Source organism: Arthrobacter sp. JUb119 (assembly GCF_024807995.1).
GTDB lineage: Bacteria > Actinomycetota > Actinomycetes > Actinomycetales > Micrococcaceae > Glutamicibacter.
The window spans coordinates 632,065-689,735 of sequence record NZ_JANUFE010000001.1 but is presented as its reverse complement, the minus strand read 5'-3'; the positions used below and the strand labels follow the sequence as shown (position 1 = coordinate 689,735).

The 57,671-nt window shown below is 60.0% G+C and carries 48 protein-coding genes and 4 tRNA genes (2 of these 52 only partly in view); 13 read left to right on the top strand and 39 right to left on the bottom strand.

What is annotated here, in order from left to right:
• The 9 genes from M2368_RS03295 to M2368_RS03255 form a co-directional block, all read right to left on the bottom strand.
• Positions 1-104, bottom strand: partial view of a hypothetical protein gene (locus M2368_RS03295; protein WP_146112903.1) — the start only. Its footprint begins 1,279 nt before the window's first position; only the first 104 of its 1,383 coding nucleotides appear in the window; its start codon is at positions 102-104; the stop codon falls past the left edge of the window.
• An 82-nt stretch (positions 105-186) separates the two neighbouring features.
• On the bottom strand, positions 187-792 hold the full coding sequence (gene nadD, locus M2368_RS03290; RefSeq protein WP_105658499.1) for a nicotinate-nucleotide adenylyltransferase: 606 nt from the start codon (positions 790-792) through the stop codon (positions 187-189).
• Positions 793-794: 2 nt separating this feature from the next.
• A complete protein-coding gene (locus M2368_RS03285; RefSeq protein ID WP_105658498.1) occupies positions 795-1,007 on the bottom strand; it encodes a hypothetical protein in 213 nt (70 codons plus the stop codon).
• 118 nt (positions 1,008-1,125) lie between these two features.
• Complete coding sequence (locus tag M2368_RS03280; protein WP_105658497.1) at positions 1,126-2,412, bottom strand: glutamate-5-semialdehyde dehydrogenase; 1,287 nt, start codon at positions 2,410-2,412, stop codon at positions 1,126-1,128.
• Positions 2,413-2,428: 16 nt separating this feature from the next.
• A complete protein-coding gene (gene proB / locus M2368_RS03275; protein ID WP_105658496.1) occupies positions 2,429-3,586 on the bottom strand; it encodes a glutamate 5-kinase in 1,158 nt (385 codons plus the stop codon).
• A 3-nt stretch (positions 3,587-3,589) separates the two neighbouring features.
• Positions 3,590-5,179: a GTPase ObgE gene (obgE, locus tag M2368_RS03270; RefSeq protein ID WP_332595296.1), complete on the bottom strand. Its 1,590-nt coding sequence runs from the start codon at positions 5,177-5,179 to the stop codon at positions 3,590-3,592.
• 124 nt (positions 5,180-5,303) lie between these two features.
• Positions 5,304-5,558, bottom strand: coding sequence for a 50S ribosomal protein L27 (rpmA, locus tag M2368_RS03265; protein ID WP_013349162.1), 255 nt, complete (start codon positions 5,556-5,558; stop codon positions 5,304-5,306).
• A 48-nt stretch (positions 5,559-5,606) separates the two neighbouring features.
• Complete coding sequence (rplU, locus tag M2368_RS03260; protein ID WP_013349163.1) at positions 5,607-5,915, bottom strand: 50S ribosomal protein L21; 309 nt, start codon at positions 5,913-5,915, stop codon at positions 5,607-5,609.
• Between the two features lie 228 nt (positions 5,916-6,143).
• Positions 6,144-8,987: an Rne/Rng family ribonuclease gene (locus tag M2368_RS03255; RefSeq protein ID WP_332595297.1), complete on the bottom strand. Its 2,844-nt coding sequence runs from the start codon at positions 8,985-8,987 to the stop codon at positions 6,144-6,146.
• Between the two features lie 606 nt (positions 8,988-9,593).
• Here M2368_RS03255 and M2368_RS03250 point away from each other — a divergent pair.
• Together M2368_RS03250 and M2368_RS03245 are read left to right on the top strand one after the other, a co-directional pair.
• Positions 9,594-10,217 (top strand): vitamin K epoxide reductase family protein, encoded by a 624-nt coding sequence (locus M2368_RS03250; protein WP_332503109.1) that lies wholly within the window; start codon positions 9,594-9,596, stop codon positions 10,215-10,217.
• Positions 10,218-10,477: 260 nt separating this feature from the next.
• Complete coding sequence (locus M2368_RS03245) at positions 10,478-11,065, top strand: GNAT family N-acetyltransferase (RefSeq protein ID WP_133833267.1); 588 nt, start codon at positions 10,478-10,480, stop codon at positions 11,063-11,065.
• A 75-nt stretch (positions 11,066-11,140) separates the two neighbouring features.
• Here the strand turns inward: M2368_RS03245 and M2368_RS03240 are convergent, their stop codons facing one another.
• A complete protein-coding gene (locus M2368_RS03240) occupies positions 11,141-12,289 on the bottom strand; it encodes a M14 family zinc carboxypeptidase (RefSeq protein WP_498724001.1) in 1,149 nt (382 codons plus the stop codon).
• Between the two features lie 407 nt (positions 12,290-12,696).
• On the opposite strand from M2368_RS03240, the gene M2368_RS03235 reads away from it, so the two are divergent.
• Both M2368_RS03235 and M2368_RS03230 read left to right on the top strand, forming a co-directional pair.
• Positions 12,697-13,986: an AI-2E family transporter gene (locus M2368_RS03235; RefSeq protein WP_332503112.1), complete on the top strand. Its 1,290-nt coding sequence runs from the start codon at positions 12,697-12,699 to the stop codon at positions 13,984-13,986.
• A 352-nt stretch (positions 13,987-14,338) separates the two neighbouring features.
• The gene (locus M2368_RS03230) at positions 14,339-14,545 is read left to right on the top strand and encodes a hypothetical protein (protein WP_105661425.1); all 207 of its coding nucleotides are present in this window, start codon (positions 14,339-14,341) and stop codon (positions 14,543-14,545) included.
• A 63-nt stretch (positions 14,546-14,608) separates the two neighbouring features.
• Here M2368_RS03230 and ndk read toward each other — a convergent pair whose 3' ends face one another.
• The 4 genes from ndk to ileS are packed head-to-tail and all read right to left on the bottom strand — an operon-like array spanning position 14,609 to position 20,112.
• Complete coding sequence (ndk, locus tag M2368_RS03225) at positions 14,609-15,025, bottom strand: nucleoside-diphosphate kinase (RefSeq protein ID WP_105658488.1); 417 nt, start codon at positions 15,023-15,025, stop codon at positions 14,609-14,611.
• Between the two features lie 40 nt (positions 15,026-15,065).
• Complete coding sequence (locus M2368_RS03220; RefSeq protein ID WP_105658487.1) at positions 15,066-15,500, bottom strand: DUF4233 domain-containing protein; 435 nt, start codon at positions 15,498-15,500, stop codon at positions 15,066-15,068.
• Positions 15,500-16,795 carry a bifunctional folylpolyglutamate synthase/dihydrofolate synthase gene (locus M2368_RS03215; protein WP_388022955.1) on the bottom strand — a complete coding sequence of 432 codons (1,296 nt, stop codon included), beginning with the start codon at positions 16,793-16,795 and terminating at the stop codon, positions 15,500-15,502. The genes M2368_RS03220 and M2368_RS03215 overlap by 1 nt, the downstream gene beginning before the upstream one ends.
• Before the next feature lie 56 nt (positions 16,796-16,851).
• Positions 16,852-20,112 carry an isoleucine--tRNA ligase gene (gene ileS, locus M2368_RS03210; RefSeq protein ID WP_332595391.1) on the bottom strand — a complete coding sequence of 1,087 codons (3,261 nt, stop codon included), beginning with the start codon at positions 20,110-20,112 and terminating at the stop codon, positions 16,852-16,854.
• A 428-nt stretch (positions 20,113-20,540) separates the two neighbouring features.
• On the opposite strand from ileS, the gene helR reads away from it, so the two are divergent.
• The 5 genes from helR (at position 20,541) to M2368_RS03185 (ending at position 27,243) form a co-directional block, all read left to right on the top strand.
• Positions 20,541-22,700: an RNA polymerase recycling motor ATPase HelR gene (helR, locus tag M2368_RS03205; RefSeq protein ID WP_498724000.1), complete on the top strand. Its 2,160-nt coding sequence runs from the start codon at positions 20,541-20,543 to the stop codon at positions 22,698-22,700.
• A 30-nt stretch (positions 22,701-22,730) separates the two neighbouring features.
• Positions 22,731-23,978, top strand: coding sequence for a sensor histidine kinase (locus M2368_RS03200; RefSeq protein ID WP_105658483.1), 1,248 nt, complete (start codon positions 22,731-22,733; stop codon positions 23,976-23,978).
• Positions 23,975-24,592: a response regulator gene (locus M2368_RS03195; protein WP_426734140.1), complete on the top strand. Its 618-nt coding sequence runs from the start codon at positions 23,975-23,977 to the stop codon at positions 24,590-24,592. The genes M2368_RS03200 and M2368_RS03195 overlap by 4 nt, the downstream gene beginning before the upstream one ends.
• Positions 24,593-24,704: 112 nt before the next feature.
• The gene (locus M2368_RS03190; RefSeq protein WP_498723999.1) at positions 24,705-26,807 is read left to right on the top strand and encodes an MMPL family transporter; all 2,103 of its coding nucleotides are present in this window, start codon (positions 24,705-24,707) and stop codon (positions 26,805-26,807) included.
• Positions 26,800-27,243, top strand: a complete 444-nt coding sequence (locus M2368_RS03185; protein ID WP_388022208.1) for a DUF2871 domain-containing protein — start codon at positions 26,800-26,802, stop codon at positions 27,241-27,243. Before M2368_RS03190 ends, M2368_RS03185 begins: the two co-directional genes overlap by 8 nt.
• Positions 27,244-27,376: 133 nt before the next feature.
• On the opposite strand, the gene M2368_RS03180 is transcribed toward M2368_RS03185, so the two are convergent.
• From M2368_RS03180 to M2368_RS03125, 12 genes are all read right to left on the bottom strand, one after another.
• On the bottom strand, positions 27,377-28,354 hold the full coding sequence (locus M2368_RS03180) for an exonuclease domain-containing protein (protein ID WP_426734134.1): 978 nt from the start codon (positions 28,352-28,354) through the stop codon (positions 27,377-27,379).
• 257 nt (positions 28,355-28,611) lie between these two features.
• Positions 28,612-30,066 (bottom strand): FAD-dependent oxidoreductase, encoded by a 1,455-nt coding sequence (locus M2368_RS03175; protein WP_105658478.1) that lies wholly within the window; start codon positions 30,064-30,066, stop codon positions 28,612-28,614.
• Between the two features lie 17 nt (positions 30,067-30,083).
• Complete coding sequence (gene cobA, locus M2368_RS03170) at positions 30,084-30,863, bottom strand: uroporphyrinogen-III C-methyltransferase (protein WP_498723998.1); 780 nt, start codon at positions 30,861-30,863, stop codon at positions 30,084-30,086.
• Positions 30,856-31,713, bottom strand: a complete 858-nt coding sequence (locus tag M2368_RS03165) for an ABC transporter permease (RefSeq protein ID WP_105658476.1) — start codon at positions 31,711-31,713, stop codon at positions 30,856-30,858. The genes cobA and M2368_RS03165 overlap by 8 nt, the downstream gene beginning before the upstream one ends.
• Positions 31,685-32,428, bottom strand: a complete 744-nt coding sequence (locus tag M2368_RS03160) for an ABC transporter ATP-binding protein (protein WP_105658475.1) — start codon at positions 32,426-32,428, stop codon at positions 31,685-31,687. The genes M2368_RS03165 and M2368_RS03160 overlap by 29 nt, the downstream gene beginning before the upstream one ends.
• Positions 32,428-33,525: an ABC transporter substrate-binding protein gene (locus M2368_RS03155; RefSeq protein ID WP_105658474.1), complete on the bottom strand. Its 1,098-nt coding sequence runs from the start codon at positions 33,523-33,525 to the stop codon at positions 32,428-32,430. The genes M2368_RS03160 and M2368_RS03155 overlap by 1 nt, the downstream gene beginning before the upstream one ends.
• Positions 33,512-34,807: a sulfate adenylyltransferase subunit 1 gene (locus tag M2368_RS03150; protein ID WP_105658473.1), complete on the bottom strand. Its 1,296-nt coding sequence runs from the start codon at positions 34,805-34,807 to the stop codon at positions 33,512-33,514. The genes M2368_RS03155 and M2368_RS03150 overlap by 14 nt, the downstream gene beginning before the upstream one ends.
• 1 nt (position 34,808) lies before the next feature.
• Positions 34,809-35,732, bottom strand: a complete 924-nt coding sequence (cysD, locus tag M2368_RS03145) for a sulfate adenylyltransferase subunit CysD (protein WP_332503276.1) — start codon at positions 35,730-35,732, stop codon at positions 34,809-34,811.
• 10 nt (positions 35,733-35,742) lie between these two features.
• Positions 35,743-36,465: a phosphoadenylyl-sulfate reductase gene (locus M2368_RS03140; RefSeq protein WP_105658471.1), complete on the bottom strand. Its 723-nt coding sequence runs from the start codon at positions 36,463-36,465 to the stop codon at positions 35,743-35,745.
• Entirely contained in the window at positions 36,462-38,162 is a 1,701-nt protein-coding gene (locus M2368_RS03135) for a nitrite/sulfite reductase (protein ID WP_105661442.1), read from the bottom strand. Before M2368_RS03135 ends, M2368_RS03140 begins: the two co-directional genes overlap by 4 nt.
• Before the next feature lie 67 nt (positions 38,163-38,229).
• Positions 38,230-38,970, bottom strand: coding sequence for a sirohydrochlorin chelatase (locus M2368_RS03130; RefSeq protein ID WP_105658469.1), 741 nt, complete (start codon positions 38,968-38,970; stop codon positions 38,230-38,232).
• A 30-nt stretch (positions 38,971-39,000) separates the two neighbouring features.
• Positions 39,001-39,765: an SDR family oxidoreductase gene (locus tag M2368_RS03125; RefSeq protein ID WP_105658468.1), complete on the bottom strand. Its 765-nt coding sequence runs from the start codon at positions 39,763-39,765 to the stop codon at positions 39,001-39,003.
• 459 nt (positions 39,766-40,224) lie between these two features.
• On the opposite strand from M2368_RS03125, the gene valS reads away from it, so the two are divergent.
• Positions 40,225-42,846, top strand: a complete 2,622-nt coding sequence (gene valS, locus M2368_RS03120) for a valine--tRNA ligase (RefSeq protein WP_402734795.1) — start codon at positions 40,225-40,227, stop codon at positions 42,844-42,846.
• A gap of 321 nt (positions 42,847-43,167) precedes the next feature.
• On the opposite strand, the gene M2368_RS03115 is transcribed toward valS, so the two are convergent.
• From M2368_RS03115 to M2368_RS03060, 12 genes are all read right to left on the bottom strand, one after another.
• Positions 43,168-44,175: a trypsin-like serine peptidase gene (locus tag M2368_RS03115; protein ID WP_105658466.1), complete on the bottom strand. Its 1,008-nt coding sequence runs from the start codon at positions 44,173-44,175 to the stop codon at positions 43,168-43,170.
• 898 nt (positions 44,176-45,073) lie between these two features.
• Positions 45,074-45,682: a mycothiol-dependent nitroreductase Rv2466c family protein gene (locus M2368_RS03110; RefSeq protein WP_105658465.1), complete on the bottom strand. Its 609-nt coding sequence runs from the start codon at positions 45,680-45,682 to the stop codon at positions 45,074-45,076.
• Between the two features lie 40 nt (positions 45,683-45,722).
• Positions 45,723-47,015, bottom strand: a complete 1,293-nt coding sequence (gene clpX, locus M2368_RS03105) for an ATP-dependent Clp protease ATP-binding subunit ClpX (protein ID WP_105658464.1) — start codon at positions 47,013-47,015, stop codon at positions 45,723-45,725.
• A 167-nt stretch (positions 47,016-47,182) separates the two neighbouring features.
• Positions 47,183-47,842 (bottom strand): ATP-dependent Clp protease proteolytic subunit, encoded by a 660-nt coding sequence (locus M2368_RS03100; protein WP_105658463.1) that lies wholly within the window; start codon positions 47,840-47,842, stop codon positions 47,183-47,185.
• Between the two features lie 47 nt (positions 47,843-47,889).
• Positions 47,890-48,513 (bottom strand): ATP-dependent Clp protease proteolytic subunit, encoded by a 624-nt coding sequence (locus M2368_RS03095; RefSeq protein ID WP_286134321.1) that lies wholly within the window; start codon positions 48,511-48,513, stop codon positions 47,890-47,892.
• Positions 48,514-48,736: 223 nt separating this feature from the next.
• Positions 48,737-50,068, bottom strand: coding sequence for a trigger factor (tig, locus tag M2368_RS03090; RefSeq protein ID WP_105658461.1), 1,332 nt, complete (start codon positions 50,066-50,068; stop codon positions 48,737-48,739).
• Positions 50,069-50,155: 87 nt separating this feature from the next.
• Positions 50,156-50,230, bottom strand: a tRNA-Pro gene (locus tag M2368_RS03085).
• Between the two features lie 157 nt (positions 50,231-50,387).
• Positions 50,388-50,462, bottom strand: a tRNA-Pro gene (locus M2368_RS03080).
• A gap of 142 nt (positions 50,463-50,604) precedes the next feature.
• Positions 50,605-50,679 (bottom strand) — tRNA-Pro (locus M2368_RS03075).
• An 810-nt stretch (positions 50,680-51,489) separates the two neighbouring features.
• Positions 51,490-51,563: transfer RNA gene (locus tag M2368_RS03070), tRNA-Gly, on the bottom strand.
• Positions 51,564-51,749: 186 nt separating this feature from the next.
• A complete protein-coding gene (locus M2368_RS03065) occupies positions 51,750-52,718 on the bottom strand; it encodes an Fpg/Nei family DNA glycosylase (RefSeq protein ID WP_105659203.1) in 969 nt (322 codons plus the stop codon).
• Between the two features lie 2 nt (positions 52,719-52,720).
• A complete protein-coding gene (locus tag M2368_RS03060; RefSeq protein ID WP_105659202.1) occupies positions 52,721-53,194 on the bottom strand; it encodes a ribose-5-phosphate isomerase in 474 nt (157 codons plus the stop codon).
• A 289-nt stretch (positions 53,195-53,483) separates the two neighbouring features.
• On the opposite strand from M2368_RS03060, the gene pepN reads away from it, so the two are divergent.
• The 3 genes from pepN to M2368_RS03045 all read left to right on the top strand — a co-directional run bounded on the left by pepN (position 53,484) and on the right by M2368_RS03045 (position 57,128).
• On the top strand, positions 53,484-56,039 hold the full coding sequence (gene pepN, locus M2368_RS03055; RefSeq protein WP_498723997.1) for an aminopeptidase N: 2,556 nt from the start codon (positions 53,484-53,486) through the stop codon (positions 56,037-56,039).
• 81 nt (positions 56,040-56,120) lie between these two features.
• Positions 56,121-56,597 carry an OsmC family protein gene (locus M2368_RS03050; protein ID WP_332486839.1) on the top strand — a complete coding sequence of 159 codons (477 nt, stop codon included), beginning with the start codon at positions 56,121-56,123 and terminating at the stop codon, positions 56,595-56,597.
• Between the two features lie 12 nt (positions 56,598-56,609).
• Positions 56,610-57,128: a globin gene (locus M2368_RS03045; protein WP_105659199.1), complete on the top strand. Its 519-nt coding sequence runs from the start codon at positions 56,610-56,612 to the stop codon at positions 57,126-57,128.
• Positions 57,129-57,184: 56 nt separating this feature from the next.
• Here M2368_RS03045 and M2368_RS03040 read toward each other — a convergent pair whose 3' ends face one another.
• Positions 57,185-57,671, bottom strand: the 3' portion of a protein-coding gene (locus M2368_RS03040; RefSeq protein ID WP_332486837.1) for a DUF8185 domain-containing protein. It continues 173 nt past the right edge of the window; only the last 487 of its 660 coding nucleotides appear in the window; its start codon lies beyond the right edge, outside the window — the gene reads right to left on this strand; its stop codon occupies positions 57,185-57,187.

The window sequence follows — 57,671 nt, the reverse complement described above, 5'->3', positions numbered from 1 at the left end:
GCTGCCTGCTCGGCCTTGCTGTTGGCCAGCAAAGCTTCCATCTCAGCACGTCGTTTTTCGCGCAGAGCTCGCCTGCTTGAAACCGGCTGCGAGTTATCGCTCATCCTGATACTTCTCCCGACCGCATAGACAAATACCGTCACCCTTACCTAGAGATTATGCCGTGCTACCCCACCTTATGTGAGGTTACGACTCGGTATACAGCCCATATTTTGCAATGTACTGCACCACACCGTCCGGCACAAGATACCAAACCGGCTTGTCGGCGGCGACACGCTCCCGGCAATCGGTAGAGGAAATTGCCAGTGCCGGAATTTCCAATTGCGAGACATTGTCGCGACCCACATCCGCGATGACATAGCCAGGGCGGCTCACGCCAACGAAGTGGGCGAGGTCGAAGACCTGGTCGATGTCGCGCCAGCTCATGATCTGGCTCATCGCGTCGGCACCGGTAATGAAGAAGAGCTCCGCATCCGGGCGCAAGGCGCGCAGATCGAGCAAGGTGTCACGCGTGTAGGTGGCGCCTTCGCGGTCGACGTCGACCCGGCTTACGGTGAAGCGCGGGTTCGACGCGGTGGCGATCACGGTCATCAGGTAGCGGTGCTCAGCGCTGGTGACCTGGCGATCGGCCTTCTGCCAAGGCTGGCCGGTGGGCACGAAAACGACCTCATCCAGGCCGTACTCGGCGGCTACCTCGCTGGCAGCGACCAAGTGGCCATTGTGGATGGGGTCAAAAGTACCGCCCATCACGCCGAGGCGCAATGGGCGGTCTTGAGGCTTTTGCTCTGCCAAGACTAGTGGCTATGTGGTACGTGAGTCTTGAACTGGCGGTGGGTGTCCTCTGGTTCAGGCTTTGCCTCGTGGCGGTTGCCTACGTTGGTGTAGGAAACGGTAATCAGCAGCAGGACCATCAGTGCTGCGAAGATGCCCCCACCGACGATCACAGCGAAAGTGTGAGGATCCATGCCGGTGGAAGCGGCTTCCGAAGCCAAAATCAGCGCGTTCAAGATAATTCTCCAGTCGTTTTCACGAGTTCGCTAAGCCAGCAACCTGGGCGGCTGGATCAGTAGCTCGAAAAGTAACGGTACGTTTCTTCTACATCGTACCGAAAAGGGCGGTCAGAAACTATTTGCGAATGTGCCCGTCGCCCTGGACGATCCACTTGGTCGTGGTCAGTTCGGCCAGGCCCATCGGGCCGCGAGCGTGCATCTTCTGGGTCGAGATGCCTACTTCTGCGCCCAGGCCCAGCTGCCCGCCGTCGGTGAACCGGGTCGAGGCGTTGACAATCACCGCAGCCGAGTCGATCTCCGCCACGAACTGCTCGGAAGCAGCCAGCGTGGAGGTGATGATCGCCTCGGTATGGCCGGTGGAGTAGGCGCGGATGTGCTCCAGGGCCTGGTCCATGCCATCGACGACCTTCACCGCGATATCCAAGTCCAGGTACTCGTTGCGCCAGTCATCCTCCCCCGCCGGGATGGTCGGCAGCTGCGGAACCAGCGCGGCGGCTCGGTCGTCCGTGTGCAATCTCACGCCGGCTGCGGCCAGGGCCTGCAGCACTGCCGGGGCCACAGCGGCATCCTTGTGGACCAGCAGGGTCTCCACGGTGTTGCAGACGCTGGGGCGGTGGGTTTTCGCGTTGAGCAGGATATCGACGGCCATTTCCTCGTCGGCGCTCGCGTCGAGGAAGATGTGCACATTGCCTTCGCCGGTTTCGATTACCGGGACCTTGGCGGTGGTGACCACGCGCTGGATCAGCTCGCGGCCGCCACGCGGGATGAGCACGTCGATCTTTCCGCGCGCGCCCATCATGGCGTCGGCACCGGCGCGGCCGAATTCGTCGACCGAGATCACGATGTCGCGGGGCAGGGAGACGGACTCCAGCGCGTCGCGGATCACCGCGACCAGCGCCTGGTTGGAGTTCAGCGCCGCCGAACCGCCACGCAGCAGCACCGAGTTGCCGCTCTTGAGCGCCAGGCCAGCGATGTCCACGGTGACGTTCGGACGCGCTTCGTAGATGGTGCCGATGACGCCCAGCGGGACGTTGACCTGGCGCATGCGCAGGCCGTTGGGCAGGGTTTCCCCGCGCACCACGCGACCGACCGGGTCGGGCAGGCCAGCGAGTTCATGCAGCGCGGAAATCAAGCCGTCGATGCGCTTGCCATCGAGCTTCAACCGGTCCAGCAGGGCCTCGGAGGTGCCATTGGCGCGGCCGGCAGCCAGGTCCTTCTCGTTGGCGCGCAGGATCATCGCACGATTCTGGTCGATGCGCGAAGCCATGGCCGCGAGGGCGCGGTCCTTCCAGTCGCGGTTGGCGCGCTTGAGGATCCGTGCGGCGCGGCGTGCACGGTCGGCCAGCTGGTGGACCGAGGTGGTGACGTCGGTGGTCGTTTCTTCGGTGTTTACGGCATCCATACTCATGCTCCTCATTCTAGAAAATGGGTTCGATCAAAGCTAGGTCGTCAACATGCACTACTGATCTGTCGTAACCTTCGCCCAGCTCCTCAACCAGATCCGTGGTGTTGTGTCCGAGCATCTCGGGCAGTTCATGGGAGCTGAAGTTCACCAGCCCGCGAGCGAAGGGGGTTCCTTCCGCGTCGCAGATCTCTACGGCGTCACCAGCCTCGAATTCCCCGCGGACGGCGGTAATGCCGGCTGCCAGCAGCGAGTTGGTTCCCTTTTCGATGGCCTTGACTGCGCCGGCATCCAGGATCAGCTTGCCTTCGATGGAAGCCAGATAGGCCAGCCAGACGTCGCGGGCCGAACGGCGGGAGTTGCGGGCGGCGAACCAGGTGCCTACATCCTGTCCGCGCAGCGCCTTGGCGGCATTGTCGGTGCTGGTCACCAGGGTGGGAATGCCCGCCGAGGAGCTCAGGGTCGCGGCATCGACCTTGGTGATCATGCCGCCGGTGCCGACTCCGGCTGCCCCCGGGGTGCCCAGGTCCACCGCTTCGAGTTCGTCGGGGTGCTCGATGGTGGTGATGCGGCTGCCACCGTCATCAGGGTGCGCGTCGTAGACCGAGTCCACGTCGGAGAAGAGCAGCAGCGCGTCGGCCTTGACCAGGTGGGCCACCAGCGAGGCGAGGCGGTCGTTGTCGCCGAAGCGGATTTCGCGGGTGGCGACCGCGTCATTTTCGTTCACGATGGGCAGCACGCCCAGGTTCAGCAAGCGAACCAGGGAGCGCAGCGCGTTGGTGTAGGAAGAGCGGCGCATCAGGTCGTCGGCGGTGAGCAGCACCTGGCCTACGCGCTGGTCGTACTCATCGAAAAGCTGGGTGTACTGCGCCAGCAGCAGACCCTGGCCAACGGCCGCCGCGGCCTGCTGGGTGGCAAGGTCCTTGGGACGCTTGGCCAACCCGAGCGGGGCCAGACCGGCGGCAATGGCACCTGAGGATACAAGAATGACCTCGGTACCGTTGTTGACAGTTTCAGCGAGAGTGTCCACCAGGAACTTCAACCGCTCGTGGGATATCCCGCCGCTGACCGTGGTCAGCGAGCTGGATCCAACTTTGACCACTAAGCGCTTGGCTTGAGGCAGTTGGTGGGGCGAGGTAATGGCTGAAATTGTTTTGGTGGCACTTTCACTCATACTTTAATTTTCCTCCTGGGTTGCCTTTGGTTCCGCAGTCTTTCGTCCGTACTTGGAGTCAACCGATTCGGTCCAGACGCCGGCCTTGCGTTCGGCTTCCAGCTCGGCGCGAGCCGATGCCTTGGCCGCCCGGCGCTCTTCGTGCTCGGCACGCTTTTCCTCGCGGGTCTTGCGATCGCCGCGATCCTCGAGGCGGATGTCCTCGCCGCGTCGGCTGCCGCCGAGCAGTTCGGCGCCGGCTGCCATAGTTGGCTCCCAATCGAAGACCACTGCGTTGTCCTCGGCGCCGATGATTACCGCGTCCCCTGGCTTGGCGCCGGCCTTGAACAGCTGGTTTTCGACACCCAGCTTGGCCAGGCGGTCAGCCAGGTAGCCGACAGCTTCATCGTTGCGGAAATCGGTCTGCATAATCCAGCGTTCCGGCTTTTCACCGATAACTCGCCACATGGGCTCAAAGTTCTGCTCCTCGCGGCGGATGGTGAACTCGGCACGCTTGGTGGTACGTGGACGAATCACAGGCACCTCGACTACTGGGGCTTCAACAACCTGTTCAGCGCGTGCCTGCTCTACCAATTCAGCCATAGCGAAGGACAGATCACGCAATCCGTTACGCGAGAGCGCGGAGATCTCGAAGACGCGGTAACCGCGTTTTTCCAACTCAGGGCGCACGAATTCAGCCATGTCGGCACCGTCTGGCATGTCAACCTTATTAAGTGCGATCAGCTTCGGGCGCTCGATCAGCGGCACGATGGTGCCGTCGGTACCGGCGAAGGTGGAGTCGGCTTCGTAGTTAGCCAGCTCTGCTTCGATGATGTCCAGGTCGCTGATTGGGTCGCGGTCCGCTTCCAGCGAGGCGCAGTCCAGCACGTGCACGATGGCGGCACAGCGCTCAACGTGGCGCAGGAACTCGTGGCCCAGCCCTTTGCCTTCGGAGGCTCCAGGGATCAGGCCAGGCACGTCGGCGACGGTGAAGCGGGTTTCGCCTGCTTCGACGACACCCAGGTTGGGCACCAGGGTGGTGAACGGGTAGTCGGCGATCTTCGGGCGTGCCGCGGACACGGCGGCGATCAGCGAGGATTTGCCGGCCGATGGGTAGCCCACCAGCGCGATATCCGCCATGGACTTCAGTTCCAGGACAATATCCTGGCCGGTTCCGGGAATGCCCAGCAACGCGAAGCCCGGGGCCTTGCGCTTGTCCGAGGCGATGGACGCATTGCCCAGGCCGCCCATGCCGCCTATTGCGGCGATGTATTCATCGCCCGGCTTGACCAGGTCGCCGAGGATGTCGCCGTCCTTGGTCTTGATGACGGTGCCGGCAGGTACGCCCAGGACCAGGTCATCGCCGCTCTTGCCCGGGTGCAGACCGCCCTTGCCCGGCTCGCCGTTGCCGGCCTTGCGGTGCGGCAGGTGGTGGAAGTCCAGCAGCGTGGTGACCTGGGGGTCGACGCGCAGGATGATGTCTCCGCCCTTGCCGCCGTTGCCGCCGTCGGGACCGCCAAGCGGCTTGAACTTCTCACGCTTGATGGACACACAACCGTGGCCACCATTACCTGCGGTGACATGAAGGGTTACGCGATCAACGAATGCAGCCACGGGGCCATCTTCTCCTAGTACGGGGTTGCGAGGGTTACTCGCTTAAAAGTCTAACTATGCACGCAAGGGGCGGACCGAAATCGGCCCACCCCTTGTGTACTAAAAAATTTGCCTGTTGCCTGAATTAGGCAGCAGCCACAATGTTCACCACGCGGCGACCACGACGGGTGCCGAACTCGACTGCGCCAGCAGCCAATGCGAACAGGGTGTCATCCTTGCCACGGCCTACGCCGGCGCCTGGGTGGAAGTGGGTGCCACGCTGGCGAACGATGATTTCGCCTGCCTTGACTTCCTGTCCACCATAGCGCTTTACGCCTAGGTACTGTGCGTTGGAATCGCGACCGTTGCGAGTGGAACTCGCACCTTTCTTATGTGCCATGCCTTTTAGCCTCTTTCGCTACAAAAATGGATTCTACGATTGCCTGAATTAGGCGATCGAGGTGACCTTGACCTTGGTCAGAGCGGCACGGAAGCCCTGGCGCTTCTTGTAACCGGTCTTGTTCTTGTACTTCTGGATTACGATCTTCTCGCCGCGAAGGTTTTCTACAACCTCAGCGGTGACCGTGACCTTAGCCAGATCGGCAGCTGCGGAAGTTACCTTCTCGCCATCTACCAACAGCAAAGCTGGAAGCTCGATGGAGCTGCCTGGGGCAGCCTGAAGACGGTCAACGGTGATGAGGTCTCCAACGGAAACCTTCTCCTGGTGGCCGCCTGCGCGGACAATTGCGTACACCACGTGGGTACTCACTTCTACTCGACGTTTATTGTCTTACCGGCGCAGATATCGACCCGAACACCCACAAAGTGGATGCGATCCCGGGGATCTCATGCGCTTGTGCCTTGACGCCGAGCGGACCAAAAGTCCGTGATCTTGGCGTTTAGCACCGATCAACTAGATTACGCTAGTCCACACCGCTGGAGCAAATACAAACTGCCCCAGCGAGGGAAGCGTGATCAAGTTCATCTATTTCAGTTCGCGTACTGGAACACCCACACCGAGCATTACCGGTTGCCCGGCAGGCTCAGCTGGCTTATCTTTCTGCGAACCGGAGGCATCCATCTGAACTACCGAACCGGTAGCGGCGGATACCTCTGCCACGAGAACCTCTGCAGTCGCATCGCCCTGGACCGAGGTGGCCCGACGACTGCGACGCTTTGGCTTCGTGGAATTCTGTGGGGCTGCCGCGGTGGCGGCAACTGGGACGGAAGCCGCGGGGCTGCTGGACTCAGCAGGCGCGCTGGCAGCAGGCATGGCCAGGCCGGTGAGCACCGGCTGGTCCTGCTGTGCCGCTTCCTGCGGACGCGAAGCACGGCGTGAGCGCTTGCGCGGCTGCTCCTGGGACGTCGAGGCGGCAACAGGTTCAGGAGCAGCCTGCTGTTCCTGGTTGGCCTGAGCTTCCTCGTTGCCCGAAGCGTTTTCCTCGGACTGGTTGCGTCCGCGTCCACGGGAGCGTGAACGGCGGCGCGGCTTGCGGCTGCCGTCCTGCTCGTCGCTGGACTCATCCTGGCCCGGCAACGCTGCTTCCAGCGCTTCCAGGGTAACCGAGGCCTCGGTGCCCTGCGCAGACGCCGCGGACTTGGCCACAGGAATCTGTTCGCCCTCGATGCTCACTGCGTTTTCAGCAGCGGCATCCAGGTGCGAAGCGGCGGCAATGCTGGCCAGGGCGTTGCGCGTGGCTTCGTCCTTCTCCCCTGCTGCCGGCTCCTGCTTCTCAACTGGCTTCTGCTCGTCCTTCTCGCCGCCACGACGGCGGCGGGAGTTGCGGCTTGGCTTGTCGTTGAACTTCTTGCTGTGCGCTTCGCCCTGCGAGTTGAAGGTCTTGCGCGATTCAACTGGCTCTTCGTGGGTGATGAAGCCAGCACCTGCACAGTGCTCGCACTCTTCACCGAAGACTTCGAGCAGGCCGGTGCCCATGCGCTTGCGCGTCATCTGGACCAGACCCAGCGAGGTCACTTCAGCAACCTGGTGCTTGGTCCGGTCGCGGCCCAGGCACTCCACCAGGCGGCGCAGCACCAGATCGCGGTTGGATTCCAGGACCATGTCGATGAAGTCGATGACGATGATGCCGCCGATGTCACGCAGGCGCAGCTGGCGGACCACTTCTTCGGCCGCTTCCAGGTTGTTCTTGGTCACGGTCTCTTCGAGGTTGCCGCCCGAACCGGTGAATTTGCCGGTGTTCACGTCGATGACGGTCATCGCTTCGGTGCGGTCGATGACCAGCGAACCACCCGAAGGCAGGAAGACCTTGCGGTCCAGCGCCTTGGCGATCTGCTCGTCCACACGGAAGTTGGCGAAGATGTCCTCTTCGGCTTCCCACTTCTCCAGGCGGCCCATCAGATCCGGCGCCACGTACATGACGTAGGCCTCGATGGTGTCCCAGGCGTGGTCACCGGAGACGATCAGCTTGGTGAAGTCCTCGTTGAAGACGTCGCGGACCACCTTGATGGTCAGATCGGGTTCCGAGTACAGCAGTTCCGGAGCCAGGGTCTTGGTGGAGTTGGCCTGCTCTTCGATGCCTTCCCACTGCGCACGCAGCCGGTTGATATCGTTGGTCAGTTCTTCCTCGGAAGCGCCTTCGGCGGCGGTGCGCACGATGACGCCCGCGTTTTCCGGCAGGTGGTCCTTCAGGATCTTCTTCAGGCGCTGGCGTTCGACATCAGGGAGCTTGCGCGAGATGCCGGTCATCGAACCACCTGGCACGTAGACCAGGTAGCGGCCAGGCAGGGAGATCTGGCTGGTCAGCCGGGCGCCCTTGTGGCCTACCGGGTCCTTGGTGACCTGCACCAGGACCGAGTCGCCAGCCTTCAAGGCGTTCTCAATGCGGCGCGGCGCGCCTTCGAGAGCGGCTACGTCCCAGTTCACTTCGCCTGCGTACAGCACGGCGTTGCGGCCGCGGCCGATATCCACGAAAGCAGCTTCCATGGATGGCAGCACATTCTGCACCTTGCCGACGTACACGTTGCCGATCAGCGAATCCTGCTGGGTCTTGGAGACGAAGTGCTCTGCAAGCACTCCATCTTCCAGTACGCCGATCTGGATGCGGTCCTCGCGCTGGCGCACGATCATCTTGCGCTCGACGGATTCGCGGCGGGCCAGGAACTCGGCCTCGGTGATCACCTGGCGGCGGCGACCGGTTTCGCGTGATTCGCGGCGGCGCTGGCGCTTGGCTTCCAATCGGGTGGAACCGCGCACCGAAGCGACCTTGTCGTTGACCGAGCTGTGGCTTTCGATACTGCCACGCGGGGCGCGCACACGGGTAACGGTGTTCGGCGGATCATCCTGCGAGCCGCCCTCAAGTTCCAGATCCACTTCCCCGCGGCGACGGCGGCGGCGGCGGCGCGAAGTCACGTCGTCGGCATCGGCGTCTGCCTCGGGATCTGCGGCAGCTGCGCGGCGAGCAGGTTCCTGCTTCTTCGCAACAGCCTGGGCCAGAACAGCCTGAGCTGTTTCCGGCACGGCGAAAGGATTCAAGATCATGGTGCTGCCGTGTTCGGCCAGCAGCATGCCGGTCTGGTCAACGTCGTTCGCTTCCTCAACCGGTGCAACTTCCTGCTCGGCCGGGGCAGCGATTTCAGCGCTCTGCTCCTGGACGTCTTCCTGCTTGTCCTGGACGTCTTCCTGCTTGGCCGCGGCGAGCTCTACGGCCTCGTCATTCGCGGTATTGCGCACTGCCTGCGCCCGGCGTTCGGCCTGGCGGCTGGCCCGCTTGGTGGAATCAGGGGTGGAAATCTGGGTGCGGCGGGTGGCCCGCCAGCGGTATGGGCTTTCCTCGACGCCGGCAGCGGCATTGAGTTCGGCCAAGGTCATGGCGCGACGCAGTGGTCGCGCGGGTGTGGTTGAAACACTGGTACGGCGGGCTCGTGTTGAACGGTTGCCCCGCTTATTACCTTGCGTTCCGCCCTTTCGTTGATTTGCTGCGCTCATTTAAATTCGCGTACTCCTACTATGTCCCGCTCGGGCATCCTCCACAGACGGCGCCGTTGCTGAAACTACAATCATCACGTGTCGCTTGGCCTACTTATCTTCCAGTAGTCCGGACACAAAAGCTCGCTATTTTCCGCGGGTTCGACGCTGGTCCAAATTTCTGAACCAGGCGCAAATCCTGCGGATCAACGTGGCCTAAGAAAACCGGCTGCTTTCCTTTGCAGCCCTACGATCCGCGGTATTCCCCCGGGAGGCGCACATATTGGGCACTCAACCGAAGCGATGCATCGCCTGTCGATCTGTTGTTTCAAAAGTCTGTCGTCGGGTTGAAAGCAGACTGTGGATCCGCGAACAACCATTCCCATTCTCTCATATTTCGTTCACGCCTTGTTCATTGCTTCTCACCAGATGCACAGAAATGCTTCCTAGTATGAAAAAGGCCTTGGCGGAATAACCCGCTTTCCTATGAACTTATGGAATAGTCAAAACATGGTTTCATCACAAGAAAATAGCCACGGCTCGGGCGTGTTGCCCTGGTGGGCTAAGGAACGCGGCTTCGGGCTGTTCATCATCGTTACGGGATTGATCTCTTGGCTCGCCGCCGGAATCCTGGTCCTGGAACGCTTGGAGTTGTACAAGAACCCCGACTACATCACCAGTTGCGACGTCAATCCCTGGATCTCCTGTGGCACCGTGATGAAATCCGAGCAGGCAGGAATCTTCGGATTCCCCAATCCCTTCTTCGGGATCGTTTGCTTCGCTGTTGTTATCGCCATCGGCTTCGCCCTGCTGGCCGGCGCAACAAACCTGAAGCGCTGGTTCTGGCTGTGCTTCCAGCTGGGCATCACCGCCGCTATGGGCTTGGTGATCTGGTTCTGGACCCAGGCCCTGTATGAAATCAACGCCCTGTGCCCTTACTGCATGGTCGTGTGGGCCATGACGATTCCCTTGTTCGTGTTCACGACCGCACGCAATGTGCTTACCGGCGTGATTCCTGCTGGAGCCGGCGTGAAGAAGTTCTTCGCCGAGTGGAGCTGGATCATTACAGCCGTCATCTGGGCGCTCGTTGCCGCATCGGTCGTCCTGCGTTTCCCGCTCGCCTTCTTCGGCTAGAGCCCGGCTTCCATGCCCACCTGCGGGGCCGCTACTTCGGTAGCGGCCCCGCAGTGCTGTTCCTGGCGCTCCCCCACCCCGCCGCCAACCAGGTCGGCCGGCCTGGTGCCACTGCTTGTTGCACCCCGGCGCGCCACCGGCGCCAAGACATCCCGCTTCGGCCTTCGATCAGCGTCAAAACGGCCATCGGCAAGGCCGGGAAGGGTTCGCCGTCAACGATCTTCCGGATACTGCCCAGTTAGACCCGGTAGATTAGAAGCATGGCAAGTGACATATGGAACACAGAAAATGCCCAGGACTACGGAATCAACCTGCTGATTTCCGAACACCTTCGGCTCCGTGAACTACAAGAGGAAGATCTTGCGTTCCTCACCCAATGGTGGAATAGCCCAGAATTCATGGCCCTGCAGGGCAACCTGGTACTTCCCCACCCGATCACCGAAGCCGCAGAACTCTTCAAATCGCGCAGCGTCAACCGTGGCACTACCGACGGCGTGGGACTTTCCATCACGCTTCCCGATGACACGCTGATCGGGCACACCGCATTGTACGACTACAACGCGCCGGCCCGTTCGGCCGAATTGATGATCATGATCGGTGGTTCAAATGTGGGCCAAGGCTATGGCACCATGGCCACCAAGATGATCATCGACTACGGCTTCCGCGAGATGGGCTTGAACCGCATCGGCTTGAATGCCTGGGCGTACAACGAGCGCGCACTGCGCACCTTCAACCGCGCAGGATTCCGCGAAGAGGGCCGAGTGCGCCAGGCTGGATTCCACGATGGGTCGTTCCACGACAAGATCATCATGGGCCTGCTGGCCAAGGAGTACTTCAACGCCAGGTAGTCCGCACAAGCAGAGAAGGAGACCTCAACAGAGCTGGGGCCGCGCACTGCGCGGCCCCAGCTCTGCTGCGTCAGTTCACTTCTGGACCAGACCCGCATAATCGGTCTGATAGCCCGTTACAGGCTGGTGAGGGATTTCTTCCCAGCGTTCTGGATCTTCTTGCTGGACTTCGCCCGATGCCATTCCGAGCAGCAATTCCTTGAGCGCAAGAACATTTTGGCGAATCAACTTGCCGCGGGACTTCTGCCCGAGGCTTCCGTCACTGCTATTTCCACTGGTTTCAAAGAAGACCACCGGGTTTCGATGCCCGTCGGCATTGAGCCCCCGGTAGTTCAAGCCCAGCATCATTGCAGAGACGACGCCGCCCTTGATGTCGATTTCCATTCCGTCGCCCACCTGGTAGCGGTCGATGTTGAACGCGCCGTACTTCGACAGCTCGTCATACACATGCACTTGCATCTGGCGAGTAAGCACGTCATAAGCGCCATTCTCGATTCCAGGCAAGGTCGGGCCACCTGGCGCGAGGGAGATACCGAGCGACAAAGTCACGTCATCGCCTGTACCCCACTCCTTCTTCAGGCCCTGGTGATGCACATCGACGCCGAACGCGGGATCCACCATTGTCCAGTACTCGTAATACGCCAGCGATTCGTTGGCAACGAAGCCCTCCAGCGTCCAATCGCGGTTCAGGTCGACTCTTTGCTGGTTGCCCTTGGCATCAAGCTGCGGAGCATTCGTTTCCTGATCCCACAAAATTGTCTGCCGAACATTCTCCTCCGAACCGTCGGGGTTGTACATCGGGATGAAGTGGAAGGTGTACTTCTCACGGAGCAGGTCGTAGTCTGCCGATCCGTTGGCGCCAAGCTCCTTGAGCAGCGTCAGGAGCGAGTCGGTTCCATAGGGCTCATTGCCGTGGATGCGCCCCTGCAGCCAAACGTCCTCAGGGCCGTGCCCCGCAGTTGCCACATACAGATCCCTGCCCTGTTCTGACTCGCTGACCTGCGTTCCTGCCTCTTGGAGCGTGAACGCATCAACGTCGAACCGGGAATTGGATTCGATCTTCTGCAATTCCTTGACTGTGTCTTGGTAGCTGAGAATGCTCGAAATATTTGTTTCTCCGTTAGGCGACGGGAAATTGGCATCGGCGTTGGCCGGCGCCGCTAACCCCAACGGCGCAACGACGGCGAAGACCGCCGCACCCAGCGCGATGGATCGCTTGGACAATGATGATTTCCTGGGATCTGGCAAAGCTTTGCTCCTTGTACCGTGCGAGTGCTCGAATGGCCCGTGGTGCATTCCGATTGACTAATCCAAATGGCACCAGCCACACCTCACCTTATGTGACCTGCCGCACGATGACAATGGACCGGCGCATACCGCGACATTGCACCTCAAGAACGGATTTGCGAAAAGCCGGGCATCATTGCAGCCACCGTCGCCGCAGAGCCATTCCCGCCGCAGGAATGCCGGGGAAATCAGCCCGTGGGTGCACGAATCAAAGCCTTCGGGCACGAAAACGGGTTAGTGGCCAGTGCGAACGCCAAAAAATCAGCATTTCGGTGTTGCCTTGGGACCTTGTCAAGTCGTTAGCCTATTGTTAGAGCTATCAGAACCAGCTACAAGGAGCGACTATGGCTTTTTTCCGTAAGGTCAGGCCCGCCGCGTTGTTGAAAAAGCAACCTCAGGACGACAAGCCGACACCTGCCGAGCACCACCGTGTTCCGGTCAGGGACGCCAAACCAGATTTCACGGTCACCAGCCTGTGGACCGACTTGCTAGGACGCCTAGGCATTCGAAGCGCCCAGTTGCTGGTAGTTGGCGCGCTGGCAACATTCCTCATCATCGGCATGCTCCGCTTGACCATGATCGTGATCCCGACGTTGCTGGCAGTCATCATTTCCTGTGCGTTGTGGCCCCTGGTGGTCAAGCTGCGCAAGTTTGTTTCCCCGATGCTGGCAGCATGGATCGTTTTCCTCGGATCCCTATTGGTCCTCGGAGGCATCGGCACCGGCCTGGTCTTCTCGGTCATCAAGGAATGGCCAAAGCTCGTTGACCAAGCTGTTGAAGGTTTCAACCAGCTCAATGACATGGTTCAGGGCTTCATCGGCACGATGCCTTTCAGCGTCGACCAGAGCCAGATCGATAATGTTGTCGAAACGGTAACCGGCTTCTTGACCAGTTCCCAGTTCGGCACCGGCGCTTTGAACACGCTGAGCGCAGCAGGCAGCTTCGTGACCGGCTTGGTCCTGTTGCTGGTAATCCTGTTCTTCTTCCTGAAGGACGGCGACAAGATCTGGGCCTTTGCCGTGTCATGGACTCCACGCCACTACCGCAACAAGTGGATTCTTTCCGGCGACCGCGCGCTGCGCACCTTCGGCGGCTACATCCGCGGTACTGCCACCGTGGCCGCAGTGGATGCTTTGGGCATCACCGCGACGCTGCTGATCGTGCAGGTTCCATTGGCCATCCCGCTAGGCGTCATTGTCTTCCTCGGCTCCTTCGTGCCGATGGTAGGTGCCACCGTTGCCGGCATCCTGGCCACGCTGATTGCATTGGTTACCAACGGACCTGTGGTGGCGCTGATCGTGCTGGCTGCGGTGATCCTGGTGAACCAGCTGGAGGGCAACTTCCTGCAGCCGGTAGTCATGGCCAACGCCCTGAGCCTGCATGCACTGGTCGTGCTGATGGCACTGACCGCAGGCACCGTCCTGGCGGGCATCGTTGGCGCCGTCCTGGCGGTGCCACTGGTGGCCGCTTCATGGGCGGTGATCAAGGTATGGACCGGGCGCGACAAATCCGATGCGGTGGCTGAAGCCAGCGAGGACATCAAGTCTGAAGTCGAGATCAGCGAAGAGCAAGCAGCTTTAGACAAACTCGAAGCGAAGGAACAGCACCAGGAATCCCTCAAGGATTCCGAGTAGCTGTTGCGGCTGGGGCGCTCCTGCACGTCAGGGGCGCCCTTCCTTTTGCCACTTAAATGCTCTTGATCGAATTATTTCCAATTAATTCTCAAAGAGTTCATGCCCTCATCCAGCCCCGGCTTCCCGGGGTTTTCGCGCTGGGGACAAGACCGGTGGACCCGATCCCGCGTTGCCGTGGATGTGGTTTGTGTGTTTAATGTGACTGAAGTGATGGAAGTGGAGCGACGCGGGATGCGCAATCGCCTTGAGAAGTTTTGCTGCATGTCTTCGTTTTCCCCAACAGGGAAAACCCGCGCCACGCTTCGCCCGCAATCAATGTGCTAACGCGCACTGAAGACTGGGAGGTATCCACGTGCTGGAATTCAGCAATGACGGAGCAGATAAGTATCTTTCGCACATAGTCGGCCCTATCACCGACCACCACCAGGTGGTCAGGATCGGCGCTGCAGAGCAGCTGCCGCTGGACTCGACCGCACAGGCGCTCGGAAGTTCGGTGCAGCAGGCAGCTAGCCCGCAAGGAGCTATGCTCGCCCAGGACAGTTTGGATGACTGGTTCTAGGACCCGCTTCCAGGCATGAAAAATCCCGGCAGTTTCCAACTGCCGGGATTTTCGCGTTTCGATCTACTTGCCGAACCAGATGCCGATCTCGCGCTCGGCGGACTCGACGGAGTCCGAACCGTGGACCAGGTTCTGCTGGACCTTCAGGCCCCAGTCGCGGCCGAAGTCGCCACGGATGGTGCCTGGAGCCGCGGTGGTCGGGTCGGTGGTGCCAGCCAGCGAACGGAAGCCGGGGATAACGCCCTGGCCTTCAGCCACGATCGCCACCACCGGACCGGAGAGCATGAACTCAACCAGCGGTTCGTAGAATGGCTTGCCTTCGTGCTCTGCATAGTGCTCGGCGAGCAGCTCGCGAGTAGCTTCCAGCTGCTGCAGCTTGGCAATGGTGTAGCCCTTGGCTTCAATGCGGCCAAGGATCTGTCCGGTCAGACCGCGCTTGACGCCATCTGGCTTGACCAGGATCAGGGTACGTTCAGTCATGTGACTACCTCTTCGTATCGTTGATGTACTTCTTAGGTTCTCAGGCTTGCTCGGGGTTCGCTTTTTCCCAGGCTTCTTGGGCGGCGGCGCGGCGCTTGTTCACTGCGTCGATTTCGCCGCCCTTGTTCAGCGCATACCACCAGCACAGGGCGAAGGCCGCTGCGAGGTAGAACATGTCCGGCAGGATGAAGCCGCACAGGAAGAACACTACCTGCAGGATCCAGCCGATGATGTAGCCGATCTTCTTGCCCAGCAGCGCGCAGTTGAAGATGCACAGCAGCGCCACGGCAGCGCCGAGGCTGAGCACGACCACCGGTTCTCCGCCACGCTTGAGCCCGAAGGCCGCGAGGGTGACGAACACCGCCAGCAGCGCCTCGCAGACCAGCACTGTTGATGCGAACATCATTTTCGTGGAGCGCTGCTTCTTCTTCATCCCAGGACGCCACTCGCGCTGGGCACGGGTGAGTTTAGCCATCAGGATTCGCCTCCCTTGAGCAACAGTGAAATCTCGCCCACCAGCGTAATCGAACCGGTCACCAGCACGCCGCCGGACAAGTCGTTGCCTGCCTCGGCGCGGCCCACCGACCATTCGATGGCATCTTCCAGGTCCTCGGTGACGTGGATGTCCTCTTCCGGCCAGCCAGCGTCGATCGCCATGGTGGACAGTTCGCCGGCCGGGATGGCCCGCGGCGAGGACGACTGGGTGATGCAAATGTCCTCAACCATGTCACCGTACTGCTCGCGCATGGTGTAAAGCATTGCTTCGGCGTCCTTCTCCTGCAAGATGCCAACCATCAGCACCAGGCGGGTGAAGCCGAAGGATTCCTTGATCGCCTCTGCGGTGACGCGTATGCCATCCGGGTTGTGGCCGGCATCCACCAGGATGCTCGGTGCCGCGCGGACCAGTTCCAGGCGGCCCGGGCTGGTGGCGGCCGCGAAGCCGTCGCGGACCAGATCGGCATTCAGCTCGCGCTGGCCGCCGCCCAGGAAGGCCTCCACCGCAGCCAAGGCCACGGTGGCGTTCTGCGCCTGGTGGGCACCGAACAATGGCAGGAAGATCTCGTCGTAGCGCGCCGCTTGGCCCTGGATGGACAGCAGCTGCCCACCCACGCCATGCTGGCGTTCCAGGAGCTTGAAGTCCAGGCTGTCGAAAGCTGCCGGCACCTCAAGCTCGCGGGCGCGAGCCAGCAGCACGTCGGCGGCATCCACCGGTTGCACCGAAGAGACCAGGTAGCCGCCGGGCTTGAGGATGCCGACCTTTTCTTCGGCAATCTCGCCCGGGGTATCCCCCAGCAGATCGGTGTGGTCCAAGGAGATCGGGGTGATCACCGAAACGTCGGCATCTGCCACGTTGGTGGCGTCGGTGATGCCGCCCAGGCCGACTTCGAGCACCACGACATCCACCGGAACCTCGGCGAAAACCGCGAAGGCCAGGATGGTGACAGCTTCGAAGTAGGTCAGCTTGTTTTCGCCGCGCTCGACGAGCTCGGTGTCCACGATCTGAAGGAACGGGCTGATTTCATCCCACACGCGCACGAAGGTCCCGTCGTCTACCGGGGCACCGTCAATGGCGATGCGCTCGGTGACCGAGATCAGGTGCGGCGAGGAGTAGCGGCCGGTGCGCAAGTCGTGCGCCATCAAGAGCGACTCGATCATGCGTGCGGTCGAGGTCTTGCCGTTGGTGCCGGTGATGTGGATGACCGGGCAAGCCTTGTTCGGCTCGCCGAGGATCTCCATCGCGCGGAACATCGGATCCATGCGCGGTTCCATCTTGTTTTCCGGCGCACGGGAGAGAAGTTGCGCGTAGACGCGGTCCAATTCGCTCACTAGTTGGCCTCGACTTTGCCAGAATCCAGCTTGGCCACGGTGACCTGCTCGCCATCTACCGAATCATCGGCGACAAGTTCCAGCTGCGCGGTCAGGGTTTCACCTGCCACCAGCTCGCGGTTCGCTTCCAGTGCCGCGATGGCGGCCGTGTTGGCGGTGACCACGGTGTGGATGCGATCCGATACCTGCAGGTCCGCGTCCTTGCGGGCGGACTGGATGGAGCGGATCATGTCGCGTGCGGTGCCTTCGGCAGCCAGTGCCTCGGTGACCTCGGTATCCAGCACCAGGAAGCCGCCGTCGATGACTGCCGCGGCAATTTCGCCTGCTGCATCCACCACGGTGTCCAGGGTGTATTCGCCCTCGGCCAGTTCCAGTCCTCCCGCGGTGACCACCCCGTCGGTGACCGACCAGTCCCCGGACTTGGCGCCCTTGATCGCCTGCTGCACGTTCTTGCCCAGGCGCGGACCGGCCGCACGGGCGTTCACTACCAGCTGCTGGCTGATGCCGTAGCTGGCGGCGTCGACGCCTTCGGCATCGATCAAGGTGACGGCCTTCAGGTTCAGCTCGTCCTTGATGATCGACGCGTAGGTGCCTTCCAGGCGGGCAGCGCCGGTGAGCACAACCTTCAGCTCGGCCAGCGGCAGGCGCACGCGCAGGTTCTTGGCCTTGCGCAGCGAGGAGCCCACGGAGCAGATCTTGCGGGTTGTTTCCATGGTTTCCAGCAACGCGGCGTCGGTTGGGAATTCGCTGGCTTCCGGCCAGTCCTCCAGGTGCACCGAACGTTCGCCGGTCAGCCCGCGGAAGATCTCTTCGCTGGCCAGCGGCAGCAGCGAAGCAGTGACCTTCACCAGGGTTTCCAGCGCGGTGTACAGGGTGTCGAAGGCCTGGGTGTCTTCATCGAAGAAACGCTGGCGGCTACGGCGCACGTACCAGTTGGTCAGGGTGTCCATGTACTGGCGCACGGCCTCGGTAGCATCGGAGACCTCGTAGGAATCCAGTGCCTCGGTGACTTCGCGCACCAGCTGGCCCGTGGCGGCCAGCATGTACTGGTCCAGCGGGTCGGTGGAGTCCATCGAGCGCTTGGCCTCGTAGCCGGCCCCGTTGTTGGCGGAGTTGGTGTAGAGGTTGAAGAAGTGCCAGACGTTCCACAGCGGCAGCAGCACCTGGCGCACGCCATCGCGGATGCCCTGTTCGGTCACGACCAGGTTGCCGCCGCGCAGGATCGGCGAGGCCATCAGGAACCAGCGCATGGCATCGGAGCCGTCGCGGTCCAGGACCTCGGTGACATCCGGGTAGTTACGCAGGGACTTGGACATCTTCTGCCCGTCCGAGCCCAGCACGATGCCGTGGGAGATCACGTTGGTGTAGGCCGGGCGGTCGAAGAGCGCGGTGGAGAGCACGTGCATGGTGTAGAACCAGCCGCGGGTCTGTCCGATGTACTCAACGATGAAGTCCGCCGGGTGGTGGCCGGAATCGAACCATTCCTGGTTGTTGAACGGGTAGTGCACCTGGGCGTACGGCATCGAGCCGGAGTCGAACCAGACATCGAGCACGTCTTCCACGCGCTTGAGGGTGCCGGATTCGGCGCAGCCCTCATGGGCCTTGGTCAGCTCGTCGATGAATGGGCGGTGCAGGTCAGGCTGGCCTTCGTGGTTGACCGGCATGCGGCCGAAGAAGTCCTGCATTTCCTGCAGCGAGCCGAAGACTTCGCGGTGCTCGCATTCGGCACCGGTGCATTCCCACACCGGGATCGGCGAACCCCAGTAGCGGTTGCGCGAGATGGACCAGTCGCGGGCGTTTTCCAGCCACTTGCCGAACTGGCCGTGCTTGACGTTGCCCGGGATCCAGTTGATCTGCTCGTTCAGCTCGACCATGCGGTCCTTGAATTTGGAGACCTCGACGTACCACGAGGAGATCGCGCGGTAGATCAGCGGGGTGCGGCAGCGCCAGCAATGCGGGTAGGAGTGCTCGTAGGAGGCCTGCTTGACCAGCTTGGCCTCGTCCTTGAGCACATTGGTGATGGTCTTGTTGGCGTCGAAGACCTGCACACCGGCGATCTCGGCCAGCGGGCCGTTGCCGAAGACAGGAAGGAACTTGGCGCCCTCGTCTACTGAGAGGATCACCGGGATGCCGTGCTCTTCGCAGACCTTCTGGTCATCCTCGCCGTAGGCCGGAGCCTGGTGCACGATGCCGGTGCCGTCGGCCACGGTGACGTAGTCGGCGGTGAGAATCTGCCAGGCGTTTTCGGTGCCGTACTTCTCGGTGTCGGTGTACGTGTCCCACAGCGGCTGGTAGCGCACGCCGGCAAGCTGCTCACCGGTGTAGCTGGCGGTGATGGCCGCAGCGGCTTCCTTGGCATCCTTGTAGCCCAGGTCCTTGGCGTAGGAGCCGAGCAGGTCGCGGGCCAGCAGGAATGGCCCGGCGGCGGCCGAAGCCTTCACGCCGGCTTCGCCTGCAGGAACCACGACGTAGTCGATCGCCGGGTGCACGGCCAGTGCGGCGTTGGTTGGCAGGGTCCACGGGGTGGTGGTCCACGCCAGGGCCTGCACGCCGGCAAGTGCCTTGGAGGCTTCGGTTTCACCGGCAAGGATGGTGAAGCCCACGGTGACGGTCTGGTCCTGGCGGTTCTTGTAGACGTCGTCGTCCATGCGCAGCTCGTGGTTGGACAGCGGGGTCTCGTCCTTCCAGCAGTACGGAAGCACGCGGAAGCCCTTGTAGGTCAGATCCTTGTCCGAAAGCTGCTTGAAAGCCCAGATGACCGATTCCATGAACTCGACGTTCAGGGTCTTGTAGTCGTTTTCGAAGTCGACCCAGCGAGCCTGGCGGTTCACGTACTGCTTCCACTCATCGGCATACTTCATCACCGAGGTGCGGCAGGCGTCGTTGAACTTGTCGATGCCCATGGCTTCGATCTGCTTCTTGTCGGTCATGCCCAGCTGCTTCATAGCTTCCAGCTCGGCTGGCAGGCCGTGGGTGTCCCAGCCGAAGCGGCGCTCCACGCGCTTGCCGCGCTGGGTCTGGTAGCGCGCTACCAGGTCCTTGACGTAGCCGGTGAGCAGGTGGCCGTAGTGTGGCAGGCCGTTGGCGAAGGGAGGGCCATCGTAGAAGACGAATTCTTCGCCCTCGCGCTGGTCAATGGAGGCCTGGAAAGTGTCGTCGTTCTTCCAGTATTCGAGGACGCGCTTCTCAAGATCTGGGAATCGCGGTGAAGCCGGGGTCGAACCGGTTGGGTCTGTAGTGACCTTCGGATAAAAGCTCATCGAATGGGCCGTCCTTCAAGCGTAGGGTCGATAAATCCTTGCCTACGAGGACGGCACGAATGCCGCGGTACCACCCCGCTTATCCCCCGCCGCAATGATGGGGAATCGCTTATCTTCAGCTGTGACGGGCTGGTCCCGTTCGGTTCTACTTGGCGTTCATGATGCTCGCGGTTCTTCCGAAGACTCACCGGTGATAGCCGGATCAAAGTCGCAGTCCTTATATCCTACCGCGTGATGCCCCAGCTGAAAATTCCCGGCAGCCTTCGAAATGCAAGTGAGCGCAGGCTCACAGTGCGCAGCTGGAAAACCGAAAACGCCATTCCCTGCATTTTCAGGATAGCGCGCCCAGGGGGCCTTGCCGCAAGGCCCCGCATAGGGTCCATAATCAATATCTTCCCCACGAGAACTAGCCAGACCAGGGAGCCCGCGTGCCTACCAAAATCGCAAACACCAGCTATTTCGATGCCATCGAGCACAGTCCAGCACCGGAGAACTCGGCCGAGATTGGCGAGGACCAGCAACGGCTCTGCGAAATTGCCAAACGGGTTGGGCAGCTTCGATCCGAAATCATGGAGCGCATTGCCCGACGAGGACAAGACCAGGCCGGCGTGCTGCAGCAATCCCTTGAACGCGATGTTGAACTCAGCGAATTAGCACAGCGGCTGCGCCAGCTGGACCGCATGGGTCCCTACGCCTGCTTAGGCTTCATGGAAATAGCCGGGACCGGCGAGCGCCTATACATTGGCCGCAGTGGCTTGAGCGACGACCAGGGCAAGCAGCTGCTGCTTGATTGGCGAGCCCCGGCAGCAGAACCATTCTTCGCCGCCACCCATGAGAAGGACCATGGGTTGGCCATGAGACGCCGCTACCGTTGGCGCCGGCAACGCATCTGCGACTATTGGGATGAAGTGTTTGATTCCTCCCAGCTGGCTTCCCACGCCCGCCTGGATGACCACTCTTCATTTCTCGCTTCACTTGGCAGCAAGCGTTCACCAAAAATGCAGGACGTGCTCGCAACCATCCAGTCGGACCAGGACGCGATCATCCGGAGAAGCTCGCAAGGCGCGCTGGTGGTTGATGGCGGGCCGGGTACCGGCAAGACGGTGGTCGCCCTGCATCGAGCCGCCTATTTGCTGCATGCGGACCCACGGCTTCAACGCCAGGGTGGCAAGGTTTTGGTGGTAAGCCCGCACGAGGCCTATAGCTCCTATGTCGCTGACATTCTTCCGAATCTCGGCGAGGACGAGGTGCTCATTTCAACACTTTCAAGCATAGTTTCGATTGGCGATGATTTGCCCTCGGAACCGGATCACGGAGTCCACCGCATTAAATCCAGCCTGGCAATGCTGGATGCAGTCAAGAGGGCCGTGCAGGTCTTTGAAGAGCCTCCCTCCGTTGACGTTCAAATCGACTTTGGGGAAGCTCAAGCCACTCTGACAACGCAGCTGTGGCGCACTGCGGTCACCATGATTGGCGAAGCAACGCCGCACAATGAAGCACGCATCGAATTGCGTGATGCCCTCATTGATCAATTGCTCCCCCAAGCCCTCAGAGGCGAAGACACGAAACCACTGCCGCGCTCGGAGTGGGAGAGAAATCCAGCACTGAATGGGTTGCTCGATGAGCACTGGCCTGTCCTGGATCCATGCAAGCTGCTGCGGGCGCTCTATTCAACCCCGGAGCTGCTCCGCTACAGCGGCAGAGACCTTGGCAACGAAGAGATCGAAAAGCTACTGGCAAGTTCGGCTTCTGGCCGATGGACCACGTCGGATATTCCGCTGATTGACCTTGCGCGCTTTCTCATTGGCGACCCGCACAGCGAAGCGAAACGTCGTGATGAACAGTTCAGAGTGCACGCCGAGCGTACTCGATGGAAAAACGTCGTTGATGATCTGATGGACTCGGTTGACGACAGCGAGGATCTGGCATCCCAGCTCATCCACCACGATCTCCAGGAGCAGCTTCTCGCCGGAGCTCCGGAGAACAATTTGGCCTCGCTCAATTACGACGGACCCTTTTCGCATGTCATCATCGATGAAGCCCAGGACCTGACCGATGCGCAATGGGCAATGATCCAACGCCGTTGCCCATCAGGGAGCCTGACGATTGTGGGCGATAGGGCCCAGGCCGTTCACGGCTTCAACACGACATGGGAACAGCGTTTGGCCAGGATTGGCATTCGCGGCATCTCCGTATCCCGCTTGCGGGTCAACTACCGCAGCACGGCACAGATCATGGAAGCAGCCGCAGAACAGATCCAGGCACAGATGCCCGAGGCGAACGTGCCGCGATCATTGCGCACGGATGGTGCACCGGTGCGTTATGCCCGCCTGACCGAACTGGAATTAATACTCGATGATTGGCTAGGCGAAAATGCCGAGGGCACGGCGGCAGTTATCGGGGCCTCTGGCTTCCACAACTCTGGCAGGGTCCGCTTTCTTTCGCCAGAGAACGCCAAGGGCCTGGAATTCGATCTGGTGCTCGTCTGCCAGCCACGCTCCTTCGGCACCGGATTAAGCGGAGCCGTGCGCAGATACGTGGCCATGACCAGAGCGACAGCTCAACTGGTAATACTTGCCGATCAATAACCGGCAGCAGCCTTTAGTAGGCTGGCATTCATGAGTACTTCCGAGCCGCAGTGGTTGGACACCCAGAATCAGCAGCACTCGTTGGCCTCGCCAGTGGTGCTGCGCTGGGGGCAGCACCTGGTGACGGCAATCCTGCTTGCCATCGCGTTGCTGCGACAGATTTCAGCGCAAGGAAATGTCCTGCCCGCGATCCTCGTCTCGGTACTCTTCGCCACTTGGTACAGCCTCGGCTTCGTTTCCCGTGCCAAGAAAGGAGTCTTCGCCAAGCCCGCGTGGTGGTTGGCGCTGCTGCTAGGGATCTGGATTGCAAGCCTCTTCGTTTCCGCTGAATTCATGTGGTTGGCCTTCAGCCTTTGGCTTCTCCTGGGCCACCAGCTGCCATTTCTTCCCTCAATATTGTGGTCAGTGGTCGTCTACGCCTTTACTTTGCTCGCTCCTTACCTGCACAATGCCGAGCTCAGCATTGCCGCCATTGCCGGCCCCTTGGTTGGCGGGCTATTCGCCTGGGGCATCTCCCGCGGATACCTGCAGATGGAACGCGATGCCGAAGTGCGCACATCCTTGGTGAATTCCCTGGTGCGAGCCCAGCAGGAAATGGCAGACCTGCAAGGAGAATTGGCCCGTTCCCAGCATGAGGCTGGCATTGCCACCGAACGCACCCGTCTGGCCCGCGAAATCCACGACACCGTGGCCCAGCAGCTCTCCTCCATCGGATTGCATGCCAAGGCGGCAGAAGCCTCCAAAGACCCAGAGTCTGCCTCGGCGGCCCTGAGCCGCATCGATGAGCTTTCCGGGCAGGCGCTGACCGATTTGCGTCGCATCATCGCCGCCCTGGCTCCGGCAGAACTCGATTCCCAGGCGCTCGCCGGAGCCTTGGGCCGCGTCTTGGAGAATTTCAAGGCCGATTCGAAGTTGGAGACCCGATTGGATATCGAACCGGGGCTGCCCACTTTGGATCCGAATGTGCAGATCGCGCTGCTGCGCACCACCCAATCCGCCCTGTCCAACGTGCTGCGCCATGCCCAGGCCTCCACGGTGGCGCTCAGCCTGGGGTCCAGCGGCGACGAGGTACGTTTGGATATTGTCGATGACGGCATCGGCTTCGTTCCCAATACTGGTCGCGTGCAAACCAGTACGCACACCGGAGGCTTCGGCCTGACCGCAATGAACCAGCGCCTGCGCGAACTCGGCGGCGGTTTGGATGTCGAGAGCTCACCCGGTGAAGGCACCGCCCTGTGCGCCCACCTTCCGCTTCGCTTAGCAAAGGACAACTCATGATCCGGATCCTGCTGGTCGACGACCACCCCATCGTGCGGACCGGCCTGCGCGCGCTGTTCGAGAACTACGACGACATCGTTGTCATTGGCGAGGTTTCCAGCGGCGAGGAAGCGGTGGAATTCGTCAAGGCCAACACCGTCGATGTGGTGCTCTGCGACTTGCGCTTGGGTGCCGGGATGAACGGTGCACAAACCACCGCGGCGATCCGCCAACTGGCCAAACCGCCTTATGTGCTGATCCTGACCACCTTCGACAAGGACTCAGAGCTGCTCGCTTGCATCGAAGCTGGAGCTGCCGGCTACCTGCTCAAGGATGTCAGTGCCCAGACCATCGTCGAGTCCATCCGCCAAGCCTCCGCCGGGCACATGGTCCTGGCCCCGGAGATGACCCAGCGCGTTGTCGAGGGCATGCGCCGTCCCAAAATCGAGCTCACCAAGCGCGAAAAGGACGTATTGGCCCAACTGTCTACCGGTGCCGGCAACAAGCAGATCGCCAAGGCCCTGTTCGTCTCGGAGGCGACGGTCAAAACCCACCTGGTCCACATTTTCGACAAGCTCCAAGCAACCACGCGTACCGACGCGATCAACAAGGCCAAAGACCACGGACTGCTGTAGCTGATCAACAGAATCCCGGTGACACGCCGGGGTGCATCTCAACCTTTCGGTTGAAGTTTTATTCACCCCTTTCCACGATGGCCTGACCTGCGAAATCTCGTTAACTGGAACTATGAAAGTTCCAGTTATCCCCCGGATCGGCGATTCGCTGACCAACCGCCGCGGAGCCCGCATTTGGGCCGCCGGCATCTTTGCAGTAGTTCTCGTTCTCTTTGGTGCGCTGAGCAGCATCCAAGCCCCAACCCGTGCGGCCAGCTCCCTGGTCGAAGGCTCCGAATCGGCACAGGTCGCCGAAATCCTGGATGCCAACACCAGCGATTCCCAGAGCTCGGCTTTGCTGGTGGCCAACCGCACCGATGGCCATGCGTTGAGCAATGCCGACACCGCTGCCCTTGATGAGCAGACCGCGGCGCTAGCCCACGACGCGGAGGTGTCCGCCGGCCGCACCATGGCCAGCGAAGACCAGCAGGCAGCCATGGTTCCGCTCACCTGGGATACGGTCTCCGATACGGCCGACCGCCAGAAGCTGGATGAGGTCCGCAACTGGATCCAGGCCCATCCCATTCAGAGGCTGGCCGTGCAGGTCACTGGTTCTACCGCCTTCGCAGTAGATATCACCAATGCCTTCGCCGGGGCGGACTTCACCCTGATGGCCGTCACGGTGGGCATCGTGGCAGTCTTGCTGATCCTCACCTACCGTTCGCCGGTACTCTGGCTGATCCCGCTGGTCGTTGTTGCCCTCGCCGATCGCAGCGCCTCCCTGGTGGCGAACCTGCTGGGCAACGCCTTCAATCTGCACTTCGACTCCGGCGTGCTCAGCGTGCTGGTCTTCGGCGCCGGTACCAACTACGCCTTGCTGCTGATCTCCCGTTACCGCGATGAACTGCAGAAGAATGCTGATCACCGCCAGGCGCTGTCCAAGGCGTGGGCGGCCAGCTTCGAAGCGATTCTGACCTCCAACCTCACCGTAGTGCTGGCCCTGCTGACCTTGGGACTGGCCGTCATGGAAGATACCCGCGGGCTGGGCATCGTCTGCGCCGCTGGCTTGCTGATCGCTGCGTTCTTCGTGCTCTTTGCGCTGCCACCGATCCTGGCCTTTGCCGGGCGCAAGGCGTTCTGGCCGCTGGTCCCCCGTCCGGGACAGGAAAGCAAGAAAGAAAACTTCTTCGGACGTGCTGCTCGTGCTGTGATGACCCGTCCGGGCCTGAACTTGGCAGCATTGGCGGTCTTGCTCATGGTGCTGGCTGGAGCGTTGACCGGTACGCGTATCGGCCTGGACCAGACCCAGCAGTTCCGTACCGCCACCGAGTCTTCCAGTGCCATGCAGACCCTGGCTGAGCACTTCCCCGCAGGTGAAACCCAGCCGATCACCGTGTTGGCGCAGGGAACCGATGTCCAGGTCCTGCGAGATGAATTCTCCGGAGTCGAAAACGTCAAGCGTGTTGGCGAATCCTTCCAGCTCGGCACCACGCCATGGCAGCAGTTCTCTGTCATCTCGGCTGTCGATCCCAGCTCGGCCATGGCACAGGACCTGGTAGCGGACCTGCGCGGTGCTGCGGCAACCGGCAGCACCGGGCAGGTGCTCATTGGCGGGCAGAGCGCCGAACAGCTTGATTCGCACCAGATGCACCTGCGCGACCTGTTCGTGATTGCCCCGCTGATCATGGTCATCTGCTTCGTGATGCTCGGCTGGCTGACCCGTTCCTGGCGAACCGCACTTGCCTTGGGTCTGGTGAATTTGCTCAGCGCGGCCGCCGCCGTCGGCTTGGGTTCCCTGGTTTCCTCGGTGGTCTTCGAGGCCAACGCCTTGGATGTCCAGGTGCCGCTGCTGGCCTTCGTCTTCTTGGTCGCCTTGGGCGTGGACTACACCATCTTCTTGACCCAGCGAGTTCGCCAAGACTCGCAGGTGCTGGCGCTGGGCGACGCAGTGGTACTGGCCGCAAGCCGCACCGGTTCGGTGATCACCAGTGCCGGGCTCGTGCTGGCAGGTGTCTTCGCGGCACTGGCAACACTGCCGCTCACGGTATTAGGCCAGCTCGGCCTGATCGTCGGACTCGGCGTCCTGCTGGACACCTTCGTCGTTCGCACCCTGCTGCTCCCGGCGCTGTTCGCAGTCCTGGACTCAGGCAAGCATCCACTCTTCGGCACAACTTCCTCCGCTGCAGAAGCAACTGCAGAACCAACCGTTCAGAAAGAAAACAAAATCAATGCGTAAGCTCGTGAATTTCTCCTTCGCCTACATGGTCCTCGGTGTAGCTTCCGGTCTTTTCTACCGTGAATTCACCAAGATGAACGGCTTCGCTGAAGGCCAGTGGACCCAGCTCTCCGTAGTCCACACCCACCTGCTGGTGCTGGGCTTCATCATCTTGCTGCTGGTGCTCCTTCTGGAAAAGGCCTTCGGCCTGAGCCAGCACCGCAAGCTCTTCGCGTGGTTCATGGGCACCTACAACGCGGGCGTGATCCTAACCGCGGGCATGCAGCTCACCCACGGCATCATGACCGTACTAGGCGTTGAGTCATCCAAGATGATCTCGGGCATCGCGGGTCTTGGCCACATGTCGATCACCGCAGGCATGATCTTGCTGTTCATCATGCTGCGCCGCAGTGTCGGCGCCCAGAAGCCAACCCAAAAGGTTGAGCTGGCCGGCTAGCCCATCGCGCGTAGAACGTATAGAGGCGGCCCAGAGCGTAATGCGCTGGGCCATCTCTACAACTATTCGCAGATGCCTCGTTACCCGTGCGATCCACGGTATCCATTCATTGCAACGCTACGATATTTTATTTCTACGACCCCGTTGAGGAATTAGGAAGCAGGACTTCGACACCATCAAGTTGAGTTCCATCGAGACACCGTAAGAAATCATCTTCTGTCATGACTTCTATCGATTGCCCTCTATCTTGAAGTTCGAACGCCTTGCGAGCTTTTCCTGTCAGTTCGGATCCAGGACGGAGAACTGTCGGATCAATATCGCCGATGACTAAAACGTTGGTTCGTTTAGTTGTGTTTGCTTCGGGAATCGCACCAAGACGGGCGCATTCTTGCCTGGCTACTTCACGCGGCATCGATTTCAGTCCCCCAGTAAAGACCACGACACGTCCGTATAGATATCCGTCCGGATCCGCTTCGGTATTAATCTCGACATCGGTCAATGGCTTAGATGTTGATTTGGCACGAGCTTGCCCTCCCCGGTAAATCCCGGGAGCCATGTACCCTAGTCGGACGCCAACAGTGTCGGCTAATTCTTGAAGGTCAGCGGCCGCATGCTGCTCTGAAAGCCTGTCGATAATATTTACCACTGCTCTGGCATCAGCCAACGCGTCGTGATGATTCTTCATCGACAATCCCAGCGCTTCGACGACGTAAGGAAGCCGATATGAAGGAAGTTGCAAGGCCCTTCGGGCAGTCACCAATGTGCACAAGAAGTTGAATTCCGGGCATTCAATGGTGTCAGCTGCACAGGCATAACGGATAACGCCCGTATCGAATGCAGCATTGTGCGAGACGAGAATATCGCCTCTAACAAAATCTACGATGCGTGGTAGAACTTCGTTCCAGCGAGGCGCGTCTTGAACCATGTCAGAGGTGATTCCGTGGATTGAGACATTCCACGGGTCGAAGTGATCGGCACCTTTTGGTGGCTTAATTAACCAATGACGTTCCTCCACGGTCCGTCCATCGCGGACGCGTACAAGTCCCACTGAACATGGTGACCCTCGAAAGGAATTCGCAGTTTCGAAATCAATGGCAGTGAAGTTCAACATCGAATGCTCCATACACTCAAATAATCTTTGCTCCGTTAAGGCCATTCTGCATCAAGCGAGAGACAAAATGAGCATATTTAGTTGAAAATTAAATTTCTGCCCAAGATGGCATGTCCCTCCAGATCCGTGATGAAGCCCAGCTTATCCACTGATCGATAGAGTTCCTGAATGCACTTCTGATAACACTAATGGGCGGTGTCCCTCGGCAAATTTGCCGAGGGACACCGCCCATTCAGTGCTAGAGCCCGGGGTGAAACTTACAGGCTCTCAACCAATTTTTTTGCCGAAGAGAATTCCATCATCGCTTCGCGCTCTACGACCTTGACGCGGTCGCGAGTGATCTCGCCGAAGCGAGTCGAAACGGTGCCGGCTGTGGCGCCCAGTTCCTTCTCGTGCGCGTCCAAGTTCTTCCAGCCATCCCAGTTGGAGAAGTTCACGCCGCGGCTTTCGAGCAGTTCCGAGATCTTCTGGGAAGAATCCGGCTGCGCCAGCTTAGTGAGGTCTTCAAGCAAGTGGGTAATGGTCTCCAGGGCGTCGCCCTTAGTGTGGCCAATCAGCCCAATCGGGCCACGCTTGATCCAGCCAGTGGCATACAGGCCGGGAACGTGAGCGCCGGACGCGTTCAGCACGCGGCCTTCCACGTTGGGCAAAACGCCCTTGGCCCCGTCGTATTCAATGTCGTCGACTGCCGAACCGAAGTAGCCGACGGCACGGTAGATGGCCTGCAGCGGGTACTCGACGAATTCGCCGGTGCCGCGTGCGCCGCCATTTCCGTCGAGCTCGTTGCGCTCCACCTTCAAGCCGGTGACCTTGCCATCTTCGCCCAATACCTCGACTGGCGACTGCAGGAAGTGCAGGTGCAGGCGGCGCGAGGCGCTTGGAGCTTCTTCGCGCTCTTCCTGCTCGATCAGCCAGTTGGTCAGGGTGGAGACCATGGTCTTGGTCTGGTTATTGGTCTTCATGGCTTCATCCGAAGCCTTGTCGAACTCGAAGTCCTCTGGATACAGGACGATGTCAACGTCCTTGGAGTGCGAGAGTTCGCGCAGTTCCAGCGGGGTGAACTTCACCTGGGCCGGGCCACGGCGGCCGAAGACATGCACGTCGGTGACGGCCGAGTCATTCAGCTGCTCGTAGATGTGCTCAGGGATTTCGGTTTCCAGCAGCTGGTCAGCATGCTTGGAAAGGATGCGGGCCACGTCCAGGGCAACGTTGCCGTTGCCGATGACAGCAACTTCCTTGGCGGACAGGTCCCAATTCTTGTCAACATCTGGGTGTGCGTCATACCAGGACACGAAGTCGGCGCCGCCGAAGGACCCTTCAAGATCGACACCTGGGATGTTCAGGTCAGCGTCCTTCTGGGCGCCGGTGGAGATGATCACTGCGTCGTAACGGGTATGCAGGTCTTCCAGCGAGATGTCGCGGCCCAAGCCGACGTTGCCGTAGAAGTCGATCCAGTCGTTGTCCAGCACCTTGTGCAGGGCGTTGATGATGCCCTTGATACGCGGGTGATCCGGGGAAACTCCGTAACGGATCAGACCGAATGGCGTAGGAAGCTCGTCAAAGAGATCAACGTGCAGCTTCAGTTCTCCCGATGCGACCGGCTGGCTCTTGTTGAGCAGGTCAGCGGCGTAGATGCCGGCCGGACCGGCACCAACGATGGCAACACGCAGCGCCCGGGAATGGAGGTGCTCAGGGACGATAATTTCACTCATCAAACAACTTCTCTTTCTTAGTCAACGAATGAGGCCGGCGCGGTGGCATCGGCATTCTCTAGCGGCAGGAGGTCTACCAGTTGGTCGGAGGCTTCCGGGGCTAGCCGAACGACGTCACCAATAACGATAACGGCCGGATTCGCCACTGCGGCCTTGCGGGCGCGCTTTACTATCCCTTCTAGCGTACCGATAGTTGTGCGCTGCGTCTGTGAGTAACCTCGCTCAACTATCGCAATCGGTGTACTTGACGGTAAACCACGGGTAAGCAATGTCTCAACAATTTGTGGCAAATTCGATACTCCCATCAGCACCGCAAGGGTGTGATCGGAGCGGATCGGCACGTCCGCGAGTTCGCTGTGTCCACTGACTACGGTAAAACCGGCCGCAATTCCCCGGTGCGTGACGGGAATGCCAGCGGCCATGGCCACGGAGACTGCACTGGTAATGCCGGGAATCACACGCGTAGGGATCCCGTATTTCGCGGCGTGGAGCAGTTCTTCGCCGCCGCGTCCAAGTACAAACGGGTCGCCACCTTTGAGGCGAACTACCCGCTTACCTTCTGAAGCGTACTTGACCAGTAATTCATTGGTTTCATCCTGGGTTTTGACGTGGCAGCCTGGTGACTTGCCCACATCGATGACAACCACATCATCGGAAAGTTCTGCCAGCAACGCGGTAGGTCCCAGCTTGTCGGCCAAAACCACTTCCGCGGCAAGCAGGGCCTTATAGCCGGCGATGGTAATCAGCTCGGGATCCCCCGGTCCACCGCCAATCAGGGTGATATGCCCTTTAGCCATTGTTTTCTCCCGTTCGGGTCATTCCTCGATCGCGCAACAGCTTGCGTTCAATCGGAGCGAAAAATACCAATTCGATCAGCACACCCACCAGCAGGATGGTCAAGATCACCAGCATGACCAATGGCAGGTCTGCCAGATCGCGGCCCCGTTGCAGCAGTGAACCGACGCCTAGGGCCAGCGAACCGCCCACGGCAATCAATTCGGCAGCCATCAACGAACGCCAAGCGAAAGCCCAGCCCTGACGCAGTCCGGCTACATACCCTGGCATGGCAGCTGGCAGCTCAATGTGCAGCACATGCTCCCATTTGGAGGCACCGAGCACCTTGGACAAGGACTTGTACTGCGCTGGAATCATGTCGATCCCGGCGAGCAGGCCATTGATGATGGATGGAATCGCGCCGAGCAGCAGAACCGTGTAGATGGTCGCATCGCTCAGGCCAAAAAGAATGATGGCTGCGGGAACCCACGCAATAGAGGGCAATACCTGCATGGCCGATACCAGTGGCCCCACCCCCTTGCGCAACAGCGGCTGATGCGCCAGCAGCAACGCCAGCGGGGTGGAAATAATCACGGCAATCGCAAATCCGCTCACGGCGCGGAACAACGAATTGCCCACGGCCGCAACCAATGATCCATCTGCCAGCAGTTGCGGAAGCTTAGCCGCGACAGCCAGTGGACCGGGAAAAAGGTCTTCGCGCAGTGGGCTTGCCCAGGAAATAATTTGCCACAGGCTCAGAAGCACAACCACAGTGAGCAAGGGGGCAACCCATGAATCGAGCTGGTTGTTCGGGCGTAGCTTGATAACGCGCACGGGTTTGAACCTAGTTCGAGATTCTGTCAGTGAGCTCATGTTTCCGCTGCTCCTTTCTGAGAATCGTGGTTAGTTCATCGGCCAATGCGGCGGCCTCGGCCGGGTTATTGCGGAGTTCGCCGGTGATCCGGCGAGTCTCCAGGATGCGCCCGGGGTGCGAAGAAAGCACCAGAATGCGGCCGGAGAGGCGAATCGCCTCACGCACATTGTGGGTGACGAAGATGATGGTCTTGCCCGTTTGCCTCCACAAGGCCCGCAACTGCTCATGGAGCATGTCACGCGTGATGGCGTCCAGGGCGGCAAATGGCTCATCCATCAACAGAACCTGGCGGTCCTGAGCCAAAGCCCTGGCCAAAGCGACGCGTTGGCGCATGCCGCCAGAAAGTTCATGCGGCTTCTTGCCGCTTGCATGCCCCAGCTGAACGAGGTTGAGCAGTTTCTCCACGCGTTGCTGGCGTTCCGGAGCTGGCTTCCCCGCGAGCTTGAGCGCCAGGTCAACGTTCTCGCTGGCAGTCAGCCACGGCAGGAGGTTGGCATCCTGGAACATGAATGCCGCGCCGTCTTCAGGTACTTCAAGCCAGCCGGAGCTTGGCGCCAGTAGCCCAGCGATCATGTTGAGCAAGGACGACTTGCCGCAGCCTGAGGCCCCCAAGACAGCGATAAACTCTCCGTCTTCAATTTCTGCACTGAGGCGATCTATGACCAAGCCAGTGCCTGGATAGCTCAGGGAAACTTCATTCAGCCGTACTCCCATTACTTCTCCTGCTGTTCAAGAAAACGCGTATCCACGAGTCCGTCTGCGTTACCGCCAGACCCCACTCCTACGGCTAATGCGTGGTCCACGAGTGACTGGTAGGTTTCAGGCAGGGGGTCCTCGCTGAAGTGCACCTGCTTCAAGGCTTCAGCGATCACTGATTCGTCAAAGGAACTTCCGTTGGCTTCGACCAAAGCTTTCTGCACTGCCGCCAACTTCTGTTTTTCGTCCGCATGATTGAGCCAATCGATGGCTTGGGTATTTGCATCGACCAGCTTCTGCACGGTTTGCGGATGGCTAGCCATGAATTCCTTGGAGACCACCAGAACCGTTGTCGGGAACTTGCCGTCGGGCCAGAGCTCGGCTTCATTCACCAAGCGGTGTCCCCCGTTCTTCTCGACTAGCAATGAAGCGTAGGGCTCCGGAAGCCAAGCACCGTCAATTTCACCGCGGCCGAAAAGCTGTGCGACGGTTCCATTGGAGCTCGGGGTCACTGTGGCGTCCTGTTTCAAGCCCAGGCCCTTCAGGTAGCTGCGCAAGGCAACATCCTGGGTTCCGCCGAATTGCGGGCTGGCCAGATTGCTGCCGGCCAGTTCCTCGGGCTTAGTGATCTTCTTGTCGACAACCAGGCTGGCTCCGCCGTAGGCGACGCCGGACACCACGTTCAACGACTCGCCATCGCTGGACAGGTAGCTGTTCAACGCCGGGTTTGGCCCCAGATATGCGGCGTCGATGGCCCCCGAGTTCAAGGCTTCTACAGCTGCCGGTCCCGCGTTGAATATCTGGCTTTGGACACTGGTACCGTCTTCTTCAAGGTGATCTTGGAGAAGACCTTCGGACTGGGCGATCAAGGCCGGAGCATGGGTGAGGTTGGCGAAATAGCCAATCTTCAGCTCATCTGCCGGGCCGTGATGTGCCGCCTGCGCTGGTACTTCATTTGGTCCCGGAAGAAACGTCGTCGCCACAGCAACTGCGCTCAATGCTCCGACCGCCGCCAGCCCGAGGAAGCGTCCTCGGAAGCCCGTCTTCTGCCCATGAGCCGTCAGCCGGACCCGCCCTTGGTTTCCTGTTGGCTGGCCAACATCAGGCTGCTTCATTATTTTCCTCGATGATCCCCGCCGCAAGGGTGCGCCCCGTAGCTGGATCGATTAGCAGGAAGCTTCCGCCAGTGCGCGAGGTGGCGTACTGCTCGATGGCCAACGCTGCCTGGCTGCGCAAGGTGATCCGGCCCAGGTCGTTGAGCTCCAAGGAGTGGGCGGGCTGCTGCGAATAGTCGGCCACGTTGATGACGTAGTCGATGGTTGACAGCTTGGCTGCGGCGACCTTGGTACCGTGCTTGATCAACAGCCGTTGGCCGCTAGTGAGCTTCACTGGATCCAATACGCAGATGTTCGCCTGGAACTCCCTGTGCGCGGTTGGCAGTTCGCCGGCGACGATGGTGTCGCCGCGGGCAATATCCAAGTCGGTCTCCAGCTCGACAACGATGGCTTCGCCGGCCTGGGCGCGGTGCGCGGTACCAGCAGGGGTGCTGATGGCCTTGATCCGGCTGCTCACCGGCTGGCCGTTGGAGAGCACCTGCACGGACTCCCCCACGGCCAAGCTGCCGTCAACCAGAGTTCCGGCATATCCGCGGTAGTCGCGGTACGCGTCCGGGTCCAGGCCTGGAGCCAAGGCGCCCTGCGGGCGGATCACGTACTGGACATCCAGACGGGCAGTGCCCCCGCCGAGCCGCGGCTCGATGTCCTCGAGCAGCCCGAGCAAGGTCGGGCCGGCATACCAGTGCGCGGAAGCCGAAGGATCGACGATGTTATCTCCCTGAAGCGCGGAGACCGGGATGACGGTGGTTGACTTCAGGCCGAGTTCTCCGGCGAGCGCGAGTACTTCGGCCTCGATCTGGCTGAAGGCCGCTTCGTCCCAGTCGATCAGGTCCATCTTGTTCACGGCGATGACCAGTTGCGGAACCCGCAGCAAGGCGAGCACGCCAAGGTGGCGCCGGGTCTGCTCCAGCACGCCGTGCCTCGCGTCAACCAGCACGATCGCCGCGTCTGCGGTCGACGCGCCGGTGACGGTGTTGCGGGTGTACTGCACGTGTCCGGGGCAATCGGCCAAGATGAAGGACCGCTTGTCGGTGGAGAAGTAGCGGTAGGCCACGTCGATGGTGATGCCCTGCTCGCGTTCGGCGCGCAACCCGTCGGTGACCAGCGCGAGGTCCAGGGTTCCGGCGCTGCCGCCGAAGCCGCGTTCGGCGCTGGTACGGGCCAGGTCATCGAGCGAGTCGGCGAGGATGGCCTTGGCGTCATGGAGCAGGCGGCCCACGAGAGTGGACTTGCCGTCGTCGACCGAACCGGCGGTAGCGATGCGCAATAGTGTGGTGGTCATCTTAGAAGTACCCTTCGGTCTTGCGGTCTTCCATTCCCGCGGCGGAAATACGGTCGTCGGCGCGGGTGGCTCCGCGTTCGGTGATGGTGGCGACGGCCAATTCATCGAGCACCTTCGCCACGGTGTCGGCGGCGGAGAGCACCGCACCGGTGCAGCTGGCGTCGCCCACGGTGCGGTAGCGCACCTGCTTGACGACGACCGGCTCATCGGCGTTGGGCTGACTGACGCTGGTCAGTGCCCGCCACATGCCGTCGCGTTCGAAGACCTGGCGGCAGTGCGCGAAGTAGATCGGCGGCAGGTCGATGTTCTCGCGCTGGATGTAGGCCCAGATATCGCGTTCGGTCCAGTTGGAGATCGGGAAGGCGCGCACATGCCAATCCGGCTCGTGCCGCCCGTTGTACAGGCTCCAGATTTCCGGGCGCTGGTTGCGCGGATCCCAGACGCCGAACTCGTCGCGCAGGGACAGGATGCGCTCCTTGGCGCGGGCCTTGTCCTCATCGCGGCGCGCCCCGCCGAAGACCACGTCGAAGCCGTTGGATTCGATGGTGTCCAGCAGGACCCGGGTCTGCAGACGGTTGCGGGTGCCGTCGGGCAGCTCGGCCAGCTCTCCGCGGTCGATGTACTCCTGAACGGAGCCGACGACGAGGTTCAGCCCGTACTTTTCCACGACCGCGTCGCGGAAGTTGAGCACCTCGGCGAAGTTGTGGCCGGTATCGATGTGCACGACGGGGATGGGCACGCGGCCCGGGGAGACGGCCTTGGCCAGCAGGTGCAGGACGACTACGGAGTCCTTGCCGCCGGAGAACAGCAGTCCGGGCTTGTCGAATTCGGCGAGCACTTCGCGGATGATGTGGATTGATTCGGCTTCCAGGGCGTCCAGGACGCTGCGCTGGGTGCCTGCGGGCGCGTTAGCGGTGATGGTCATGATTCGCTCCTTAGACGTGGATTCCGCATTCGGTTTTATTCAGCCCGGCCCAGCGGCCAGCCCGCGGGTCCTCGCCCTCGGCTACCGGCCGGGTGCAAGGCTGGCATCCGATGGACGGGTAGCCGTTGGACAGCAGCAGGTTCACGGGTACTTGGTGCCCGGTGGCGTAGTCGATCAGCTGATCGAAGCTCCAGGGCGCCACGGGATTGAATTTGACCAGTCCGTGCTTCTCGTCGAAAGCGACCAGGGGCGTGTTGATGCGGGTCTCAGCTTCGTCACGGCGTACCCCGGTGAACCACGCGCTATATCCGGACAGGGATCTGGCCAGCGGGTCCATCTTGCGCAGCTGGCAGCAGGCGGCCGGATCCCGGGAGAACAGGTCCTTGCCGAACTTCGCATCCTGTTCGGCCACGGTCAAGGCAGGCAGCACGTCGACGATGTTCACGTCCAGCGTGCGAGCCACTTCGTCGCGGGTTCCGTGGGTTTCGGCAAAGTGGTAACCGGTTTCCAGGAACAGCACATCGACCTTGGGCAGCTGCGCGCAGACCAGGTGCGGCAGCACGGCATCGGCCATCGAGCAGGCCACCGCTACCTCGTCGGCGTCGAGGTGCTCAGCTGCGAAAGCGACGACCTGGTCCGCTGTGGCATCCCAGCCCAGCTCGGCGGCGCCCAGCTTGGCGATGCGCCGCAGTTCAGCCTCGCTGCGGGTACGTACTGGGGTCGGCTTGCTCATTTCAGCTCATCCTCTTCAGCTCGGTGGGCCCAGGCAGCGAAGGATTCCCCTTCGGCAGCCGAGGCCGAGTAGTTCTTCACTACCCGCTCCACGTATTCGGGCAATTCATCAGCCGCGACCTTGAGCCCGCGCACCGTGCGCCCCAGGGCGGCTTCGCCATTTTCGAAACCGGCCAGGGTGCCACCGAGGTGAACCTGGAATCCGGAGACCTGTTCTCCCTGGTCGTTGGTAATCAGCTGGCCCTTGAATCCGAGGTCCGCTGTTTGGATGCGGGCGCAGGAGTTCGGGCAGCCATTGACGTGCAGAGACAGCTGGCGAGGCAGCTTGCCCTCGTGGTCGGCCAGGCGATCCTCGATTTTTGCTACCGCGTCAATCATGGTGTCTTTGGTGTCCACAATGGCCAGCTTGCAGAATTCGATACCGGTGCAGGCAATGGCCGAACGCTTGAACAAGCTGGGGAATGCCTCCAGGCCCAGGGCGCGGGCCGAAGCGACGAAGTCCTGCACCTGCTCTTCGGCGATGTCCAGGGCGATGATCTTCTGGTGCGGGGTGGTGCGCAGCCGGGTGGATCCATGGGCTTCGGCCAAATCGGCAAGGCCGGTCAGCGCGGTACCGGATACGCGGCCAGCCGGAGCGGTCAACCCGATATAGAACTTGCCGTCCTTCTGCTCGTTGACCCCGCTGTGGTCTCCTGCTTCGGTGGGCTGCTCCGGCAACGGGCCGTCGGGCAGCTCGTAGCCCAGGTACTCATCTTGCAGCACCTGGCGCATTTTTTCCGTGCCCCATTCGGCCAGCAGGAACTTCAGGCGTGCGCGGTTGCGCAAGCGGCGGTACCCGTAGTCACGGAAGATGGAAACTACGCCCTCCCAGACATCCGGTGCCTGCTCTTCGGTCACGAAGGCGCCGAGGCGTTCGCCCAGGCGGGGGTTTGCCGACAGCCCGCCGCCAACCCACAGGTCGTATCCGGGGCCGAGCTGCGGGTGGACGGTGCCGATCAAGGCGATGTCGTTGATTTCGTGGACGACATCCTGGCTTGGGTGGCCGGTGATGGCGGTCTTGAATTTGCGCGGGAGGTTCGCGAATTCCGGCTTGCCGATGTAGCGGCGGGAAATTTCGGCGATCACCGGGCTGGGATCGATGATCTCGTCCTTGCTGATGCCTGCCACCGGAGAGCCGAGGATGACACGGGGCACGTCGCCGCAGGCCTCGGTGGTGTGCAGGCCGACGGCTTCCAGCCGCTGCCAGATCTCCGGGACATCGACGACGTCGATCCAGTGCAGCTGGACGTTCTGGCGATCTGTCAGGTCGGCGGTGTCGCGGGCGAAGTCGGTGGAGATCTGGCCGATGACGCGCAGCTGCTCGGTGGTCAGGGCGCCGCCGTCGATGCGCACGCGCAGCATGAAGTAGCGGTCTTCAAGTTCTTCTGGGCTCAGCGTCGCCGTCTTGCCGCCGGGGATCCCCTGGGCACGCTGGGTGTAGAGGCCCCACCAGCGGAAGCGGCCGTGCAGATCCTCGGGTTCAATGGAATCGAAGCCCTGCTTCGAGTAGATTTCCTCAATGCGCTGGCGCACGTTCAGGCCGTTGTCGGCGGCCTTCATCTCTTCGTTGGCATTCAACGGGGCAGGGCCGTCGATTTTCCATTGGCCGTTGGGTTTTGCCGCTCTTGTGGAGCGAACTGGTGTGGTTGTCTGCGTCATGTCCACCAGCGTAGGAACTGCCCCCAGGAGGTCGGCAACCTGCCGGTGTCACATGGCTACGCGTTGCCTAACGAGTTAGGACTTCGTCATCTGGAGACATGAAAAGCTCCTCTTCGAGCGCCTTTTGCAGTCGCACAAGGAAACATTGAGCAATCATTACGTCAGGAAGCAGGGGGCTTGTCACCACGCCTGCCCCCGTGCTAGCCAGCTTCTGCTGGAAGAATCCGTCGGCGAGCAGCGAGCTGAGCACGAGCACTGGACGCGCGGCAGCATTTCCCACGACGTCAGCGATCCGCGGCTGGGCCCCTGCGCAGTAGCCCACCTGCACTTCGCGCTCCAATAGGACAGCGAGCTGCTCGGCGAGATTCTTGACCTGGTTTTGGCCGACTTCCAATCTCGTGCCCGCCGCCGCCAAGACAACGAGCGGGTCGTTGGCCAGGTGCCCTGCGGCGCGTTGCGCCAGGACTTGGGCCAGCTCCGGCAGCGGACCCAATGGCAGGGCGGCGGAGGTTCCCGCGCGCGAGGCGACCGCCTGCGCAATGTCGTGCGTCGTATGAACGCCGTCGGAGACCAGCAGCGGCAAGACCACTGCCGGCTCGCCTTCAGGCAAACCGGCGATAACCGTTTCAAGCCGGGGCTCTTGGACATCCACATAGGCTTCGTGCCAGACAAGCTGCACCGGGAATCGCTCTTCGCTCCGCCGTTCCAGGTCGGCACGCAGATCATGGATTAGTTGCTGCCCGTTGGCGTTGTCCGTGCCGTGGGATGTTGCGACAACATGTATCTTCTGCTGGGTCGCTTGACTCATGAATTGATCCTCACCGATGTTGTTGGGCGCCTATTTGGCGCTGCGCACTAGCTTGTGGTTGGCGGCCTGCGCCTGCGGGCGGATGACAATTTCATCCAGATTCACGTGGGCCGGGGCGCTGACCGCATAGCGGATGACTTCGGCAACGTCTTCACCGGTCAAGGGATTCTCCACACCGGCGTAGACGTTGTCGGCGGCGCTCTGGCTTCCCAGACGACGGAGCGCGAACTCTTCTGTCTGCACCAGGCCGGGCAGGATCTCGATTACCCGCAGCCCGTTCTCGACTTCTTCAAGACGAAGCGCCTGGGTCATGGCACGTTCAGCGGCCTTTGCCGCGTTGTAGCCGCTGCCGCCTTCGTAGCTGGCCAGTGCGGCGGTGGAGGTAACGTTCAAGACGGTGCCTCGCGCCTCGCGAAGCTGGGGCAGCAGTGCACGGGTCAAGCGCATGGTTCCCATGACATTGGCTTGCCACATGAAGTCCCAGTTGTCATCGACCGCGTCGGCCCAGGTTTCGGTTCCACGCGCACCGCCGGCGCAATTGACCAGCGTATCTGCGCCGCCATGCGCGGTGACCGTTTCTACCAGTGCGTCGACATCTGCCTGCACGCTGACATCTGCTGGCACCGCGATCGCACCGCATTCAGCGGCGAGCTTTTCCAAGCGGTCGGCCCGGCGGGCTACTGCGAAGACGGTCCATCCTTGTGCGCGCAACGCACGGACTGTTGCCTGGCCAATTCCGCTGGAAGCTCCGGTAACAACGGCCGAACGGGAAGAAGTCTTATCTGTAATTGTCATACGTCAACTGTAGAACCAGATCATTACCAGTTGGTAAGGCATGAATTTCTCTTACATTTCATGCGGCAAGATTTTCTTCCGGGCCAGGGCCTGGAATCCAGGGCGGCGAGCGTCGGCGGTGCCGCCAGGGCCATGGCCGATGCTGTCCCGCCTGCGCCTACTGCGCGGCGGTAACGTGCAGCTGGCGCGGCTGCCGGAGGAATGCAATCGGAGGGAATATCTTGCGTAAGCGGAGCCATGCAGGAATGCGCCAACGCCAGACGGCGCTGCTATGCCCGGGTGCACCGTGCCGCTGGTGCGGGCGACAAGGCGATTCGGCGTTCGCGGCAGGACGGCTGAGCCAAGGGCCGCCGGTCCGGCACAGGCTTTTGATCCAGCTGGTCCCGGCTGGACAGCGGCGTGGTGCAAGCCATGGGCAACAATGACTGTGCGCCGGGCAAAACATGGAAGAATAGACGTATGGCAGAAGAAAACTTGGGCACAGACACGCCCGCAACGGTTTCCGTTCCTGACAAGCCCGCTTTGGAAGGCTTGGAAGAACGTCTTTCGTCCCGGTGGCGCACCGAGGGCACCTATCACTTCAATGAGGACACGACTCGCGAAGCCGTGTACTCCATCGACACTCCCCCGCCAACCGCTTCGGGTTCGCTGCACGTAGGACACATGTTCTCGTACACGCAGACCGACGTGTTGGCTCGCTACCAGCGCATGATCGGCAAGAACGTGTTCTACCCACTTGGTTGGGATGACAACGGCTTGCCTACCGAGCGCCGCGTGCAGAACTACTTCGGCGTCCGTTGCGACCCGACCAAGCCGTACATCGAGGGCTACCGTCCACCGGAAAAGCCTGCGAAGAACCAGCGCGACTGGGATGTCATCAGCCGCAAGAACTTCATCGAGATCTGTGAAGAGCTGGCGGTCGAAGACGAAAAGGTCTTCGAGCAGCTGTTCACCACCCTGGGCCTTTCGGTGGACTGGCGCATGACCTACCGCACGATCGACGACAATTCGCGTGCAACTTCGCAGCGCGCCTTCCTGGACAACCTGGCAAAGGGCGACGCCTACATGGCTGAAGCTCCAACCCTGTGGGACGTGACCTTCCGTACCGCAGTGGCCCAGGCCGAACTCGAAGACCGGGAAATGCCCGGCGCCTACTACCGTTATGCATTCGACGCTGAAAACGGCCAGCAGGTCTTCATCGAGACCACCCGCCCGGAACTGCTCGCTGCTTGCGCCGCGCTAGTGGCCCACCCGGATGACGAGCGCTACCAGCACTTGTTCGGCAAGACCGTGACCTCGCCGATCTTCGGAGTTCCCGTCACCGTCCACCCGCACCCATTGGCCCAGGCCGACAAGGGTTCTGGCATTGCCATGGTGTGCACGTTTGGCGACTTGACCGACGTGACCTGGTGGCGCGAACTGCAGCTGCCAACCCGTCCGATCATTGGACGCGACGGCCGCATCCTTGCAGACACCCCCGAGTGGATCACCACCGAGGCCGGCAAGGAAGCGTACGCCCAGATTTCGGCAAAGACCGTGTTCTCCGCCAAGGAAACCGTCGTCGAGATGCTTTCCGACGCGGGCCTGCTTGATGGCGAGCCGAAGAAGATTTCCCGTCCGGTGAACTTCTTCGAAAAGGGCGACAAGCCGCTGGAAATCGTGACCTCGCGCCAGTGGTACATCCGCAACGGCGGCCGTGATGAAGAACGCCGCAACCAGATGATCGCACGCGGCCAGGAAATTGATTTCCACCCGTCGTTCATGCGCTCGCGCTACGAAAACTGGGTTTCGGGCCTGAACGGCGACTGGCTCGTTTCCCGCCAGCGCTTCTTCGGCGTACCAGTGCCAGTGTGGTACCAGGTCAACGAGCACGGCGAACCGAACTACGATGCGCCGCTGTTGCCGACCATCGACCAGCTTCCGGTTGACCCGGCAGCAGACGCGCCGACCGGCTACACCGAGGACCAGCGCGGCTCCGCTAACGGCTTCATTGGCGATGCCGATGTCCTGGACACCTGGGCAACCAGCTCGCTGACCCCGCAAATCGCTGGCCGTTGGGGCCGTGACGACGAGTTCTTCTCGAAGGTCTACCCCTTCGACCTGCGCCCGCAGGGCCACGACATCATCCGTACTTGGCTGTTCTCCACCGCGGTTCGCGCAGATTCCCTGCACGGCAACGCTCCGTGGAAGCACGCTGCGATTTCGGGCTGGATCCTGGATCCGGACCGCAAGAAGATGTCCAAGTCCAAGGGCAACGTGGTTGTACCTAACGAAGTCCTGGATAAGTTCGGCGCGGACGCCGTACGCTACTGGGCGGCCAGTGCCAAGCTGGGTGCCGATACCGCGTATGAAATCAACCAGATGAAGATCGGCCGCCGCCTGGCCATCAAGATCCTCAACGCCTCGAAGTTCGTGCTGAACTTGGGCGCGACCGACGCCAACGTCTTGACCGATGACGCTTCGGTAGTCACCAACGGGCTGGATCGTTCGCTGCTCGCTCGCCTGTCGACCGTTATCGAAGACGCCCAGCGCGCTTTCGACAACTACGACTATGCTCGCGCGCTGGATATCACCGAGTCGTTCTTCTGGTCGTTCACCGACGACTACGTCGAATTGGTCAAGGACCGCGCCTACGGCGGCCACGGCGAAGCCGAGCAGGCGTCGGTTCTGGCTACCCTGGCCACCACCCTTGATTCCGTGCTGCGGCTGTTCGCGCCATTCCTGCCATTCGCTACCGAAGAGGTTTGGGGTTGGTGGCGCACCGGGTCGGTGCACCTGACCCAGTGGCCAAGCACCGGGCACTTGTCCGCTGCAGTGGAGGGCTCCGACCCGGCGGTACTGCCACTGGTTGGCGTCGCTCTCTCGGGCATCCGCAAGGCCAAGTCCGATGCGAAGGTCAAGCAGCGTACCGAAGTGCTCTCGGGCGAGATCCACGCTCCAGCGTCTCAGGTTGCGCAGCTCAAGGCAGGATTCGAGGACTTGAAGTCCGCGGCGAACGCCCGTGAGCTGACCCTGGTTGAAGCCGACGGTGAAATGACTGTCACCAACGTTGAATTGGCTCCGGCTGAAGAAACCGAATAGCAGTTGAACCAGAAAAACCGGTTGCCATCCCGTCATCGGGATGGCAACCGGTTTTGCTATTTCTGCCCTTGCTCCTCCCCCGCATCAGGGTCATCCGTCTCGGGTGGAGACTGGACGGTTTTCTCCATGGGCCGAGCCGCGCGTCGACGTTCGCCGGTGAAGTGTTCCAGTTGGTCTTCCGCGCTGGACTCAAGACGATGCTTCTGGACCGAGTCTTCTGACCCGGCAGCTGGCGAATTTCCGTCGGTCATCTTCTCTTCCCATCTACTTGCAGCCAGCAGCTGGATCCCCATCGATGTCCAGCTGCTGGGTTATTAGTGCTTAGTTCTGCGCGCTCTGGTATGCCTGCTGGATCACCGAGCCCCAGTACGGTCCGAACATGGTGTCGCGCACCGAGCTGTAGCCGAAGCTGTTCACAGAGTTCTGGTAGCCGTTAGATCCACTCCCCAGGAACCATGGGCCACCGGACGAGCCGCCGGTCATGTTGCATGGAATGCCTTGGGACTGGGACTGGCCAAACGGATCGTCGCTGGAGTATCCGCTGCACGATTGCAAGGTCTCGCCGTTGAATGGCGAAGCAGCTGGGTAGCCGTAAGCAGTGTAGTACTCTCCGCGCGCCTGGTTGAAGGCGACCCCCGAAGCGCCAACAGCATCAGTCAAGGACGCACCACCGCTGGAGCTGACCACGGCGAAGCCTGTGTCATAGGTGATGTCCCCGCCATTTGACCATTCAGTTGGTGCCACCAGCTCGGTCGCTGCGAAGGAACCGTAGGGTGCTTTGCCGTTTTCATAGGCTGGAACGAAGACCCAACGGGTTGCGAATGAACCGGGTCCTTCATTCAGGCAGTGGCCAGCGGTGGAGACCGTCGACTCGTTGGCGGAGACGACAGCGTTGCCAGAGCACACGTAGTCTGATCCGCCGAGAGTGAAGAACACCTTGCCGATGTGCGAAACCGGTGTTTCCTGGGTAGCGCGAGTCTTGCCACCCTTCGTTTGGGCCTGCTTTCCGGCTGCCGCCTGCGCGCCATGACCGGCGACCTTGGCCGGCTTGCCGGCTTCAACCTTGGCAGCCGAACCCGACTTGCCAGCTACGAGTGAATCTGCGTTCTTTGCGGCTTTCATCCGATCCGCGGTCCAGTAGGATACCGCTGCGTCAGCCTTCTGTTCCGAGATCGTGATTGACTCGACGTCGCCACCAGTGGTCGTCGGCGCTGCCGAGGCCATCGGTGCCACGCCGAGCATCAGCGCGCCTGCAAGAACCGCGGCGCTTGCCAGCTTGTGGCGCCCCTTGCCCTTGGATGAATCCGTAATTAGAGAACGAATCTGCACGATTTAACTCCTTGTCCAGTGGCTTCTTTGCCACTATCGATGGGGGTGCTGTTGCACTCGTGGGAAACAGTCAAACACACACTTCAAGCATTTTCTACAGGAATATTTTCCTCCGCCCGCCGCGTCACCGACCTGCAACGGCCACCAAGTTGTGAAGCGAAATAGTTTTGAAACAGATACTTTCAATCGATTCCCCGGCGCCACGACTCCCCTTCGAATGAGCCCGTGCATTTCTGGTGATTTCAAACCAGCCCCTGAATACCAGTGAGCCGAATCACACGCCCAGAGTCCGGCCTTGCCGCGCGAGACCGGAGAAGCGTGTCTGAATATATGAAATAGAAGCTTCGGTAACAGATACTTTCCCGGCTCCGCGATGTCTGCCCTGTAGGAAAAAATATGCATTAATTAGGCTTTAAAATTGGACTTATTCGACACCCAATAGAGCCGGTTGCCGATGCCGACGGCCTACCTCCACGACTTGCCTTGCAATCCGATGACGCCTGCGCACTCCGCAAAGGCAGCTTGAACTGTCCGCCCGCCGCGCGCCGTTGCCCTGGATTGATGAGTCATCATCCGAGCCTAAGAAACGGAGGTTCGAACGACGCACCAATTGGACTGCGGAACCGTCCCTGGCCAATATGAACCGCGTGCTCCGCGATCCGACGAGAAGGTGAAGCACCGGTGCAACGAATGGCGGATGCACAGAATACTGGTCCGGCCCATGCGGATCGGCGCCTTGATGGCGCACCTTCCTCCGTCGGCGGATAGCCAATCGTCCCGTGGATTAGTGGCATCGGAGGGCGAACACCCGGCCCTCCATGCCAAGCGCCTTCACTGATTAAAAACCAAGGACGCTGCCTCGCAATGAGACAACGTCCTTGGAACAGAAAATTCCCGCTTAGTCGAAAACCGGGCTTTCGGTACGAGTGCGCTTCATTTCGAAGAAGTACGGGAAGGATGCGAGCTGCGCCGCAGCGTCAAACATCTTTCCTGCATCTTCCCCAGTTGGAATACGGGTAATGACCGGACCGAAGAAAGCAACGCCATCAACGGCGACGATTGGCGTGCCTACATCCTGCCCCACCAAGTTGATGCCTGCCTCGTGGCTCGAGCGCAGCACGTCATCGTTGGCATCGGTATTCGCAGCTTCAGCGAGTTCCGCCGGCAATCCCGCCTTCTTCAGCGCCTTGGCGATGACTTCATCACGATCTTCGATCTTCTCGTAATGGAATAGTTCACCCATGGCGGTGTACAAGCTGTCCTTGACTCCCTCGCCGTGTTCCTGGGCAGCACGCGTGACCACCCGCACCGGCCCCCATGAGATGTCCATCTTGGCGCGGTAGTCAGCTGGAAGGTCGCGGCCTTCGTTAAGCATCGAGAGGCTCATGACGTTCCAGTTCACGTCGATGTCGCGGACCTTCTCCACTTCCTTGATCCAGCGGCTCGTCGCCCAAGCGAACGGGCAGATTGGATCGAACCAAAAATCTACTTGCTGACGTTCAGCCATGAACTACCAACTTTCTTCCGAAGAGAATTTTTGAATACGGCTAGGCGGACTTCATATCGCGCTTGGCCACCATCGCGTGAGAGAGCAACGTGGGATCTTCACGGTCAATGACGGTTGCCCGAGTAATGACCACCTCGGCAACATCGTCGCGGCTTGGAAGGTCGAACATTACGCCGCCAAGGGTTTCCTCAAGAATCGACCGCAAACCACGCGCGCCGGTCTCACGCGCAATAGCCTGTTCTGCGATTGCTTCCAGTGCCGACTGGTCGAAGCTCAAAGCTACGCCATCCATCTGGAACATCTTCTGGTACTGCTTGAGAAGTGCGTTCTTTGGTTCGGTCAGTACGCGCACTAGCGCGTCCTTATCCAGATGCTCCACCGTGGTGATCACCGGCAGGCGACCAATGAATTCTGGAATCAGGCCGAACTTGAGCAAGTCTTCCGGCCGAACATCCGAGTAGGAAGCGGTCTCCGACTTCAGCGCTTTCAGCGGAGCACCGAAACCGATGCCTTTCTGCCCTGCCCGTGAAGAAATAATTTCTTCCAGTCCGGCAAAGGCGCCGGCAACGATGAACAGGATATTGGTGGTGTCGAGCTGAATGAAATCCTGATGAGGGTGCTTGCGGCCACCCTGGGGCGGCACCGCAGCGACTGTGCCTTCAAGGATCTTCAGAAGCGCCTGCTGGACGCCTTCACCGGAAACGTCCCGGGTGATCGAAGGGTTCTCGCTCTTGCGGGAAATCTTGTCGATCTCGTCGATATAGATGATGCCGGTCTCGGCCTTCTTGACGTCATAGTCGGCAGCCTGAAGCAGCTTGAGGAGAATATTTTCCACATCTTCACCCACGTAGCCTGCTTCAGTCAGGCTTGTAGCGTCGGCGACAGCGAAAGGAACATTCAGCTTCTTCGCCAGCGACTGCGCCAGGTACGTCTTACCGCATCCGGTAGGACCAATAAGCATGATGTTGGACTTCGAGACTTCCACATCATCCAGCGGGTCATCGTTAGTCAGCGCCGCAACAGGACCGTGGTCCTGGTTGCCGTGGATACGCTTGTAGTGGTTATAGACAGCGACCGAGAGAGCACGCTTGGCGTTCTCCTGGCCGATGACGTATTCCTGCAGCGAGTTGAAGATCTCGCGTGGCTTAGCCAAGGAGAACTCTTCGTGCACCTGCTCTTCGGCGAACTCTTCAGCGATGATTTCGTTGCAGAGTTCGATGCATTCAGTACAAATGTAGACACCATGGCCTGCAATTAGCTTCTTAACCTGCTTCTGGCTCTTCCCGCAGAAAGAGCATTTCAACAGATCCGAGCCTTCACCCATGCGTCCCATCGCACCATTCTCCCGTTTACTTGAGTAGCTGTGGACTTACTCAATTCTAGGCTAGTAGTCCCCCAAATTAGATGAATATGGCGGTTTACCTGTGTTGTGCCGTCTGCCTTTGGACAGACCAACAACTAGGTAAACCGCCATTCATCATGGATTATTCCAAGTATGCGCTAGCTTCCCAGCTGAGCACGGTTCAGCTTACGAGGAGTCAATACCTCGTCTACGATGCCGTACACCTTGGCTTCGCTAGCAGTCATGAACAAGTCACGCTCCACGTCGCCGCGCACCTTCTCAACGTCCTGGCCGGAGTGGGAGGCAATGGTCTCTTCCAGCCAGCTGCGCATGCGCATAACTTCCTCGGCCTGGATCTGCAGGTCAGTCGCGGTGCCGCGTTCCCCGCCACCCATTGCTGGCTGGTGGATCAATACGCGCGCGTTAGGCAGGGCCAAACGCTTGCCCGGGGTACCAGCTGCGAGCAGTACTGCTGCTGCGGACGCCGCCTGGCCAAGGCACACGGTCTGGACCTCTGGGCGGATGAACTGAATCGTGTCGTAGATTGCAGTCATCGCGGTGAAGGAACCACCTGGCGAATTGATGTACAGGGTAACGTCGCGCTCGGGGTCCATGGATTCCAGGACCAGCAGCTGGGCCATCACGTCATCGGCCGATGCGTCATCAACCTGGGCGCCGAGGAAGATGATGCGATCTTCGAATAGCTTTGCGTATGGGTCCTGGCGCTTGAAGCCGTATGGGGTGCGCTCTTCGAACTGTGGCAGGATGTAGCGGGCCGACGGCATTTGACCGCTAACGGCTTCCGGATTGAAGTTCATGGTTTTCTCCTAGGACAAATCTTTGGGTATCAAGCGATGCGGTGCGACTATTTGTTGTCGTCGCCTACGAAACCGTTGACCGAGCCTGCGTGGGTTGCGATCTGATCGAAGAAGCCGTACTTCAAGCCATCTTCTGCGGTGAACCACTTATCACGCTGGTTGTCGATGAGGATCTGCTCCACGGTCTGACCGGTCTGTTCTGCAGTCAACTCGCTCATGACCTTCTTCATGTGCATGATCAGTTCAGCCTGGATCTTGATATCCGAGGCGGTACCGCCGATGCCGCCCGATGGCTGGTGCATCAGGATGCGGGCGTTCGGCGTAGCGAAACGCTTGCCCGGGGTGCCCGAGGACAGCAGGAACTGGCCCATCGATGCGGCCAGACCGGTTGCTACGGTCACGACGTCATTCGGGATGAAGTTCATGGTGTCGTAGATGGCCATGCCAGCGGTGATCGATCCACCTGGCGAGTTGATGTACAGGTAGATGTCCTTCTCAGGATCCTCTGCCGAGAGCAGCAGCAACTGCGAGCAAATGGCATTCGCATTGTCGTCGCGGACGTCGGAGCCCAGCCAGATGATGCGCTCCTTGAGCAGGCGGTTGTAGATGTAGTCATCACGGCCGGCCGGCTCTGCGGCTGCCATAGTGGGAGTGCGCGAATCATTTGACATGTTCTCTACCTCTTCCAAACGTGTAGATCAGTTTCTGGAATCTCTGTTTCTAATCCCATAGCTACAACTGGTTACTTTGAGATTACTTACTTCAAGCCATTCTTGGGCCGTTTCATGCCCCTGTTTCGCTCACGGCGCATGATGCACGCCCGCAGCGAACAAAAATGGCCATCGGCGGCTTGTTTTGAACAAGCGGCCGATGGCCATCAGAGTTTAGTGAAGACTACTTGGCCTCTTCGGCCTCAACCTCAGCAGCTTCTTCTTCACCGGCTGGCTTGACGAAGGAGGTCAGGTCAACTGCGGCACCGTTGGAATCGGTAACCTTAGCGAACTCGAGAACCTTTGCAAGTGCCTTGCGGCGGCGAACTTCGCCCATGAGCATTGGAACCTGGCCTGCGCCGTCCAGCATCTGTGCAAACTGGTTTGGCTCCATGCCGTACTGGCCTGCGGTCTGAACGATGTAGTCGATCAGCTCGGACTGCTCGACGCCAACTTCTTCAGCATCTGCAACAGCGTCGAGGATGATCTCGTTCTTGAAAGCACGCTCGGTGTTCTCGCGAACCTCTGCGCGGTGCTCTTCGGTGTCGTGGTCTGCTTCAGCGTCTGGTGCGTTGAAGTGCTGCTCGATCTGCTCATCGATAACCGATGCAGGAACAGGAACCTCAACCAGTTCAACCAGCTTGTCCAGAACCAGCTCGCGAGCCTCTACGCCCTGCTCGACAACCTTGCCCTCTGCAGCGTCCTTCGACAGGTTCTCGCGCAGCTCGGCGATGGTGTCGAATTCCGAAGCCAGCTGAGCGAAGTCATCGTTAGCTTCTGGCAGTTCGCGCTGCTTCACAGCGTTGACGACAACCTTGACGGTTGCGGTCTTGCCGGCGTGCTCGCCGCCAGCCAGGGTGGTCTCGAAGGTTGCGTCTTCGCCGGCAGACAGGCCGGTGACAGCCTCGTCCATGCCCTCAAGCATGTTGCCGGAACCGATCTGGTAGGACAGGCCCTGTGCGGAGTCGACTTCTTCGCCTTCTACAGCAGCGGTCAGGTCGATGGTCACGAAGGAGTCTGCAGCTGCTGGAGCTTCAACTTCCTTCAGGGTGCCGAAGCGGCCGCGCAGATCGTCGAGAGCCTTCTCGATGTCCTCGTCAGCAACTTCCTTGGCCTCAACAGAAACTTCGATGCCCTTGTAGTCCGGAAGTTCAACCTTCGGACGTACGTCTACCTCGAGGGTGAAGACCAGCTGGCCTTCGCCTTCCTTTTCGAGGGATGGCAATTCGGTGATGTCTACCTCTGGGCGGGACAGCGGGGTGAGTTCGTTCTCAACCATTGCCTTCTGGTAGTACTCGTTCAGACCTTCGTTGACGGCAGTCTCGATGACATGGCCGCGACCGACGCGCTGGTCGATCATCTTTGCAGGAACTTTGCCCTTGCGGAAGCCTGGGATCTGAATCTGCTGAGCGATGGTCTTGTACGCCTCATCGACGCGGGGCTTCAGTTCCTCGTAAGGAACTTCAACGGTCAGCTTAACCCGGGTCGGGTTGACGTTTTCGACGGCGCTCTTCACAGCGTTGTACTCCTGAGTTGTCTAATATTAGGTCTAATCTGCAAAAAACCCCGCAACATGGTGGCGTTGCGGGGTTGTTCGACAGAGTCGGGGTGACAGGATTCGAACCTGCGACCTCACGCTCCCAAAGCGCGCGCTCTAGCCAAGCTGAGCTACACCCCGATTAGCAGTGAACAGTCTAACCCGAGTTATCCTGTATCCACTAATCGTTTGTGATGCTTACTAGTTACTTTTTACGGTTCTTAGTGATCACAAGATCTAAATTATATTTAGCTCTCAAATTTCACGAGCTGAATCCGAAGATTTTTCACTCGTAAAGTCGGGGTGACAGGATTCGAACCTGCGACCTCACGCTCCCAAAGCGCGCGCTCTAGCCAAGCTGAGCTACACCCCGATTAGCCAGGAAGCCGCATCAAGCGATGCTTTGCTCCAACTAACCGTTTTGCTTGAATACCGAGAATTTTTCAATTTCCGCCACTCACGAGGACTGATCACTCAGTTCTCAATTCTACGGCTGAATTGCTTCAGCCATAAAGTCGGGGTGACAGGATTCGAACCTGCGACCTCACGCTCCCAAAGCGCGCGCTCTAGCCAAGCTGAGCTACACCCCGGTAAAGTTCAGAAGAAAGCTTGTTTCATCTGGACTAACCGTTTTGCAATCGGTCCGGGAATGTTTTGTTTCCCGTGCTGATCACAAGAAACTAAGTTACACGGGTTCGAACCAAAAGCAAAATCGAGGATTTTGCATGTTGCAGAAAGACATCCGCATGATTTAGCGGTTTTCCTCGTTTCACAAGCCAGAATTTAGCCAAAACTCGCTTTTTCGTGAGTTGAATTACAGGTGGATTTTCGAACGACCGCAACACCAGTGCCGCCGGCCGACTGGAAGACAAGAACCACCCATTCTCCTTTGAAGCATTGACTGGGACCCAGATGCGGCCGATTATTTTTTCCAGGTGTTCAAGCAGCGACTGTTGCTTTGCTCGGCGACCCGGCACATAATCCGTGGCTGCTGGACTGAACCCCGGTCGAAACCAAGCGTCACGCTTGCAAACCTGACGCCATGCCAACAGCTCCCAGGCAGGCGTGAGGAGGGTGCGAGTTTGGCATATTTGAAAGCGGGAAATCGCCAATGCCCGAAGCTGCACCCCGGAACGCGAGGCTCATCGAATCAATTAGCGACGTTCGGCGACGACTCTTCTCCGCCGCTGACGAAGTGAAGGGGCCTGGGAAAAACGCTCCCCGCCGATGCATAAGAATGCGATTTGACGTCCAGGAGCAGAAAAATGGAAGCCGCAAACATTCTCGGAGCCTCATTTCTGCAGTGACCCGAAATGGCTGCACTACGCAGAGGAGGCCAGGAAAAGAGCGGCCTTCGTCCAGATACGCGAAAAGGCCCCGCACGGCGAGACCTTTTCATTTGGAGGGGATGACGGGAATCGAACCCGCATCATTAGTTTGGAAGACTAAGGCTTTACCACTAAGCTACATCCCCATTTCGAAGCTTCTGCGCTTCGAACAAGATTCAGTCTAGACCATAAAACTCTTGCTTTGCAAATCGGGGATTCCATGTCTCACTTGGCACCTCTCCCTTATCACTGCCATACGGTGATGGTTAGCAAAACACGCCGACGAGCCTGAACGAAAAGAACTCCGCTCGTCCCATCGACGAATCTGCAGCTTATGCCTTCACATGTTTGCGCGGAAGCTTCTGGCAACGAGGGCACCAGTACAGCTTGCGAGCCGCGATTTCGGCCAGGGAAATCTGCGCCGAACATTTCCGGCACCCCATTCCCTGCCGCTGATAAACGTAGTACGCGTTATCGGGCCAAACCACGCCCTGTGGGTCGCGGTCTTCGGGCAAGGTAGTGATGATCTTGCCATCGCGAACGCCGTCTTCCATTACCGATACGATGTCCCACCAAAGTGATTTGGCCTTTTGAGCACTGAGTTCATTCGCCGGCAATTCCGGAGCGATTCGATTCCGGAATAGGGCTTCCGCTCGGTAGATATTGCCGACACCAGAAATGAGCGCCTGGTTCATGAGCACGATGCCAATGGCTGTCTTGGTCTTCATCAGGTTCGCCCGGAATTCCTTGAAGCCCGCTTCAAGCCGAATATCTGCGTCCGCTAAATCAGCCTGGCCTTTGGCTGCCCTGAAACGCACTGCGGACCCAATCAATGGATCCGGGCCGAGCTTATCCAGATGAATCTGGACCTGTTCGTATTCCAGAACCTCGCATGCAGTTGGCCCGCGCAAATCAGCCCAGCCGTGTTCGGAAACGATCCGCGCTCTAACTGCTCCTACCGGTGCGGGCGGGCCGGTGTACTTCTCAGCATCCGTACTGGCACTGGCTTCGATTTCACCAATCTTCCGAGGGGCGCCAATCGAGGAAGCACCCGTAAAGTAGCTGTCTCCCCCGAAATTGAACGCGCCATAGAGCCCCAGATGCACTCGCAGATAGAGATCGTTGGAAAAGCGGCAGAAGAGCTGCTTGCCCTTGGCAAAGGCCTGTTCCAGCTGATGGCCGTCGATGCGCGCGGCATCGGAGCTGAAACGGCCCTGCGGAGAAGTAACCAGGACCGTTTGCCCGCCAAAGACATCGTCGAACTGGCGGGCAAGTCGGTGAAGGGAATGACCTTCAGGCACGACTAGTCGATGACCTCGCCGGTCGTTTCATACGTGGCGATCTTGCCGATGCGGCGTACGTGGCGCTCCGCTTCGCTAAATGGTTCAGCGAGGAAGGCCTCGATAAGTTCCGCAGCTTCTTCTACTGAGTGCTGGCGCCCGCCAACGGCTATGACGTTGGCGTTGTTGTGCTCACGGGCCAATTTCGCGGTATCCATGTTCCACGCCAGTGCGGCGCGAATCCCTTCGACCTTGTTGGCAGCAATTTGTTCGCCGTTGCCGGAGCCGCCCAAGACGATACCCAGTGCGTCCACGCCCGCGCGCTGGTCATCAACAACAGCTTGTGCCGCGTTGATGCAGAATGCCGGGTAATCATCCTCCGGGTCATAGGACTTCGGGCCGTGGTTGACCATTTCGTAGCCCTTGGCGGTCAGGTGCTTTACCAGGTAGTCGCTGAGCTCAAGTCCTGCATGGTCAGTAGCGATATGCACGCGCATAGTCGATTGCCTCATTTACTAGGGAGGGTTCTTTTACTTTCCTATCTAGGATAGCGACCGCGGCACGCGCTCCGGCTACTTCTCAGCTGCGCATCACGGAGTATGAACCGAATAAGTCTCCGAGGCGTCCCAAAGCGTGCAATCTCGGGACGCTATTGGAAAATTGAGTAAATTGTTCGGCCCGATGACTTGCGCAATGCCCGGTCAAAGGTGACACAATAGACAGATATTCAATATTCATTTCACAACTTCCACCGGTGGATAGCCATCGCCAAGAATTGGAGAACCCATGCCAGGAATGAACCTCACTCGCGCCGAGGCCAGCGAACGCGCAAATCTGCTCAACGTTGACAGCTATGAGGTAAGCCTGGATCTTACTCGCGGTGAGCGCGTCTTCACTTCCAAGACTACGGTGCGGTTCTCCGCCACCGCCGGCGCTTCGACATTCATTGATGCAGTCACCGACTCGGTACGCTCCATCAATCTCAATGGCGTCGAGCTGGACCCAGCGCAGCATTCAGATGGCATCCGTATCCAGTTGCCGAACCTCGCCGCAGAAAACCTACTCGTGATCGACGCGGACGCGCTGTACATGAACACCGGCGAAGGCCTGCATCGATTCGTAGACCCAGTGGACCAGGAAGTCTACTTGTACACCCAGTTCGAGGTCGCGGACTGCCGGCGCATGTTCGCCGTCTTCGAGCAGCCTGATTTGAAGGCCACCTTCCAGTTCTCGGTCACCGCGCCAAAATACTGGAACGTTGTTTCCAACGCCCCGACTCCTGCGCCAGAGGAAAACGGGAATTCAGCAACTTGGGCCTTTGCCCCAACCCAGCGCATCTCGTGCTACATCACTGCCCTGATCGCAGGCCCCTACCAGGTCGCCCGCGATTCGCTGGTTTCCTCCAGCGGCCGCACCATCGAGCTGGGTGTCTTCGCCCGCGCATCCATGATGCAGTACCTGGACGTTGAGAACATCGTCACCGTGACCCGTCAGGGTTTCGAATTCTACGAGAAGAACTTCGGCACCCCATACCCATTCGAGAAGTACGATCAGTTGTTCGTTCCCGAATTCAACGCAGGCGCCATGGAAAACGCTGGAGCGGTGACCTTCCTCGAGGAATACATCTTCCGTTCCCGTCCAACCGGTGCCATGATTGAGCGCCGCGCGATCACCATCCTGCATGAGCTGGCACACATGTGGTTCGGTGACCTGGTCACCATGAAGTGGTGGAACGATCTGTGGCTCAATGAGTCCTTCGCAGAATTCATGTCCACTCTGGCGGCCGCGCAGAACTCCGAGTTCACCAGCGCTTGGACCACCTTCAATACGTTGGAGAAGAACTGGGCCTACCGCCAGGACCAGTTGCCTTCCACCCACCCCATTGTCGCGGAGATCAATGACCTTGAAGACGTAGAGGTCAACTTCGATGGAATCACCTATGCCAAGGGGGCCAGCGTTCTGCGCCAGCTGGTAGCTTTCGTAGGCCAGGAAGAATTCATGGCTGGCGTACGCGAGTACTTCGCCAAGCATGCCTGGAAGAACACCGAGCTGCCAGACCTGCTCAAGGAACTGGAAGCCGCCAGCGGCCGCGATCTCAGCGGCTGGGGCGCATCCTGGCTGGAAACCGCTGGTGTGAACACCCTCAAAGCCGAAATTGAAACCGGCAATGACGGTGCTATTACGTCCTTTGCCATTCGCCAGTCCGCCGTTGCCCAGTTCCCGACTTTGCGCCAGCACCGACTTGCTGTTGGCTTCTACTCGCTCGATGAGGCCGGAACGCTGCAGCGCGTGCACCGCGAAGAACTTGATATCGATGGCGAGCTCACCTTCGTTCCCGCGCTGGCCGGCATGAAGCGCCCGGATTTGGTTCTGCTCAATGACGATGACCTGACCTACGCGAAGATCCGCCTGGATGAAGTTTCCTTGGCGACTGCCACCGAGCATCTGAAGGACTTCCAGGAGTCGCTGCCGCGCACTCTTGTTTGGTCAGCCGCGTGGGACTCTGTACGTGATGCCGAAGCCCCTGCAAGCACCTACGTCCAGTTGCTGCTGAACAATATTGGCCACGAGGTGGATTCCACGGTGATCATGGTGCTGTTGCGCCAGCTGAACACCTCGCTGGATCTTTATGTTGCTGCAGAACGCAGCGAAGAACTTTCGGTGCAGGCTGCCGACCAGCTGTGGCAGCTGGCTTCCAATGCTGAAGCAGGCTCCGACGCGCAGCTGCAGTTCGTCAAGGCCTTCGCGCACCGCTCGCGCGCCGCCGCCCAGTTCGATCGCGTCAGGAACTTGTTCGACGGCTCGGCAAGCTTGCCAGGCCTGGCCGTTGACACCGATTTGCGCTGGTCCTTCGCAATCGCGCTGAGTGCCGGCGGCTACCTGAGCGATGCTGATCTCGACGCAGTTCTGGCCAGCGACGACACGGCCAAGGGCAAGGCTTCGTGGTACACCGCGCGAGCTTCCCGCCCAACTGCAGAAGCAAAGGCAGAGGCATTCGGGGCGGCAACCGCTGCTACCTTGTCCAACGATCAGCAAAGCGCCGTCATTTCCGGTTTCAACAACGTGCACCAGAACGCGTTGATCTCCGGATACGCCGAGGACTACTTCGGGCTGCTCGTCAACGCGTGGGAATCCTACTCGCATGAGATGGCCAAGCAGATTGTGATCGGCTTCTACCCCAGCTCCAACGTCTCGCAGGAAACTTTGGACCAGACGGATGCATTCCTGGAATCCCTGGGATCCAAGCACGCGGCGATGCGCCGTCTGCTGGTGGAATCGCGTGCCGACGTGGTCCGGGCTCTCGCTGCGCGTCGGGCGGACGCCGAGGCACTAGAAATCTAGGGTCGCTCGGATGGTGGCGGCGGCTTCTGCTCAATGCGGAAGCCGCCGCCACCTTTCGGTTAAAAGTGGGAGAATTGACCTATGGACCTCTCGCAACATGAATATCGGGTAGGGCTCGAATGGACAGGCAATCGTGGAACCGGAACGGAAAGCTACCGCAGCTACGGCCGGGACCATGTATTGCGCGCATCGGGCTTGCCAGATTTGCCGGGCACCGCGGATCCAACATTCCATGGGGATCGCGATCGCTGGAATCCAGAACAACTCCTGCTTGCTGCCCTGAGCCAATGCCACATGCTCTCGTATCTGCATGTAGCAGTTACCCACGGCGTGAATATCACGGGTTATACGGACGATGCTTCTGGAACACTGCGTCTCAATCGGGATAACAGCGGTGAATTCACCCAAGCCATCTTGCGGCCCGTCGTTTACCTTGCCGATGAATCCCAACGAGAACTTGCCGATTCGCTCCACTCCCAGGCGAACAAGGTTTGCTTCATCGCCCGGTCCGTCAACTTCCCGGTTCTCCACGAGCCGGTATCCCCTAGCTCCTCCTGAGGATTTTTACGAATGACTGAAAACCTGCCACTTGCACATGACCCGAAAAAGGATCCCTTCAGCAATCCCCTGGTTCTAGGCCGATCCAGCCAAGAATTCTTGGATGCCGCCGAAACGCCGATCGACGTTGCCAACTATCCCGGTACCTTCTACGCAGAGGTTGGCGGTCGCGAGATTTTCGCTCAGCTGACCAAGAATTTCTACAGTTCCGTTGCCGAAGACGAGGATTTCCGTCGGATGTATCCAGAGAAGGAGCTTCGGGCTGCCCAAGTTCGCCTCCAGCTGTTCCTGGAACAATACTGGGGTGGTCCGACAACGTTCTCCGAGCATCGTGGCCACCCTCGGCTCCGCATGCGTCATGCAAATTACCCGGTGAACGGCCACTACCGTGATGTCTGGCTGGGCCATATGAACAAGGCTATCGACCAGCTAGAGCTGCCAATGCTGCAGGCCGAAACCCTTCGGGACTACTTTGAGCGTGCGGCTCACTCGTTGCTGAACACTCCGGATGAACACCGGAATCTGCTCTAAGAATTTATGGACTAGAACCGCCACGGGCGAGTTCTAGTCCATATCCTTATTACTGCTTAGCCGAGCAAAGAGGCTTTGCGGACAAGGACATGCCCTCGCTCGTTACTCAGTCGAGTCCAACTGCCATTGCGGAATACTCGGCTTTGCCCGCCAGGCGCCAGGAAACCCAAGGCATGCATGGCAAATGCGGAGCCCATAGGAATCTTCAAATCTTCTCCTTGCACATCCGCAGCCCAAATTCGCTGCCGTATCTGCACAAGCACAGGCAATCCCGGGTTTTCCGGCAATGCTTGGGCGACGGCGTCGATGCCGTTTTGAGCTGAGGAAGTTAGCATGTCGTTCGCTACGGCTCCTGCATCTTCCCAGCCTGAGACCGGCACGGAGATCCCAGCCCATTTAGGGTTCTCTTCAACCGGTGGGAGCGCGAAGTCGACGGTTGACTCCCCCATGCGAGCAAGGCGATCCTGGATCGATGCCAAGGAATAGCTGGCCTTGAGATCTGCAGGCTGCGCCAAGCGATGAACTCGCATTCCGAGGATGGTA

Bases quoted from the DNA above. Each gene is read 5' to 3' on its own strand.
- clpX (WP_105658464.1), bottom strand. From the start codon at position 47,015: ATGGGACGCATGGGTGAAGGCTCGGATCTGTTGAAATGCTCTTTCTGC.
- valS (WP_402734795.1), top strand. From the start codon at position 40,225: ATGGCAGAAGAAAACTTGGGCACAGACACGCCCGCAACGGTTTCCGTT.
- M2368_RS03280 (WP_105658497.1), bottom strand. From the start codon at position 2,412: ATGGATGCCGTAAACACCGAAGAAACGACCACCGACGTCACCACCTCG.
- M2368_RS03185 (WP_388022208.1), top strand. From the start codon at position 26,800: ATGCGTAAGCTCGTGAATTTCTCCTTCGCCTACATGGTCCTCGGTGTA.
- M2368_RS03235 (WP_332503112.1), top strand. From the start codon at position 12,697: ATGGCTTTTTTCCGTAAGGTCAGGCCCGCCGCGTTGTTGAAAAAGCAA.
- rpmA (WP_013349162.1), bottom strand. From the start codon at position 5,558: ATGGCACATAAGAAAGGTGCGAGTTCCACTCGCAACGGTCGCGATTCC.
- M2368_RS03050 (WP_332486839.1), top strand. From the start codon at position 56,121: ATGGACCTCTCGCAACATGAATATCGGGTAGGGCTCGAATGGACAGGC.
- M2368_RS03130 (WP_105658469.1), bottom strand. From the start codon at position 38,970: ATGAGTCAAGCGACCCAGCAGAAGATACATGTTGTCGCAACATCCCAC.
- M2368_RS03165 (WP_105658476.1), bottom strand. From the start codon at position 31,713: ATGAGCTCACTGACAGAATCTCGAACTAGGTTCAAACCCGTGCGCGTT.
- M2368_RS03180 (WP_426734134.1), bottom strand. From the start codon at position 28,354: ATGTTGAACTTCACTGCCATTGATTTCGAAACTGCGAATTCCTTTCGA.
- M2368_RS03100 (WP_105658463.1), bottom strand. From the start codon at position 47,842: ATGAACTTCAATCCGGAAGCCGTTAGCGGTCAAATGCCGTCGGCCCGC.
- cysD (WP_332503276.1), bottom strand. From the start codon at position 35,732: ATGACCATCACCGCTAACGCGCCCGCAGGCACCCAGCGCAGCGTCCTG.
- M2368_RS03245 (WP_133833267.1), top strand. From the start codon at position 10,478: ATGGCAAGTGACATATGGAACACAGAAAATGCCCAGGACTACGGAATC.
- M2368_RS03135 (WP_105661442.1), bottom strand. From the start codon at position 38,162: ATGACGCAGACAACCACACCAGTTCGCTCCACAAGAGCGGCAAAACCC.
- M2368_RS03215 (WP_388022955.1), bottom strand. From the start codon at position 16,795: ATGGAACCGCGCATGGATCCGATGTTCCGCGCGATGGAGATCCTCGGC.
- M2368_RS03220 (WP_105658487.1), bottom strand. From the start codon at position 15,500: ATGGCTAAACTCACCCGTGCCCAGCGCGAGTGGCGTCCTGGGATGAAG.
- M2368_RS03175 (WP_105658478.1), bottom strand. From the start codon at position 30,066: ATGAGTGAAATTATCGTCCCTGAGCACCTCCATTCCCGGGCGCTGCGT.
- M2368_RS03110 (WP_105658465.1), bottom strand. From the start codon at position 45,682: ATGGCTGAACGTCAGCAAGTAGATTTTTGGTTCGATCCAATCTGCCCG.
- proB (WP_105658496.1), bottom strand. From the start codon at position 3,586: ATGAGTGAAAGTGCCACCAAAACAATTTCAGCCATTACCTCGCCCCAC.
- M2368_RS03190 (WP_498723999.1), top strand. From the start codon at position 24,705: ATGAAAGTTCCAGTTATCCCCCGGATCGGCGATTCGCTGACCAACCGC.
- M2368_RS03150 (WP_105658473.1), bottom strand. From the start codon at position 34,807: ATGACCACCACACTATTGCGCATCGCTACCGCCGGTTCGGTCGACGAC.
- M2368_RS03250 (WP_332503109.1), top strand. From the start codon at position 9,594: ATGGTTTCATCACAAGAAAATAGCCACGGCTCGGGCGTGTTGCCCTGG.
- M2368_RS03255 (WP_332595297.1), bottom strand. From the start codon at position 8,987: ATGACCTTGGCCGAACTCAATGCCGCTGCCGGCGTCGAGGAAAGCCCA.
- M2368_RS03125 (WP_105658468.1), bottom strand. From the start codon at position 39,765: ATGACAATTACAGATAAGACTTCTTCCCGTTCGGCCGTTGTTACCGGA.
- ileS (WP_332595391.1), bottom strand. From the start codon at position 20,112: ATGAGCTTTTATCCGAAGGTCACTACAGACCCAACCGGTTCGACCCCG.
- M2368_RS03155 (WP_105658474.1), bottom strand. From the start codon at position 33,525: ATGAAGCAGCCTGATGTTGGCCAGCCAACAGGAAACCAAGGGCGGGTC.
- M2368_RS03200 (WP_105658483.1), top strand. From the start codon at position 22,731: ATGAGTACTTCCGAGCCGCAGTGGTTGGACACCCAGAATCAGCAGCAC.
- M2368_RS03060 (WP_105659202.1), bottom strand. From the start codon at position 53,194: ATGCGCGTGCATATCGCTACTGACCATGCAGGACTTGAGCTCAGCGAC.
- ndk (WP_105658488.1), bottom strand. From the start codon at position 15,025: ATGACTGAACGTACCCTGATCCTGGTCAAGCCAGATGGCGTCAAGCGC.
- M2368_RS03160 (WP_105658475.1), bottom strand. From the start codon at position 32,428: ATGGGAGTACGGCTGAATGAAGTTTCCCTGAGCTATCCAGGCACTGGC.
- M2368_RS03140 (WP_105658471.1), bottom strand. From the start codon at position 36,465: ATGAGCAAGCCGACCCCAGTACGTACCCGCAGCGAGGCTGAACTGCGG.
- M2368_RS03045 (WP_105659199.1), top strand. From the start codon at position 56,610: ATGACTGAAAACCTGCCACTTGCACATGACCCGAAAAAGGATCCCTTC.
- M2368_RS03095 (WP_286134321.1), bottom strand. From the start codon at position 48,513: ATGTCAAATGATTCGCGCACTCCCACTATGGCAGCCGCAGAGCCGGCC.
- M2368_RS03195 (WP_426734140.1), top strand. From the start codon at position 23,975: ATGATCCGGATCCTGCTGGTCGACGACCACCCCATCGTGCGGACCGGC.
- cobA (WP_498723998.1), bottom strand. From the start codon at position 30,863: ATGGCTAAAGGGCATATCACCCTGATTGGCGGTGGACCGGGGGATCCC.
- pepN (WP_498723997.1), top strand. From the start codon at position 53,484: ATGCCAGGAATGAACCTCACTCGCGCCGAGGCCAGCGAACGCGCAAAT.